55 protein-coding genes and 1 riboswitch (2 of these 56 only partly in view) are annotated in these 57,671 nt (G+C 39.3%); of the genes, 40 read left to right on the top strand and 15 right to left on the bottom strand.

Annotated features, from left to right (window positions below; translation table 11 throughout):
* From AC1DEF_RS18160 to AC1DEF_RS18115, 10 genes are all read left to right on the top strand, one after another.
* Positions 1 to 418, top strand: partial view of a response regulator gene (locus AC1DEF_RS18160; protein ID WP_097824158.1) — the 3' end only. It extends 506 nt beyond the left edge of the window; 418 of the gene's 924 nt are visible here — the last part of the coding sequence; its start codon lies off the left edge, out of view; the stop codon is at positions 416 to 418.
* 216 nt (positions 419 to 634) lie between these two features.
* Positions 635 to 1,906 (top strand): cation:dicarboxylate symporter family transporter, encoded by a 1,272-nt coding sequence (locus AC1DEF_RS18155; protein WP_028407730.1) that lies wholly within the window; start codon positions 635 to 637, stop codon positions 1,904 to 1,906.
* A gap of 337 nt (positions 1,907 to 2,243) precedes the next feature.
* Positions 2,244 to 2,423, top strand: coding sequence for a YfhD family protein (locus AC1DEF_RS18150; RefSeq protein ID WP_013055768.1), 180 nt, complete (start codon positions 2,244 to 2,246; stop codon positions 2,421 to 2,423).
* A 508-nt stretch (positions 2,424 to 2,931) separates the two neighbouring features.
* Positions 2,932 to 3,396 (top strand): C40 family peptidase, encoded by a 465-nt coding sequence (locus tag AC1DEF_RS18145; protein ID WP_016766438.1) that lies wholly within the window; start codon positions 2,932 to 2,934, stop codon positions 3,394 to 3,396.
* Positions 3,397 to 3,592: 196 nt separating this feature from the next.
* Positions 3,593 to 4,468 carry an N-acetylmuramoyl-L-alanine amidase family protein gene (locus tag AC1DEF_RS18140; RefSeq protein ID WP_318331027.1) on the top strand — a complete coding sequence of 292 codons (876 nt, stop codon included), beginning with the start codon at positions 3,593 to 3,595 and terminating at the stop codon, positions 4,466 to 4,468.
* A 217-nt stretch (positions 4,469 to 4,685) separates the two neighbouring features.
* The gene (locus AC1DEF_RS18135; RefSeq protein WP_477727511.1) at positions 4,686 to 8,000 is read left to right on the top strand and encodes an Ig-like domain-containing protein; all 3,315 of its coding nucleotides are present in this window, start codon (positions 4,686 to 4,688) and stop codon (positions 7,998 to 8,000) included.
* Between the two features lie 183 nt (positions 8,001 to 8,183).
* Positions 8,184 to 9,026: an aldo/keto reductase gene (locus tag AC1DEF_RS18130; RefSeq protein ID WP_029324962.1), complete on the top strand. Its 843-nt coding sequence runs from the start codon at positions 8,184 to 8,186 to the stop codon at positions 9,024 to 9,026.
* Positions 9,027 to 9,160: 134 nt separating this feature from the next.
* Positions 9,161 to 9,301, top strand: a complete 141-nt coding sequence (locus tag AC1DEF_RS18125) for a hypothetical protein (protein WP_477727510.1) — start codon at positions 9,161 to 9,163, stop codon at positions 9,299 to 9,301.
* 197 nt (positions 9,302 to 9,498) lie between these two features.
* Positions 9,499 to 9,666: a Fur-regulated basic protein FbpA gene (locus AC1DEF_RS18120; RefSeq protein ID WP_013055774.1), complete on the top strand. Its 168-nt coding sequence runs from the start codon at positions 9,499 to 9,501 to the stop codon at positions 9,664 to 9,666.
* 49 nt (positions 9,667 to 9,715) lie between these two features.
* Positions 9,716 to 9,919: an IDEAL domain-containing protein gene (locus AC1DEF_RS18115; protein WP_016766443.1), complete on the top strand. Its 204-nt coding sequence runs from the start codon at positions 9,716 to 9,718 to the stop codon at positions 9,917 to 9,919.
* A 528-nt stretch (positions 9,920 to 10,447) separates the two neighbouring features.
* Here the strand turns inward: AC1DEF_RS18115 and AC1DEF_RS18110 are convergent.
* From AC1DEF_RS18110 to AC1DEF_RS18090, 5 genes are all read right to left on the bottom strand, one after another.
* Positions 10,448 to 11,803: an arsenic transporter gene (locus AC1DEF_RS18110; RefSeq protein ID WP_013055776.1), complete on the bottom strand. Its 1,356-nt coding sequence runs from the start codon at positions 11,801 to 11,803 to the stop codon at positions 10,448 to 10,450.
* A gap of 228 nt (positions 11,804 to 12,031) precedes the next feature.
* A complete protein-coding gene (locus AC1DEF_RS18105) occupies positions 12,032 to 12,184 on the bottom strand; it encodes a hypothetical protein (protein WP_172738443.1) in 153 nt (50 codons plus the stop codon).
* Positions 12,185 to 12,234: 50 nt separating this feature from the next.
* Positions 12,235 to 13,344 (bottom strand): o-succinylbenzoate synthase, encoded by a 1,110-nt coding sequence (menC, locus tag AC1DEF_RS18100; RefSeq protein WP_053486919.1) that lies wholly within the window; start codon positions 13,342 to 13,344, stop codon positions 12,235 to 12,237.
* Complete coding sequence (locus tag AC1DEF_RS18095; RefSeq protein ID WP_098399683.1) at positions 13,341 to 14,168, bottom strand: GNAT family N-acetyltransferase; 828 nt, start codon at positions 14,166 to 14,168, stop codon at positions 13,341 to 13,343. The genes menC and AC1DEF_RS18095 overlap by 4 nt, the downstream gene beginning before the upstream one ends.
* A 22-nt stretch (positions 14,169 to 14,190) precedes the next feature.
* Complete coding sequence (locus tag AC1DEF_RS18090; protein WP_097824151.1) at positions 14,191 to 14,997, bottom strand: MurR/RpiR family transcriptional regulator; 807 nt, start codon at positions 14,995 to 14,997, stop codon at positions 14,191 to 14,193.
* 188 nt (positions 14,998 to 15,185) lie between these two features.
* On the opposite strand from AC1DEF_RS18090, the gene AC1DEF_RS18085 reads away from it, so the two are divergent.
* From AC1DEF_RS18085 to AC1DEF_RS18045, 9 genes are all read left to right on the top strand, one after another.
* Entirely contained in the window at positions 15,186 to 16,556 is a 1,371-nt protein-coding gene (locus AC1DEF_RS18085) for a sigma-54 interaction domain-containing protein (RefSeq protein ID WP_223268930.1), read from the top strand.
* A 73-nt stretch (positions 16,557 to 16,629) separates the two neighbouring features.
* Positions 16,630 to 17,946, top strand: coding sequence for an aspartate aminotransferase family protein (locus AC1DEF_RS18080; RefSeq protein ID WP_308355301.1), 1,317 nt, complete (start codon positions 16,630 to 16,632; stop codon positions 17,944 to 17,946).
* A 66-nt stretch (positions 17,947 to 18,012) separates the two neighbouring features.
* Complete coding sequence (locus AC1DEF_RS18075) at positions 18,013 to 19,422, top strand: sodium:solute symporter family protein (RefSeq protein ID WP_477727509.1); 1,410 nt, start codon at positions 18,013 to 18,015, stop codon at positions 19,420 to 19,422.
* 110 nt (positions 19,423 to 19,532) lie between these two features.
* Positions 19,533 to 19,997: a CBO0543 family protein gene (locus AC1DEF_RS18070; protein ID WP_029324970.1), complete on the top strand. Its 465-nt coding sequence runs from the start codon at positions 19,533 to 19,535 to the stop codon at positions 19,995 to 19,997.
* A gap of 99 nt (positions 19,998 to 20,096) precedes the next feature.
* Positions 20,097 to 21,434: an MFS transporter gene (locus AC1DEF_RS18065; RefSeq protein ID WP_098321960.1), complete on the top strand. Its 1,338-nt coding sequence runs from the start codon at positions 20,097 to 20,099 to the stop codon at positions 21,432 to 21,434.
* A gap of 331 nt (positions 21,435 to 21,765) precedes the next feature.
* Complete coding sequence (locus tag AC1DEF_RS18060) at positions 21,766 to 24,795, top strand: efflux RND transporter permease subunit (RefSeq protein WP_477727508.1); 3,030 nt, start codon at positions 21,766 to 21,768, stop codon at positions 24,793 to 24,795.
* A gap of 234 nt (positions 24,796 to 25,029) precedes the next feature.
* Positions 25,030 to 25,203 carry a hypothetical protein gene (locus AC1DEF_RS18055; protein ID WP_029324973.1) on the top strand — a complete coding sequence of 58 codons (174 nt, stop codon included), beginning with the start codon at positions 25,030 to 25,032 and terminating at the stop codon, positions 25,201 to 25,203.
* 105 nt (positions 25,204 to 25,308) lie between these two features.
* Positions 25,309 to 25,572 (top strand): autorepressor SdpR family transcription factor, encoded by a 264-nt coding sequence (locus AC1DEF_RS18050; RefSeq protein ID WP_013082079.1) that lies wholly within the window; start codon positions 25,309 to 25,311, stop codon positions 25,570 to 25,572.
* The gene (locus AC1DEF_RS18045) at positions 25,573 to 26,211 is read left to right on the top strand and encodes an SdpI family protein (protein WP_057274448.1); all 639 of its coding nucleotides are present in this window, start codon (positions 25,573 to 25,575) and stop codon (positions 26,209 to 26,211) included.
* A gap of 148 nt (positions 26,212 to 26,359) precedes the next feature.
* Here AC1DEF_RS18045 and AC1DEF_RS18040 read toward each other — a convergent pair whose 3' ends face one another.
* Positions 26,360 to 27,352 carry a DUF3231 family protein gene (locus tag AC1DEF_RS18040; protein ID WP_098590300.1) on the bottom strand — a complete coding sequence of 331 codons (993 nt, stop codon included), beginning with the start codon at positions 27,350 to 27,352 and terminating at the stop codon, positions 26,360 to 26,362.
* 322 nt (positions 27,353 to 27,674) lie between these two features.
* On the opposite strand from AC1DEF_RS18040, the gene AC1DEF_RS18035 reads away from it, so the two are divergent.
* From AC1DEF_RS18035 to AC1DEF_RS18015, 5 genes are all read left to right on the top strand, one after another.
* Positions 27,675 to 27,893 (top strand): hypothetical protein, encoded by a 219-nt coding sequence (locus AC1DEF_RS18035; RefSeq protein ID WP_041816506.1) that lies wholly within the window; start codon positions 27,675 to 27,677, stop codon positions 27,891 to 27,893.
* Entirely contained in the window at positions 27,890 to 28,150 is a 261-nt protein-coding gene (locus tag AC1DEF_RS18030) for a hypothetical protein (RefSeq protein ID WP_064471380.1), read from the top strand. Before AC1DEF_RS18035 ends, AC1DEF_RS18030 begins: the two co-directional genes overlap by 4 nt.
* Before the next feature lie 281 nt (positions 28,151 to 28,431).
* Positions 28,432 to 30,963, top strand: a complete 2,532-nt coding sequence (locus tag AC1DEF_RS18025; RefSeq protein ID WP_061859608.1) for an EAL domain-containing protein — start codon at positions 28,432 to 28,434, stop codon at positions 30,961 to 30,963.
* A gap of 57 nt (positions 30,964 to 31,020) precedes the next feature.
* Positions 31,021 to 31,665: a GTP cyclohydrolase I FolE gene (folE, locus tag AC1DEF_RS18020; protein WP_013055793.1), complete on the top strand. Its 645-nt coding sequence runs from the start codon at positions 31,021 to 31,023 to the stop codon at positions 31,663 to 31,665.
* Between the two features lie 48 nt (positions 31,666 to 31,713).
* Entirely contained in the window at positions 31,714 to 32,643 is a 930-nt protein-coding gene (locus AC1DEF_RS18015; RefSeq protein WP_055989205.1) for an NAD(P)/FAD-dependent oxidoreductase, read from the top strand.
* Positions 32,644 to 32,679: 36 nt separating this feature from the next.
* On the opposite strand, the gene AC1DEF_RS18010 is transcribed toward AC1DEF_RS18015, so the two are convergent.
* The gene (locus AC1DEF_RS18010; protein ID WP_013055795.1) at positions 32,680 to 32,958 is read right to left on the bottom strand and encodes a hypothetical protein; all 279 of its coding nucleotides are present in this window, start codon (positions 32,956 to 32,958) and stop codon (positions 32,680 to 32,682) included.
* Between the two features lie 206 nt (positions 32,959 to 33,164).
* Here AC1DEF_RS18010 and AC1DEF_RS18005 point away from each other — a divergent pair, with 206 nt between their 5' ends.
* From AC1DEF_RS18005 to AC1DEF_RS17990, 4 genes are all read left to right on the top strand, one after another.
* Positions 33,165 to 35,609, top strand: coding sequence for a sensor domain-containing protein (locus tag AC1DEF_RS18005; RefSeq protein WP_477727507.1), 2,445 nt, complete (start codon positions 33,165 to 33,167; stop codon positions 35,607 to 35,609).
* A 505-nt stretch (positions 35,610 to 36,114) separates the two neighbouring features.
* Positions 36,115 to 37,494 (top strand): APC family permease, encoded by a 1,380-nt coding sequence (locus tag AC1DEF_RS18000; RefSeq protein WP_477727506.1) that lies wholly within the window; start codon positions 36,115 to 36,117, stop codon positions 37,492 to 37,494.
* 52 nt (positions 37,495 to 37,546) lie between these two features.
* The gene (locus AC1DEF_RS17995; protein ID WP_064471384.1) at positions 37,547 to 38,419 is read left to right on the top strand and encodes a carbon-nitrogen hydrolase; all 873 of its coding nucleotides are present in this window, start codon (positions 37,547 to 37,549) and stop codon (positions 38,417 to 38,419) included.
* A 38-nt stretch (positions 38,420 to 38,457) separates the two neighbouring features.
* A complete protein-coding gene (locus tag AC1DEF_RS17990; RefSeq protein ID WP_176525704.1) occupies positions 38,458 to 39,579 on the top strand; it encodes a class II histone deacetylase in 1,122 nt (373 codons plus the stop codon).
* A 106-nt stretch (positions 39,580 to 39,685) separates the two neighbouring features.
* Here the strand turns inward: AC1DEF_RS17990 and AC1DEF_RS17985 are convergent, their stop codons facing one another.
* The 5 genes from AC1DEF_RS17985 to AC1DEF_RS17965 all read right to left on the bottom strand — a co-directional run bounded on the left by AC1DEF_RS17985 (position 39,686) and on the right by AC1DEF_RS17965 (position 43,430).
* On the bottom strand, positions 39,686 to 39,799 hold the full coding sequence (locus AC1DEF_RS17985; RefSeq protein ID WP_013055800.1) for a flagellin: 114 nt from the start codon (positions 39,797 to 39,799) through the stop codon (positions 39,686 to 39,688).
* Between the two features lie 346 nt (positions 39,800 to 40,145).
* Positions 40,146 to 40,874 carry a flagellin N-terminal helical domain-containing protein gene (locus AC1DEF_RS17980; protein ID WP_061859612.1) on the bottom strand — a complete coding sequence of 243 codons (729 nt, stop codon included), beginning with the start codon at positions 40,872 to 40,874 and terminating at the stop codon, positions 40,146 to 40,148.
* A gap of 229 nt (positions 40,875 to 41,103) precedes the next feature.
* Complete coding sequence (gene pcp / locus AC1DEF_RS17975; protein WP_477727505.1) at positions 41,104 to 41,745, bottom strand: pyroglutamyl-peptidase I; 642 nt, start codon at positions 41,743 to 41,745, stop codon at positions 41,104 to 41,106.
* A gap of 14 nt (positions 41,746 to 41,759) precedes the next feature.
* Positions 41,760 to 42,725: a DUF979 domain-containing protein gene (locus AC1DEF_RS17970; RefSeq protein WP_055989202.1), complete on the bottom strand. Its 966-nt coding sequence runs from the start codon at positions 42,723 to 42,725 to the stop codon at positions 41,760 to 41,762.
* Positions 42,726 to 43,430, bottom strand: coding sequence for a DUF969 domain-containing protein (locus AC1DEF_RS17965; RefSeq protein WP_013055804.1), 705 nt, complete (start codon positions 43,428 to 43,430; stop codon positions 42,726 to 42,728). It abuts the gene before it with no gap.
* Positions 43,431 to 43,806: 376 nt separating this feature from the next.
* Here AC1DEF_RS17965 and AC1DEF_RS17960 point away from each other — a divergent pair, with 376 nt between their 5' ends.
* Both AC1DEF_RS17960 and AC1DEF_RS17955 read left to right on the top strand, forming a co-directional pair.
* The gene (locus AC1DEF_RS17960; protein WP_055989198.1) at positions 43,807 to 44,718 is read left to right on the top strand and encodes a zinc ribbon domain-containing protein; all 912 of its coding nucleotides are present in this window, start codon (positions 43,807 to 43,809) and stop codon (positions 44,716 to 44,718) included.
* 64 nt (positions 44,719 to 44,782) lie between these two features.
* Entirely contained in the window at positions 44,783 to 46,252 is a 1,470-nt protein-coding gene (locus tag AC1DEF_RS17955) for a zinc ribbon domain-containing protein (RefSeq protein WP_477727504.1), read from the top strand.
* Positions 46,253 to 46,359: 107 nt separating this feature from the next.
* On the opposite strand, the gene AC1DEF_RS17950 is transcribed toward AC1DEF_RS17955, so the two are convergent.
* A complete protein-coding gene (locus AC1DEF_RS17950; RefSeq protein WP_225519218.1) occupies positions 46,360 to 46,845 on the bottom strand; it encodes an HPP family protein in 486 nt (161 codons plus the stop codon).
* A gap of 303 nt (positions 46,846 to 47,148) precedes the next feature.
* Between AC1DEF_RS17950 and AC1DEF_RS17945 the strand changes: the two genes are divergently transcribed.
* Complete coding sequence (locus AC1DEF_RS17945) at positions 47,149 to 47,940, top strand: histidinol-phosphatase HisJ family protein (protein ID WP_433781440.1); 792 nt, start codon at positions 47,149 to 47,151, stop codon at positions 47,938 to 47,940.
* 77 nt (positions 47,941 to 48,017) lie between these two features.
* Here the strand turns inward: AC1DEF_RS17945 and AC1DEF_RS17940 are convergent, their stop codons facing one another.
* Both AC1DEF_RS17940 and AC1DEF_RS17935 read right to left on the bottom strand, forming a co-directional pair.
* Positions 48,018 to 48,140: an anti-repressor SinI family protein gene (locus AC1DEF_RS17940; protein ID WP_013055809.1), complete on the bottom strand. Its 123-nt coding sequence runs from the start codon at positions 48,138 to 48,140 to the stop codon at positions 48,018 to 48,020.
* Between the two features lie 20 nt (positions 48,141 to 48,160).
* A riboswitch (cyclic di-GMP riboswitch) is annotated at positions 48,161 to 48,247 on the bottom strand.
* A 112-nt stretch (positions 48,248 to 48,359) separates the two neighbouring features.
* Positions 48,360 to 48,695, bottom strand: coding sequence for a helix-turn-helix domain-containing protein (locus AC1DEF_RS17935; protein ID WP_013055810.1), 336 nt, complete (start codon positions 48,693 to 48,695; stop codon positions 48,360 to 48,362).
* Positions 48,696 to 49,016: 321 nt separating this feature from the next.
* On the opposite strand from AC1DEF_RS17935, the gene AC1DEF_RS17930 reads away from it, so the two are divergent.
* The 9 genes in view from AC1DEF_RS17930 to AC1DEF_RS17890 are tightly spaced (at most 41 nt apart) and all read left to right on the top strand, a layout consistent with a single transcriptional unit that may run on beyond the window.
* Entirely contained in the window at positions 49,017 to 50,189 is a 1,173-nt protein-coding gene (locus AC1DEF_RS17930) for an acyltransferase family protein (protein WP_477727503.1), read from the top strand.
* Between the two features lie 41 nt (positions 50,190 to 50,230).
* Positions 50,231 to 50,965: a YveK family protein gene (locus AC1DEF_RS17925; RefSeq protein ID WP_013055812.1), complete on the top strand. Its 735-nt coding sequence runs from the start codon at positions 50,231 to 50,233 to the stop codon at positions 50,963 to 50,965.
* On the top strand, positions 50,955 to 51,587 hold the full coding sequence (locus AC1DEF_RS17920; RefSeq protein ID WP_013055813.1) for a CpsD/CapB family tyrosine-protein kinase: 633 nt from the start codon (positions 50,955 to 50,957) through the stop codon (positions 51,585 to 51,587). The genes AC1DEF_RS17925 and AC1DEF_RS17920 overlap by 11 nt, the downstream gene beginning before the upstream one ends.
* A 31-nt stretch (positions 51,588 to 51,618) precedes the next feature.
* Positions 51,619 to 52,257 carry a sugar transferase gene (locus AC1DEF_RS17915; protein WP_013055814.1) on the top strand — a complete coding sequence of 213 codons (639 nt, stop codon included), beginning with the start codon at positions 51,619 to 51,621 and terminating at the stop codon, positions 52,255 to 52,257.
* A 12-nt stretch (positions 52,258 to 52,269) separates the two neighbouring features.
* The gene (locus tag AC1DEF_RS17910) at positions 52,270 to 53,220 is read left to right on the top strand and encodes an NAD-dependent epimerase/dehydratase family protein (RefSeq protein ID WP_064471392.1); all 951 of its coding nucleotides are present in this window, start codon (positions 52,270 to 52,272) and stop codon (positions 53,218 to 53,220) included.
* A gap of 9 nt (positions 53,221 to 53,229) precedes the next feature.
* A complete protein-coding gene (locus AC1DEF_RS17905; protein ID WP_477727502.1) occupies positions 53,230 to 54,675 on the top strand; it encodes an oligosaccharide flippase family protein in 1,446 nt (481 codons plus the stop codon).
* Positions 54,668 to 55,870, top strand: coding sequence for an O-antigen ligase family protein (locus tag AC1DEF_RS17900; protein ID WP_013055817.1), 1,203 nt, complete (start codon positions 54,668 to 54,670; stop codon positions 55,868 to 55,870). Before AC1DEF_RS17905 ends, AC1DEF_RS17900 begins: the two co-directional genes overlap by 8 nt.
* Entirely contained in the window at positions 55,867 to 56,652 is a 786-nt protein-coding gene (locus AC1DEF_RS17895) for a glycosyltransferase family 2 protein (RefSeq protein WP_013055818.1), read from the top strand. The genes AC1DEF_RS17900 and AC1DEF_RS17895 overlap by 4 nt, the downstream gene beginning before the upstream one ends.
* A gap of 13 nt (positions 56,653 to 56,665) precedes the next feature.
* On the top strand, positions 56,666 to 57,671 hold the 5' portion of the coding sequence (locus AC1DEF_RS17890; protein WP_477727501.1) for a glycosyltransferase family 4 protein. It continues 62 nt past the right edge of the window; 1,006 of the gene's 1,068 nt are visible here — the first part of the coding sequence; it begins with the start codon at positions 56,666 to 56,668; the stop codon falls past the right edge of the window.

Below are 57,671 nucleotides of genomic sequence, written 5' to 3'. Positions count from 1 at the left end.
TTTAGGAGAAAGCGGAAGTAAAGATTTGATTGAAATCATCAATTACTTGCATCAAACGGAAAAAAGCACGATGTATGAACAGCATTTTCCTTCTCTCAAAGAAATTTTTGAGAAAATTACCGTGAGAAAGCTTGGTTCATCTTTTTCAGAAGACGTGCTGCAAAAAGAAATGAAAGCAGCCGAGCAGCGAGTAAGAAGAGCTATTTATCAGTCTTTAAATCATTTGACCTCTCTTGGTATGGTTGACTTCTTTAATCCTAAATTTGAAAATTATGCTTCTAAGTTTTTCGATTTTTCAATGGTGCATCAGCGCATGAGAGATATAGAAAAAGGCACGGGAAAAAGCAGCACTCCGAGTCGTATAAACGTAAAAAAATTTATTCAAATGCTCTATTATGAAGTCAAACAAACGCTGTAGTAAAAAAACTACAGCGTTTTCATTTTGTAATTTTCTAAAAACTTTTTGTTAGTTTCAGTAGGTTTTTGTTAGATTTTGTGATGCCTATGATAATGTAATCTTATGAATAAAAGAACTACTTAATAAACAGTTCTTAATTGAATTGTATCTGTTGAATACATCAAGTGCAAATAAACAGCTTTGAGCTGTTAGAAAAAAGAAGGAAGGTGCAAAGATATGTTCAAAAAGCTTGGATTAGCAGGACAAATTCTAATTGGTTTGATTGCAGGTATTATTGTAGGGGCTATTTTTTACGGAAATCCTAAAGCAGTTGAAGTGCTGCAGCCAATTGGAGACGTATTCATTCATTTAATTAAAATGATCGTGGTGCCGATTGTTATATCTAGTATCATTGTGGGCGTTGCGGGTGTTGGTGATATTAAGAAGCTTGGTAAATTAGGCGGAAAAACAATTCTTTACTTTGAAATCATTACAACGGTTGCGATTGTTGTAGGCTTATTAGCAGCTAACTTGCTTCACCCTGGTACTGGTGTGGACCGCAGCGGTCTTGAAAAATCAGATATCAGCAGCTACACATCAACGGCAGAAGCTACAGAGCAAAAAGGATTTGTAGAAACATTTGTTCACATCGTTCCAACGAATGTATTTGAGTCAATTGCTGCAGGCGACATGCTGCCAATTATTTTCTTCTCGGTCCTATTTGGACTTGGAATTGCATCAATCGGTGAAAAAGGCAAGCCGGTTTTAAGATTCTTTGAAGGTACGGCAGAAGCGATGTTTTGGGTAACGAATTTGGTTATGAAGTTTGCACCGTTTGGCGTATTTGCATTAATCGGTGTAACCGTATCAAAATTTGGACTAGCGTCTCTGATTCCGCTTAGTAAGCTTGTAATTGTTGCTTACGGCACAATGATTTTCTTTGTGTTAGTTGTGCTAGGACTTGTAGCTAAATGGGCTGGCGTTAACATCTTCCACTTATTAAAAGTGCTAAAAGATGAATTGCTATTAGCATTTTCAACTGCAAGTTCAGAAACAGTATTGCCGCGTATTATTGCGAAAATGGAAAAGTTCGGATGTCCTAAAGCAATTACATCTTTTGTTATTCCGACGGGATATTCGTTTAACTTAGACGGATCTACTCTTTATCAAGCGCTTGCTGCGATTTTTATCGCGCAAATGTACGGTATTGATATGAGCATCACACAGCAAATTTCACTGATATTAATTTTAATGGTTACATCTAAAGGAATTGCAGGAGTTCCGGGCGTATCGTTTGTTGTACTGCTTGCAACGCTTGGATCTGTAGGACTTCCGGTAGAAGGGCTTGCATTTATCGCTGGAATCGATCGTTTGTTAGATATGGGACGTACAGCGGTAAACGTAATTGGAAACTCACTTGGTGCGATTGTCATTTCGAAGTGGGAAGGGCAATTTAACGATAAAGACAAGGAAGCTTATATTAACGAAGTAACAAAAAAAGTATCGTAACAACAAAGAGTCTGGTACAAAAGCATTGTAGTTGAAGAAAGATCCGAACGATTATTCGTTCGGATCTTTTTTATATTGATGTAGATTTTATCTGTGCAGTTGCTTCTAGTTGTTGATTGGAGAACAAGGCGAAGGCTCCTGCGGAAAGCGAAATTTGGTATGGAAATTAACGGCCGTGCAACAAGCGATCCATACCAGCTCATTTATCCAATTTATCCGGCTTTAGATGGGATTTATTTCGTTATGTCTCAATCTTTTTTCGGTTGAATTTGCTTTGGGAAATTGGGAATAGTAACTAAAGATGAAAAACAAATGATTGATACAAGGAGGTCTCAATATGGGAAGAGCAAATAATCACAAATCATCACATAACAACAAAGGGTCACTGCCTCAAACACCAAAAGAGTTAAAAATTGCTCCGGATCAAGCAAATGAAGAATTTTCACGTGAATTAGCGCAGCATCACGATGCTAAAGCGAAACAGGACTTAATTTTGAAACAGCAAAAAGAAAAGTAAAAGAAAAAGAGGCTGGACAAAAGTGTTTTAATTGAAGGGAAATCCGAACGATGAATGGAGATTCTTGATGGAGAATCCAACTCGTTCGGATTTTTTATTGGCAGAGTGAACGAAGGTTTCATTTCTATAGTTGCTTCTAGCTTGTGATTGGAGGGCAAGACGAAGACTCCTGCGGGAAAAGCGGAACAGGTGAGACCCCGCAGGAGCGTAAGTGACGAGGAGGCTCACCGGCCGCCCGCGGAAAGCGAAGTCTTGCACGGAAATCAACTGCCGCGTAACAAGCGATTCATACTAGCTCGTTTATTCGTCTGTAGATTCGATTGACTTAGGTATGTTTCAATCTCTTTTATACATATCTAAAGATAAAAATACCTTAGTAACCATTTTGTAACATTATTTAATCATAGCGTAATAGTTTTTGAGGCTTTTTTCATTATAATTAAACCGAACATATTGAAAAATAAGTTCTATAGAAACGTAACGTTCGGTTACATAATGGAGGAGAAAAATGAAAAAAGCCATCATTGGGTCTATAACGGCAGCGGCAGTCTTATTTAGCGGAGCCAGTCCGTTTATTGCACCTGCTCAAACAGTAGAAGCAGCGTCATATTCATACAAGGACACGGCTATTGCTACTGGTAAAAAATTAATGGGTGTTCCTTATAAATGGGGAGGCACAACAACAAAAGGTTTTGACTGCTCGGGATTTATTCAATACATTTTCAAAAAGGCTGGAAAAACACTTCCGCGCACAACGGAACAAATGTATCGAGTAGGGACAAGCGTTTCAAAAGCAAAGCTTCAAAAAGGAGATTTAGTTTTCTTTCAAACGTATAAAAAAGGTCCTTCACATGTAGGCGTGTACTTAGGAAATAATCAGTTTCTTCAAGCTTCTACGTCTAAAGGCGTGACGATTACATCTCTTAGCAACAGCTACTGGAAAGCACGTTATATTGGTGCAAAACGGATTTAACCATCCGTCATTTTTTTGAAAAACAACACTACATTATGTAGTGTTGTTTTTTGTTTGCATATACATAACATATTGCCAATATTATTTTTAACGTTTTATACAAAAAAATCCATATTCTATGAGATAATAACGTTAACACATTTTGTACTTTAACATAAGGAATATCCCACTCTATTCGAAAGTTTGGTGAGCGAAGATGAAGCGCTTAGTATGGAGTTATGGAATAGGTATTGTTGCAATAGTAGCAGTACTCTTATTTTTCTTTATGATGAAAGGTCAAACAGAGAAAGCCGTCGTTAGCGGAAATGTACCAAAAGCTCATGCGCAGGGAGAAAGAGTGAAGCAGCCCATCTCACAGTTCCAAGCAGTACAGCCTCATGAAGCAGGTAATGAAGTGAAAAATGTAAAAAACAACATGCCTGAAAAAGCGGATCCTTCTTCTTTTTTAGTCTACATTGACCCTGGTCATCAATCTCAGGCTAACCTGGAGAAAGAGCCAATCGGACCGGGATCAGCAGAAACAAAAATAAAAGTTTCCGGAGGCACATCAGGCGTTGTGACCAAGAAGCCGGAATACAAGCTAACGTTGGAAGCTTCTATGATATTAAAACAGCTGCTCGAAGAAAAAGGCATCACCGTAAAGCTTACTCGGAGTTCTGATAATGTAGATATCAGCAACCGGGAACGAGCGGAGCTTGCGAACAATTCAAAAGCTGATCTGCACGTACGTATACATGCAGATGGTTCTGGAAATGCTTCTGTAAAAGGATTTTCTGTGCTTACTCCTGCAGAAGATAATTCCTATACAAAGTCTATTTATCAAAGCAGTCTGCAGGCATCTCAGGCTATTCTGACAGAGGTGAAAAAAGATCAGTTTGTCGAAGCAGACGGCATTCGCTATCGCAGTGATCTTTCAGGATTTAACTGGTCGACTGTACCCGTAACGCTAGTTGAACTGGGGTATATGACGAATCCAGAAGAAGACCGGAACCTGTCTGATCAGGCTTACCTTACAAAGCTGATGAATCATATTGCAGATGGTATAGCGGCATATGAAGAAATGAAAAAATAAAAGGTGAAAAGACCTATAAAAGCGTGTGACTAAATCAATTGATTTATGTCACACGTTTTTTTTGTCGTTCATATGATATAAAGAAGCGTTTTTTCGACAAAAAAATGGACGAGCAGAAAAGAAAACTAGGTAAAATGCTTTAATTTTTATAAAACTGTGTCGATATAACGAGTGATATGAAAATGCGTTAGACAGTACATGAAAATGGGGGAACAAGATGAGAAAGTTAACGGCATTTGCTTTAGTACTAAGCGTACTGCTGTTTCAATTCACGCCACTTGCTAGCGTGAAAGCTGAAACGGTAGAACCAGTTGTGTCTGTAAAATTAGTAAACTATTTAGGAGATCATCATGCAATTACAATTAAGCCGTCTTATTTATACACTATTAAAAACTCGGATTTGGTCTTAAAGGCAAATACAGAGTATACGGTAACAGCAACAACTCAAGGTGTCACTCTAAAACAAGGAAGCACTGTATTAGGTGATTTTACAAGCTTTGAAATTACACCGTCTCTTTATAAAAATCCCATATCTATTAACGGCAGACAGTACTTAGGGGACGTTGCGTTTACAAATGAAAAAGGAACGTACGTCAGACCTGTTAATACGCTTCCGATTGAAGACTATTTAAAAGGCGTTGTGCCAAATGAAGTCTATACATCTTGGAACCTGCAAGCCTTAAAAACTCAGGCAGTAGCAGCGAGAACATACGCAATGAGCTATGCAGGAAAAGTAATCAATGACACGGTAAGCTATCAAGTATACGGTGGCTATACGTGGTACGACAGCACAAACAAAGCAGTAGATGAGACATTTGGACAAGTAGTCACATACAACAATAAATTAATCAACGCCGTTTTCTCATCAAGCAACGGTGGGAGAACCGAATCAAACAGTAATGCTTGGGGAGGAACTCAGCTTTCTTATTTCCCGGTGAAAGAAGATCCATACGATAAGCAGACGCCGTGGACGTTAGCTATTCAAAAAACGCAAATTGATTTAACAGGAAAAGATTTAGCTAACTATAGCGCTTGGTGGAATACGGTTTCTGAAAAAGATAAAACCGTTACGGATAATTTGAAGTCATGGTTAGTAGCCAATAAGCATCCTGGTAAAACCATTAAAATTACGTCTATTCCAAAGGTGAGTTTTTATGCTCCTTCATCAGGAGGCCGTGTGACTAAAGGTGCGATTACAGTGGACTACCTCGTTAAAGGAGATGTAGACAGTTCGCAAAAACTAGTGGTTCATCATTTGGAATTAACAGATTTAACATCGACGAAGCTAAAATCGATGTTAAACAGCCGTGCGATGCTTAGTCTGCTTGTAACGGAAACAAATGAAACAAGCACATCAACAACTTTTAATGGTAAAGGAAATGGACACGGTGTTGGGATGAGTCAATACGGTGCTCAAAAAATGGCAAGCGTAGGAAAAGACTATCGTGAAATTTTAGATTTTTATTATCCAACAACAACTCTTTTAAGTTTTTATACAACTAAATATCCGCGAAAAGAGCAGGAGCAAGAAGCACCGAAAGATACGGTTGCGCCTGATGCACCTTCAGTTAATACACTAGGAGACAACCAAACATCGCTTACGGGCGTGACAGAACCAAATGCTTCTGTTATTGCAAAAGTGGAAAATGAAGTAATTGGAACGGGTCTTGCTGACGAAGCTGGAAAATTTGCAATTACGATTGCCAAGCAGCCAGCAGATACAAAAGTATCGGTAACGTCTAAAGATGCAGCTGAAAATGAAAGCATGGCCACAGTAGTGACCGTAACGGATCAAACGCCGCCTTCTGTTCCAATTGTAAATGAAGTAAGTGACCAAGATATGACCGTAACAGGCGTAACAGAAGCAAACGCCGCCGTGACGGTAAAAGCAGGCGATGCAACGTTCTCTGCAGTAGCGGATGGTAACGGTACATTTACTGTTTCAATTCCAGTACAAATAGGTGGAACAACAATAGCGGTAAGTGCAAAAGATAAAGCAGGAAACGAAAGTCAAGCGCCTTCTTTTGCGGTTAAATCTACGTTAAAAGCACCGCTTGCACCAAAAGTAAATGCAGTAAGTGATCAAGACACAATGCTTAAAGGAACGGCTGAAGCAAATGCGACGGTCATCGTTAAAAACGGAAGTCTTCAGCTTGCAGCAGGCAACGCAGATGCCAAAGGAAATTACAGCATTTCAATTGCGAAACAAAAAGCAGGAAGCACGCTGTCTGTAACGGCTCAAAATGCAGGTGGAACAAGTTCAGCCACTGCGGTAACCGTACAGGATAAAACGGCACCAGCTGCGCCAAAAGTAAACGCAGTAAGTGATCAAGATACAAAAGTTACAGGTACAGCAGAAGCAAATGCGACGGTTACTGTAAAAGTGGGAACAACAACTGTGGGAACGGCTAAAGCAGGTGCAAACGGAGCGTTTTCTGTTGCCATTTCTCTGCAAAAAGCGAATACAAAGCTAAGCGTACAAGCAAAAGATGCAGCAGGAAATAACAGCTCTGCATCGACTGTAATCGTTACAGCAAAGCAAAAAGCTCCGGTAAAACCGACAGTTAATGAAGTGAGTAATAGAAGTACAGCCGTTACGGGTACAGCAGAAGCAAATGCGACCGTTATCATTAAAAACGGAAGTCTTCAGCTTGCAGCTGGTAAAGCGGATGCCAAAGGAACATACAGCATCTCGATTGCAAAACAAAAAGCAGGAAGCAAACTGTCTGTAACGGCTGGAAACACAGCGGGCGTAAGTCCAGCTGTAACTGTAACCGTGCAGGATAAAACAGCACCCGTTACACCAAAAGTAAACGCTGTAAGCAATCAAGATACAGTCGTAACGGGAAGCACAGAAGCCGGCGCAGAAGTGCATGTGAAAATTGACAAAAAAGTAATTGGCAAAGGAAATGCAAAATCGGATGGAACGTTCAGCATCACCATTCCAAAGCAGCCTGCTTCTACAAAATTAGCTGTTATTGCAAAAGATGCAGCCAATAACTACAGCTCCAACACGTTTGTAACGGTCAGTGCCGCGCAGACAAAACCAGCGCTTCCAACCGTTAATACGCTTACTGAAAAAAGTACAGCCGTAACGGGAACAGGAGAAAAAAATGCGTCTATTTATATTAAAGCAGGCGGAAAGATTATTGCGAGCGGAAAAATTGATGGAAACGGCAAGTTCAGCGTAAAAATTCCTGCTCAAAAAGCAGGAACAGAAGTAACGGCCGTGCTGCAAAATAAAGTAGGATACAGCCCGTATAAAATTGTAAAAGTGCAAGACACAACCCCGCCGGCACCTCCGGCAGTGAATGCCGTTACGTCTTTGTCCACCTTTATCTCTGGAAAAACAGAAGCAAATGCCGTGATTACGATTAAAAGCGGTACAAAGCTGATCGCATCGGGCAAAGCAGATGGCAAAGGACAGTTTAAAGTAACTATCCCAAAACAAAAATCAGGCGTAAAGCTGGCTGTGACGGCAAAAGATGCCGCTGGAAATACAAGTTCAGCAGTCAATATAAACGTTAAATAAAAACAAAAAAGAATTCTCTGCGAAGGATTCTTTTTTTAGTGATTTTTAAGTGGGATAGAAGGTTACTAAAAAGTTACCTTAGAACTTTGAAGTGCCTAACTTACTTTAAAGTGGGTTCTATCTTTTTCTTTTTTTCTGTTTCATAATAACAAATGTAAAGAAATTAGCAGGGGGTTTTTTATAATGAGTAATCATTTGCAAGATACAGTCACACTTCACAACGGAGTCAAAATGCCTTGGCTTGGACTAGGTGTATTTAAAGTAGAAGAAGGGCCTGAATTAGTGAACGCGGTGAAAACAGCTATCGTCAAAGGCTATCGCAGCATTGATACGGCAGCTATTTATGGAAATGAAGAAGGTGTAGGAGAAGGAATTCGCCAAGGTCTGAAAGAAGCAGGTCTTTCACGCGAAGACATTTTTGTTACATCAAAAGTTTGGAACGCAGATTTAGGCTATGAAGAGACGCTGGCTGCTTACGAAACAAGCTTACAAAAGCTTGGCTTAGAATATTTAGATCTATACTTAATTCACTGGCCGGTAGAAGGTAAGTATAAAGCAGCGTGGAAAGCATTAGAAATGCTTTATAAAGAAGAAAAAGTAAGAGCTGTGGGCGTAAGTAATTTTCAAATTCATCATTTAGAAGACTTAATGAAAGATGGAGATGTTAAGCCTGTTATTAACCAAGTGGAGTATCATCCTCGTTTGACACAAAAAGAGCTGCATGCTTTTTGTCAAAAGCATGATATTCAGCTAGAAGCATGGTCTCCGCTTATGCAAGGAGAATTGCTAGATAACGATGTGTTAAAAGGAATTGCTGAAAAGCACGGTAAATCAGTTGCTCAAATTATTCTGCGATGGGATCTGCAAAACGGAGTTGTAACGATTCCAAAATCGACAAAAGAACATCGTATTGTTGAAAATTCATCGTTATTTGATTTTGAATTGGATGCTGAAGACGTAAGTAAAATTAATGAATTAAACCAAAATCACCGGGTAGGTCCAGATCCGGACAACTTTGATTTTTAATAGAAGAACTAAGAGGCTGGGAGAAAAGTAATTTAGCCCAAGTAAAAAACGAACTATTCATCAACAAGTTTGATGAGTGGTTCGTTTTTTTGTTATGGTGAATACAGCTTCATCTGTTTCGTCCCTTCTAGCCGTTGATTGAAGGGCAAGGCGAAGACTCCTGCGGGAAAAGCGGGACAGATGAGACCCCGCAGCAGGAGGGCAAGCGACGAGGAGGCTCAGCGCCCGCCCGCGGAAAGCGAAGCCTTGCACGGAAATCAACGGCGGTGTCATAAGCGGTTCAGCTCATGTATCTCATTTGTTCGTCTTTAGGTTGGATTCATTTAGTTATGTCCCGGCCTCTTTTTATGCATTATTACATAAATTTAACATTTTCTTCACAGTAAGCTAAAGGACGGGCCGTATGATAAAGAAAGGTCGTGAAAGATAGAGAAATCATTTCATTTTTAAGTGTAAAATAGGCGGTGTAACGATGACAAAACAAGCTTACTCTCACATACAATGTAAAAAAACATCAATGATTGATTTATTGCTGGATGCAGGGGTTTATAAAAAAGGAAACAAGCAGCTATATGAGCTTACGCTTCAAGAACTAGAAACAGAATACGAAGCTATTTCACAACAGCGCATATCCCGATGAAATTTTGATACATTGCTAGAATTTGTTATAATAGAGGAAAGGATAGGAGTTGATTTATATCGAAAAGCACCCGACAGACTCGCAGCCCATCCGTATGGATATCCTCGATTCTATATTTGCTAAAATGGTATTAAATAAGGCTATCCGAGATTTTAGAAGAGATCAAATTTTACGTGAAGTCGATCAAACATTAGAAGAAAGAAACAAAGAAAAATTTTTTCAATTAATTGAAGAATTAAAATCAATTTCGTAGAGGGCGTTCGCGCGATAGAATTTGATTTTATCATTTTAGCATATAAAAACAGGTAAGAAGCGGCATGCTTAGTTACCTGTTTTTTTGTTGTCTTATTGTAAACGAAGGCCTCACATAAGAAATGAACCTTATCACTGAACAGACAAAAAGAGCAAGTCTAATGTACTCACTCTTTTCAGAAAGGTATGGGTGTTACTGAGAAAATGAATGTCACTCTCTAAATGTTGCGTGTGGGGTTTAGAAAGTTCTATGCAACTGCATATTTTCTAATTCATTCGCTCTATGTATTGTTAAAGTAACAATATAACCATATCTTATCACATGAAGGAAATTCGATTCAATATATTTATTGATTTTCTTTTTAAATTGTTCTAAATAATTAGTGAATGTAAAAAAATGTTTTTATTGGGTGAATGTGTATCTATAAAAAAACAATAGAAAAATATAGTTGGTTTTTATGAGAGACATTTGTTTGTTTCTGACGGACTGTAAGCTTCAAAAGAGTACAATCCGTCCTGTAAATCAGTATTAAGAAAAAATGAGCTGAACCCAGTAGAACAGGAGGAAAAGAGTAACGATGGTGGTAAGCGGGATAACGATAAGTGATACCTTTAAATAATCTTTCCATTTTACCTTGATATGATTTTCTTTTAAAATATGCATCCAAATAAGAGAAGCCAGTGTTCCAATCGGCAATAAAAGCGAGCCCATATCACTTCCAATAATATTAGCAAGATAAATGGTTTTAAGAGTAATAGGATCGAGCCCCATTTCAGTCAAGGTAATGGTTCCGACCATTAGGGCAGGGTGATTGTTAAACAAGTTAGAAAGAATGGAAACAAGTCCTCCCATGATAAAGCTTGCTTCAAAAAGTCCTCGATTTACAATTGGTTCGCAAACTTTTACAAGTAGCTCCGTCAAGCCTACGTTATGCAGTCCGTAAATAATAACGTACATCGAAAATGCAAAAACAAAAATGTGCCACGGCGTTTTCTTTAAAATATCAATTGGGTTTGTACGTAAGTGATACCATCTCCAAATAAGTAAGATCAGTGAGCCCAGTACAGCAACCAATTCGATTGGTATGCCGAAATAAGAGGCAACAAATAGGAGACAGCGCATAACAAACACAAATAATAAAACTTTCAGCATAAATTGTGTGCGTTTACGTTTTGTTTCAACAGAAATGCTTCCTTTTAAGGGGTGAAACTGTTTCGTAAAGAAACTCTCTTCTATATCTTTTGAAGCATGCGGCAGTTTTTTTGGCAAATGGCGTTTTACGACCGTATACATGAGCCAAGACATAAATAATAAACCAAGTGTCGCCGGTACGAACATCATCGCCGTGTGCATATAAAGCGACATATGAACAATTTTTAAGGCAATCAAATTGACAATATTACTTACACCTATAGGCGCGCTGGAAGCGGTAGCAATAAGCGCTCCACTTAAAAGGTAGGGGATCTGCTGGTGGGGTTTTAGCTGAAGGTTTTTCAAAAGTAGAATTAAAATTGGAGTGGTAATTAAAATACTGCCGTCATTATTAAATAGTAAAGTCATTAGAAAGCAAAGCAGTTGAATGTACCAATATAATCGGTACCCTGAGCCTTTGGATAAACTCACTAGCCGTGCAGCTGCCCAGTGGAAGAATCCGAAACTTTCTAATATGACGGCCATAACAATGGTGGCAATAATGGTGATAGAAGCGCCGCTTATCTTTCCGAAAATATCAACAATGTCTGATTTGGATACAATCCCTGTAAGCAGGATAATGGCTGCTCCTATGGATGCCGGCCATGCTTCGTTGATGCCGTTTGGCCTCCAAAAAATGACGAGCATTGTCATTGTAAACACGAAAATGGCAATTCCAATTTCAATATTCATCAGTATGCTCCTTTCTTCTAAAATTTGTAATGAATATACCCTTGCATGTCCCTTACACTCTATTTATATTCATTTATTACTAGAAGGATTGTGCATAAGACCATTTTTGCTAATATGTTTGTTTATCTTGCCAAGGCACGTATCATCTCGGGAGAGGAGCCTATAAAAAAGAGGCTGGGACATAACTAAACCCATCTAATCTAAAGAGAAATCAATTGGATAAAGGAGCTAGTAGGCATTGCTTTTTATATTGCTGTTGATTTCCATGCCAGCCTTTTCTTTCTGCTTGTCCCGCAGGAGTCTTCGTCTTGCACAGATAAAAGCCACTATATACATGAAACCTGCGCTCACCATATCAATAAAAAAATCCGAACCATTCATCGTTCGGATTTTCCTTCAGCTAACATACTTTTGTTCCAGTCTGTTTAAGATTAGCAAGTATAGACTTTTTCGTGTAAAGTTAGCGCTTTTATCTGATCGTGATCAGGTTCGTAGCCGATGCCTGGTGTATCAGGAACGGAAATAATACCGTTGTCGACCGTGATTTCCGGATGAACGATATCACGCGGCCAGTATTTAGATGATGCGGCCGTATCTCCGGGAAGCGTAAAATTAGCAAGTGTGGTAATGGCAATATTATGTGCTCGTCCGATACCCGATTCCAGCATGCCACCGCACCATACGGGCACACCGTGAGTTTGACAAAGGTCATGAATTTTTTTGGCTTCTGTTAGTCCGCCTACTCGTCCAATTTTAATGTTAATAATTTGTGTGCTTCCAAGTTTAATAGCTTTTCGAACGTCTTCAGCTGAATGAATGCTTTCATCTAAGCAAATGGGCGTGCGCATGCGGGCCTGCAGTTCAGCGTGATCAATTAAATCATCATGAGCCAACGGCTGTTCAATCATCATTAAATCAAACTCATCAAGCTGAGCAAGGTGATCAGCATCTGCAAGCGTATAAGCAGAGTTCGCATCAACCATCAGGGGAATAGAAGGGAACTCGTTTCGAACTGCGCGCGTCAAGTTAAGATCCCAGCCCGGCTTAATTTTAATTTTGATCCGCTTATATCCTTCATTCAAGCCGGCTTCAATTTTTCGAAGCGTTTCGTCAATCGTAGGCTGAATGCCAACGCTAAGACCAACTTCAATTTGACTTTTACTGCCTCCTAGCGCCTTAGATAGAGAGAGGTTTTGCCTGCGCGCATACAAATCCCAAACAGCGCCTTCTAACGCCGCTTTTGCCATGTAATTGCCTCGAATATGAGCAAAGCGTTGAGATACTTCGTCAGGGTGCTGAATTTCTTTCTCTTGAAGCAATGGAATTAAAAAATCCTCCATAATGTGCCAGTTTGTTTTGAGCGTTTCTTCTTTATAAAAAGGATCCGCGCACGCTACGGATTCAGCCCAGCCGGATCGTCCGTCTTCGTCTTGAATTTCTACTAAAATAAAATCTCGATCCACTTCTTTTCCAAGACTTGTGGTAAACGGATGAAGTAAATCCATTTTTAAATGCCGTAAAATGACGTGTTTTATGTTCATTTTTGCACCTCTTTTTTCGTTAAAATATAAAAATGAACGGGTGCGCTGCTCTCTGGATGCTTCATGAAGTCTGTTACTTCAAATCCTTTTGCAAAACACGTTTGAAATACGCGTCTTGTTCGCATACGCCAGTCCAATGCCAGAGAAGGAGAAGCTTCTTTCATTTGCTGAAAAGCAGACGGAATAGCTACAGCTACAACGTCATCATTTAACAGTTTTTCGTCAATATCTCTAACAGAAGGAAACCTTTCATCCGTTAACGTCCATTGAATGAGCGATGCGTCCATTATTTGTTCTGGCGTATAAAGAGGCTGAGCTCGTTTTGTATCTTCTGCGGATGCCCATTCTACAACGAATCGATCAGAAGGCAAGTCAGCATTTAACGGATCGTTCATGTCTCCGTAGCAGTTTTCAATATACGTAGAACAAACGGCTCCAAGCTTTCCAATATTTAAATACCCATTGGCGCTTTCTAGAGGATCATACGTCCAGCTAATATATGAATAACCCTTTTTTTTACTTTCTTGTCTCTGCGCATGCTTAAGCTTGGCACCGATACCCATGCTGCGATAGGCAGGGTCAACTGCTAATATATGAGAACATAAATAGACGCACGTTCCGTCAAACCCTGGAAAACTATATTGAAAGCCAATCAGCTTTTCATTTAGAAACGCACCGAGAACAAGACCTCCATTTTTAACAGCGGTCAAGGTTTGATGGACAGGCGTGGCTTCTTCTTTCCCCCAGACGCGGCTTTCTAATGCGCGTACCTCTTCTAGTTCAGTGGTTGTTGTAAGTGAACGAATCGTTAAGGCTTCAGTCATTTGTTTACTTCCTTTCTATTATCTATTCTAAAAAGATGCCTTGCTCGGCATAGAGTTTTTCCAAGTGTTCTTGTCGTTTTCCAGCCGTTTTTTCATCTCTTTTTTGCATGCTGCTAATTACAACTTGAGATAGGGCAAGAAGCGATAAAATATGTTCGGTTGTTCCGGCTAAAAGCGTGATATCAGCGATTTGGCCTACCGGAGACAAACGGCGGTCTGTAATGGCAATTACTTTCGCTCCTTGTTTTTTAGCCTGCTGAGCTACTTCGAGCGCTTCTTTTGTATAGCGCGGCAGTGAAAATACAACAACAGCAGATTCACTAGTAAGATTGCATAGCGTTTCAAGCAAAAATCCTGTTGGAAAAGATAAAAGAACATGATTGCGAAGCTGATTCATTTTATAATACAGCCAGTAAGCCGCCGTATGAGATTCACGGAAACCTGCAATATACACTTGATCACTTTTGATAAGCGCATCTACAGCTTGAGATAATTCTTTTTCGTCAACAGGGGAAAGCCATTCACTAAAAGGTTTCTTTTCTTCCGCTGCAGAATCAGCTGCAGGCTTGCTAGCTGATTCTTTTGATTCGGCAGAAGAAAGCCATTCTTTTCGCATTAGCTCCTGCAAATCGGAAAAACCATTTAACCCCAGTGCGTAAGCTAGACGAATAACGGTTGTTTCACTGACACCTGCTTCTTTGCCAATTTGTCCAGCCGTGTACAGCGAGCCTTTTTCCGTAAAATTAACGAGAAACTCAGCTACTTTTTTTTGACCGCGAGAAAGGTCAGGGAATTTATGTTTAATTAATTCTTGAAATGATTGCTTCATATAGCCTCCTAGAAAAGAAGTTATAACTTTATAAAAATATATTAATGCATTTTTAACTTCATTTCAATTGCTGTTTCAAAATAAAAAGAAGTCCTTGTGATATAATAAATTGATTATTCAAAAATAAATGCCGTATTCAAAAACGAATTGTGTTTTATTCAAAAATGAATAGAAAGCAGGGAGCATACATGAATTCAGAATGGAATGAAAATCAGTGGATCCTTCATTCATTAAAAGATGATTTGCTTGTGACGGATGAAAAAGGCATCATTGTCCGAATACATGAAGGAACGGGAAACATTTACGATGTAAAAGCTGAAAAACTGCTGGGAAAGTCTGTTTATGAACTTGAAAAACAAGGGCTTTTTACACCAATCGTCACGCCAATTGTGCTTGAAACAAAGAAGAAAATTACGCTTGTACAAACAACTAAACAAGGCAAGCAAGTGCTCGTTACAGGCATTCCTGTCAAAGATGAAAAAGGAGAGATTAAAAGAATCGTCAGCTATTCTCATGATGTGACGGAGCTTATGGAAATGAAAACATATCTTGATGCGATGGAAGGCGAAATGCAGCGTGTAAAGAGCGAGCTTATGCTGCTAAGAAACCAAAACCTATCAACTGAAGGAATTGTATGCAACAGCGAAAAGATGCAGCAGGTTCTTCGTACGGCTGTTCACGTTTCGAATGTAGACGTAAATATTTTACTTTTAGGGCAGTCAGGAGTAGGAAAAACGCACTTAGCCAAGCTGATACATAACAAAAGTACAAGAAGCAAAGGGCCGTTTATTGAAGTGAACTGCGGGGCGATTCCAGATCATTTATTTGAAGCTGAACTGTTTGGCTACGAAGCGGGTGCTTTCACCGGTGCATCTAAAAATGGAAAAGTGGGACTGGTCGAATTAGCAGATGGAGGTACGCTTTTTTTAGATGAAGTCGGAGAACTGTCACCGGCGCATCAAGTGAAAATCTTAAAGCTCATTCAAGAAAAACAGTTTTATTCCGTTGGAGGAAGAAAGCCTAAAACCGTGGACTTTCGCTTAATTGCAGCGACGAACAAAGATTTGGAAAAAGCCGTTGCTGAAAAAGAGTTTCGAGAAGATTTATACTTTCGTTTAAGCGTCGTACCGATTACCATTCCATCTTTGAACGAGCGCCCCGAAGATATTTTTCCGCTGCTCACACATTTTGCCGAGCAGTTTGAAAAGAAATACAACCGAAAAAGAACGTTTGATAACGCGGTTATTCACGCACTGCTTGCACATGAGTGGAAAGGAAACGTACGAGAGTTAATTAATGTGATTGAACACGCCGTGGTTGTGTCTTCACAAACGCTGATTACAATGGAGCATTTGCCGCATTCTCTGCATAGAAAAAAACAGGTTCAACACGTTGAAGAACATGGGGAAATGAAGCTTAATGACGCATTAAACGAGCTGGAAAAAGAGATATTAGTAAAAGCAAAAAAACAGTACAAAACGACAACAGAAATAGGGGAAGCACTGGGAATCAGTCAGCCTTCAGTTGTTAGAAAATTAAAAAAACATTCTGTTTTTTAACGTATTTGGCACGCTCTTTGCATGTAAAACAAGTACAAACACATTACTTGATAGATTGCGAGGAGGAAGTCAGATGACGCAGGCATCACTTACACAGTTAATGAACAGTCTACCGGATTTACTAGCACCAAGCATGGCGAAAGATCACCCTAATTTACCCGTGGTAAAAGCAGAAGGCTGCTACTACTACGGAGCTGACGGAAAAACGTATTTAGATTTTACATCAGGTATTGCAACAGCGAATACAGGTCATCGTCACCCTAAAGTTGTACAAGCGATTAAAAATAGCGTTGATCATCTTATGCACGGTCCGTCGGGTGTGATTATGTATGAATCTATTTTACAGCTTGCTGAAGAATTAAAAACAGTATTGCCAAGAGGATTGGACTGCTTTTTCTTTGCCAACAGCGGAACTGAAGCAATTGAAGGAGCGTTAAAGCTGGCAAAGTACGTTACGCAAAGACCTTATACGGTTTCGTTTATGGGCTGTTTTCACGGCCGTTCTCTCGGAGCGCTCAGCGTGACAACATCAAAAAGCAAATACCGAAAATTTCTTCAGCCATCAGGCTTAACGTATCAAGTGCCTTATGCAGATGTGACTCAGTGTCCAAAAGGAGAAGATCCGGAAATCTACTGCGTAGAAAAGCTGGAAAGAGATTTTGCCACTTTGTTTAAGCATCAAGTCACGCCGGAAGAAGTAGCGTGCATGATTGTAGAGCCGGTTCTTGGAGAAGGCGGCTACGTGATCCCTCCGAAAGCGTGGCTCCAAAAAATAAGAGAAGTGTGTGACAGACACGGCATTCTGCTTATTTTTGACGAAGTGCAAACAGGATTCGGACGCACCGGCGAGTGGTTTGCAGCTCAAACGTTTGACGTGACGCCTGATATTATGGCAATCGCAAAAGGCATAGCATCAGGACTTCCGTTAAGTGCTACCGTAGCTTCCAAACAGCTAATGGAAAAGTGGCCGATTGGTACACACGGAACCACTTTTGGAGGCAATCCCATTGCTTGTTCAGCAGCGCTTGCGACGTTAGACGTATTAAAAGAAGAAAAGCTGATTGAAAATTCAAAAGCAATGGGGAAATATGCAGCGGATCAGCTTCAGCATTTAAAGGCGAAGCATGAAGTTATCGGAAGCATTCGTTCAGTAGGACTAATGATTGGAATTGAAATTATTAATCCGAAAACAAAGCAAGGTGACGGAAATCTTCTTCTTGAGATTTTAGACAAATGTTTGGAAAAAGGGGTGCTGTTTTACCTTTGCGGAAATAGCGGAGAAGTGATTCGAATGATTCCTCCTTTAACGATTACAAAAGAAGAAATTGATTCGGGGCTTCGCGTTTTAGATGAAGCGCTAACGGAAATCACAAGTCTTCACGTGATTTAAGTAAAATCAAGACAGCTCTTGGCTTCAGTGAAAGATAGATTGACCTATACGAAGGAGGAATCTGTTATGAACGGACTGGATATGACGGTTATGTTTGTCTATTTTGGCGTATTGGTTGTAGCTGGTATTATTGGCTCGTTAAAAGCAAAGTCATCAGAAGATTTTATTTTAGCCGGACGAAACTTAGGGATGTTCATGTATTTAGGGTGTTTGTCAGCCGTTATTTTAGGCGGAGCGTCGACGATTGGAACGGCTCAGCTTGGCTATGAGCACGGGCTGTCTGGCATTTGGTTTGTGACGATGATTGGACTTGGAATCATTACGCTTGGCACGATTTTTATTAAGCGGATTTCGTCGTTGAAAGTGACAACTATCAGCGAACTGCTAGGAAAAAGATATAACGCTCAAGCGCAAATTATCAGCGCCGTTGTTGCCGCTATTTATACACTCATGGTATCAGTCACTCAAGTGATTGGAATGGGAACGATCATTCATGCGCTGCTTGGATGGAACATGACGGCCTCGATGTTAATTGGCGGTTCGATTGTTCTGTTCTATACGATTCTAGGGGGAATGTGGAGCGTAACGGTTACTGATATTATTCAATTTGTTGTGATGACGGTGGCGATTTTTGGATTTATGCTTCCAATGAGTGTATCAGAAGCCGGAGGTTTTAAAGCCCTTGCCGGAGATTTGCCATCATCTTATTTTGATTTTTCATCCATTGGATACGGTCAAATCTTTCAGTATTTCCTCTTGTATACGCTTGGTATGGCAGTATCTCAAGATATTTGGCAGCGAGTATTTACGGCGCGAACAGAAAAAATTGCCCGAAACGGCTCCATTTTTGCAGGGGTGTACAGCATTGCCTATGCGATTGCGGGAAGTGTGATTGGGATGTGTGCGTATTTGCTGCTGCCAAATGCAGAAAGCAGTCAAAGCATTTTTGCGACGCTTGCAGTTCAGATCCTGCCTCAAGGATTATTGGGCTTAGTACTAGCAGGTGTTTGTTCGGCGCTGATGTCAACTGCTTCAGGAACGCTGCTTGCGTCTTCTACGCTGATTAGTAATGATATTATTAAAAAAGTGTGGCTTAAAAATATTTCAGAGAAAAATTATTTAATCTTAACGCGCGTTAATACGCTTATTGTCGGCGTCCTTGCTATTGTATTTGCTCTTTGGATTCAAGACGTGCTTGTCGCTCTAGACGTTGCGTATGCTATTTTATCAGGAGCGATTTTTGTTCCGTTTGTTGTGTCGCTGTTTTGGAAAGAAATTCATCCAAAAGCCGGAGTTTCAGCGATTGTTGTCAGTACGCTAGTAGTACTTGGAGGTCTATTGATTGAAGGACTTTCTTCTACCACGCCAATCCTATACGGAATTTCAAGCAGCATTATTATAATGGCTGGATTTGCGGTTATGGCTCGAAACAAAGAACTGTCTGACCAAGAGCCGGTAAGCGAAGATGTAAAATAAGAAAAGAAAGGCTTCTCCTTTACGGTGAGAAGCTTTTTATATTCCTGCTTATTATTTTAGCCAGTAATCGTACATACTAATGGATATTCACAAAGAAAAGAGTGTTGCAAATGGAACGAACACTGCTAAAAGGGCTAACTGTGTTGTGTGCAGTTCTTTTTCCTTTTGTTGTAAAAAAACCGAAATTTAAAGAAATGCTGATTGTCTTTTTTGCAAAAGGGATTTTAGCCACGCTTATTGATGCTTATGCTGTAAACACGAATCGAATCAAATATCCTGTTCGGCCGTATCCTCGCATTTTTTCAACTAATATTTTATATGATCTGCTGTTTTTTCCTTTGCTAAGTATGGTTTGGGTTAGACAATCTTATGAAGACAAGCTTCCTGCAATCTTACTAAAAAGCTTGATGTGGAGCGTTCCGATGAGTATCAGCCAGTGGTATTTAGAGAGAAATAGCAATCTGTTTAAATGGAAAAAGTGGACCATCTTTCATACATTTGCAAGTATTAGTTTTACATTGCTGACAATCAGGGGGTTAGCTGGCCTTGTCAAAAAAGCAGATAAAAAGCTATAGTTCAGCTTTTTATCTGCTTTTTTATGCACAAATCTAGACAACATCTATCAAGCAGGAGTAAACTAAATGCTCAGATTATACAGATAAGGAGATTGTCAAATGAAAAGCAGAACGTCCGTAATGGTTAGTATTGTGCTGGCAATGCTAGTGGCTTCGCTTGATTCAACGATTATGAATACGACGATGCCCGTTATTGCAAAAGAGCTTGGAAGATTTGATTTGTACGCGTGGTCGTTTGCTTCGTACATGATCGCAAGCACGATTTTATCTCCGGTAGCGGGGAGATTATCGGATTTATTTGGCCGCAAAAAAGTATTTGGGTTTGGAATTATTGCTTTTTTAATTGGTTCGATGCTTTGCGGCGTGGCAAATACGATGATTCAGCTTGTTCTTTTCCGTGCGGTTCAAGGAATAGGAGCAGGGTTTATGGTGGCGTTTCCCGCTATTATTGCCGGAGACTTATTTCCCGTAGAGAAACGTGGGAAAATTCAGGCGCTGTTTACAACGATGTGGGGATTATCAGCTGTGTTGGCTCCGCTTTTAGGCGCTTTTTTTGTGGACTATTTAACGTGGAGATGGATTTTCTTTATTAATTTACCCGTATGTATTGTCTCATTTCTGACGTTAATGCCATATCAAGAAAGCTATGAGCCGAAAAGAGCGAAAGTCGATTACATCGGTGCCATTTTGTTTGGAGCGGGCGTTACGTCACTGCTGCTCGTTACGGTAGTGGAACAGAACCAAGTTGTGTATACAGTCGCGGGACTTATTTTATTAGTTATTTTTTATTTGCATGAACGAAAACATGCTTCTCCGATTGTCCCGATGTCTATGTTCCAAAACAAAACGCTGTCATGGATTAATATCAATGCGTTTATTGGAACGGTGGCTTTATTCGGTACGTCGAGCTATATTCCGTTATTTTTACAGCGAGTGGCGCATCTGTCACTGTTTATGAGCGGAGTTGCGCTGTTAGGAACAGCGGTCGGATGGATGTCTGTGTCCGTGCCTGCGGGTAAATGGATTTTAAAACACGGCTACAGAAAGCTTTTGTTAATCGGAAATGTGCTGCTGGTTGGATCAGGAACGCTGCTGCTGATGCTAAATGAAAGTCATGGTTTCTTTTATGTGTTTTGCGTCATGATTGTGCAAGGACTATCGTTTGGTCTGCTTTCTACGGTTGGAGTCATTGGTGTGCAGCAATTAGTAGGAGGACATGAAAGAGGTATTTCTACGTCGTTTTTTATGTTTTGCAGAAACATGGGAACAGCAATCGGCGTTACCATTATGGGTGCTTTGCTGACTTCAGGCGGAAGCTTTATGGCAGGCATTCATCACTTGTTTTTATTTGGCTTTGCAGGAAGCATCGTGGCTTTATTAACGTCGTTAAAAATTCAAAACGATACAGAAGCAAAGCACAATCGAGCTGCTAGTTGAGGGAATTTATGCTAAATATGTTTATTTCATAAAAAAACGGGAAGAAACCAAATAAGGTCATAGAATTGCCTGAAAAATCGTAGGCATATTCTTCTTCTTCTTTCACTTACTACATGTGGGACGCCGGGTATCGGCGTCTTTTTTTTGTGCTGTAAAGAGACTGATTATATAACCAAAAGCATATACATAAACGATTTTGTTCAAACAATGGGACTTTTCACAAAAATAAGTCTTTAAATGGTAAGGAACATTAGGTATAATTTAGTAGTTATTTAGCATATTTTAGAAATGTTTGACTGAGTTCGTACGAAAAAGTGAAAGGGGAAATTTCATGTCTTGGATCACCAAATGGTCGTTTAAAAACAAAGCGGCTATCACCATTATGTCTATTTTAATTTTAGCTTTAGGCGTCATTAGTTATTTTACACTTCCGATGGAATTCCTGCCGACCGCTGATCAGCCTCAAGTGTCAGTAGTAGTTATGGGGCAAGGAACGGATGCAGATTCCATGGAAAAACAAGTTACGTCACCGATCGAAGAAGCGGTAGCCGGTATTAAAGGAAAAAGCAACGTGTATTCCACAACAGGAGACGGCTATTCCAAAATCGATATTTCATTTGAATCCAAAACGGATATGAAAGAAGCAAAAACAAACGTCCAAGAAGCGCTGTCTTCGGTGCAGCTTCCAGCCAGCGTATCAAAGCCTAATGTTATTCAATTAAATACCTCAATGATTCCCATCGCAGATATTTCACTCACATTTAAAGAAGGATTAACAAGAGACAATCTGGATCTTGCAGAGAAAAAACTGATCCCTAAATATAAAGACGTTAAAGGCATTGCGAGTGTTCAAACGTATGGAACAGCGGATTCCTACGTGTCTATTAAAGTTGATAATAAAAAATTGTCACAAAAGAACGTGACTATTGATAAAGTCATCAGCGTGTTAGAAGGAAAAAACACGTCGCTTGCAGTTGGAGAAAAAGTCATTAATAACAAGTCGAGCAACATCAACGTAACTGGTAAAATTGACAGCTTGGATAAAGTGAAAAAGCTGCCGGTTGCACCCAATGTAACGCTAGGGGACCTTGCAAAAGTAGAGGTGAAAAAGCCTGAAGGCGTCGTGACGCATATTAACGGAAAAGATGCACTTTTACTTATTGTTACAAAAGACAGTCACTCAAACGCCGTTAGCATTACAAAAGAAGTAAAAAAACTGTCTCAGCAAATTAACAAAGACTATAACACTGTAAATGCTTCTGTATTTTTTGCAACAGGGGACAGCGTACAAAACTCTGTTCATTCCATGATGAAAGAAGTGTTGCTAGGCGCATTTTTTGCGACCGTTGTAATCATGCTGTTTTTACGCAGCGTTCGCTCTACGTTTATCACAATTGTATCCATTCCGCTATCGCTTTGCTTTACGCTTTTTTTATTATCCAAATCAGGCGTCACGCTTAATATTTTAACGCTTGGAGGAGTAGCTGTAGCGATTGGGAGATTGGTAGATGATAGCATCGTTGTTATTGAAAACATCTTTCGAAAAATGCAAAAAGAAGAATTTTCGCTTGGCTTGATTATTGATGCGACAAAAGAAGTAGGCTCTGCTATTACCGCTTCTACGCTAACGACAGTGGCCGTCTTTTTACCAATCGGCCTTGTAAATGGAGGTCTTCAAGACTTTATGCTTCCGTTTGCTCTAACGCTGACGTATTCGCTGCTGTCTTCATTAATTGTGGCGCTTACCGTTGTACCGTTAATGAGCGCCGGATTATTAAAAAATGAAAAACTTCGCAAGCACAAACAGCCGGTTCGTTTTACAAAGGTTATTACGTGGTCGCTTAATCATAAATGGGTTGTGCTGCTGCTTTCGCTGCTTTTATTTGTCGGATCTATTGGTGCCTACACGATGATGCCTAAAGGAGCGGTGGATAACTCTTCATCTGACTTTGTAGGCACGACGTTAAGCTATCCAAATAATACGCCAATTAAAACCGTAGAAGAAAAATCACTGCAGCTTGAACGCTATATTTTAGCTCAAAAAGAAGTGAAAGATGTATATATGCAGCTTGGTAATACAGACGAAGGAGCAAAGTGGGGAGACGTTGGTTCGCCTACTGAAGCTACGTATACGATTATAGTAAAAGACAGTGGAAACATTGATTCGCTTATGAAACGAATTGAAAATCAAAAGAAACTCTATGACGGAGGGGACCTTAGCGTCAGTGCTGCTTCACTAATGGGAGCTTCCACTACTTCCATTACCGTTGATGTGATTGGAAACGACATGAACAAATTAGAAAAAACAGCAAGCAGCATTAAGAAAGAAATTAGCGATATAAAAGGAGTAGACAAAGTTTCTACCAACCAAGATGAAAAGAAAACCATTTACTCTTTAGACGTAGATCCAACAAAAGCGAATACGCAGCAAGTAGCGCAGCAGCTTGGCGTTATGCTGAATAAAACGCCGATTGGGGCGATAGATTTAGAAGGCAAGCAAGCAAACGTACTTCTTGAATCTGTCTTAAATCCAACATCACCAAAAGAGTTAAAAGATATTTCTATTATGACAGAGACAGGACCGTCACCTGTTTCAAAAGTGGCTTCACTAACGCAAGCTGAAAAGCCAACAAATCAGTTTCATAAAAATGGAGACCCGTATATTCAAGTAACAGCGGATGTCAATCCAGAAAAGCTTTCAGAGATTAATAAAGACATTCAAACAACAATTTTTGGAGACGGTAAGAATAAAGGACTGTCCATTTCAAAAGATGTTGACGTTGTAATCGGCGGAGCAAGCACTCAGCAAGGAGAGGATTTCTCTGACTTGTTCATTACAATGCTCGTGTCGATTGGTATTGTGTTCTTAATTATGGTGATTACGTTTAAAACGATCCGCACGCCGTTTGCGATTTTATTTTCACTTCCGCTTGCTGCAATCGGTGCCGTTTTAGGGTTATTAGTTAGCCGCATTCCAGTAGACGTAACGGCTCTACTTGGAGCACTAATGCTGATTGGTATCGTTGTGACCAATGCAATTGTACTTCTAGACCGCGTGAAGCAAAATGAAAAGAAAATGATTATGCGCGATGCGATTGTCGAAGCAGCCGCTACGCGTATGCGTCCAATTGTCATGACGTCTGCCGCTACGATTTGTGCGATGCTGCCGCTGTTATTCAAACAAAGCGAAAGCGGAAGCCTTGTTTCTCAAAGTCTAGCAGTCGTTGTAATCGGAGGATTGGCCGTTGCGACTCTGCTTACACTTGTAGTCATTCCCGTTGTATATGAACTGCTTCATTTCAGAAAATCGAAAAAGCAAAGAATACAGCAAAAACAGCAGGAAGACGTAACGCCGCTATAATGTTTAAAAGAGGTTAGGACATAAGTATGTTAGGTGAAGGAAGATCCGAACGATGAATTGAGATTCTTGAGAAAGAATCCGACTCGTTCGGATTTTTTTATTGGTAGAGTGAACGTAGGTTTCAGATCTGTAGTTGCTTCTAGCTAGGGTTGATTTGGTTATGTCCCATCCTCTTTTTATGAAACCTTTTTACTAGTGAAACGTATAATTAGATAAGGAAATGGAGGGGATAATATGTTTGGAATAAAAGAGCGATGTTCCGTTTGTCAAAAAGAAATTCAGCCGAATGAAGAAGTATGGATGCGAATGAAGTATCCAAGTAAAAGAGGCATGACTGAAATTAAAGCTTTTTTACATCAAGAGGCTCAATTTGTATGTATGGACTGCTTTGAAAAAACAAAAAAATGAGTCAAATGCAGATGTTCTCTTTTCAAAATATTGACATAGTATATTCTATAGTTTAATATTTAGATAATTATCTAAATACTTAAATATGATGGAGATGAACTTCAATTGAATGAAACGTTTAAAGCCCTGGCGGATCCCACTCGCAGGAAGATTTTAGAGCTGTTAAAAGAACGGGATTTAACCGCAGGAGAAATTTCCGAGTATTTTAACATGACCAAACCAAGCATCTCAAATCATTTAAAAATCTTGAAGCAAGCGGACCTCGTTCAAGATGAAAAAAGAGGGCAGTTTGTGATTTATTCGCTAAATACAACCGTTTTTCAAGATTTAATCGGCTGGTTTTTCAGCTTTCAGAAAGGAGAGAGTTAAATGAAAAAGCATTTATTTCCTTTAGGCATTACCCTTTTAACACTGGTTGCATGGCTGATTGCACTGCCGCACCTTCCAGCTACGATGCCCATCCACTGGGGGGCAAATGGAGAAGCAGACGGATTTGCAACGAAGATAAATGCAATGATCTTAACAGTAGGAATCATGGCACTGATTTATTTTATCATTGCATTTGTTCCGCGAATTGACCCGCGTAAAGAAAATTATAAGTACTTTTCAAAAACGTATAACATCCTGTTAAACGCCGTACTGCTATTATTCTTTTTTGTAAATATGAGCACTATTTTACAGGGGCTTGGCTATAACGTGCCGATGTCGTACATTGCTCCAATTATGGCTGGACTCGTTTTTATCATTATTGGAAACTACTTGCAGCGCGTGCGCTCGAACTATTTTATGGGGATTCGTACACCATGGACGCTAAGCAATGAAACCGTATGGAAAAAGACGCATCGTTTATCTGGAAAGCTCTTTTTTATCGGCGGACTGCTAATTCTTATTAGCGCTTTTTTACCTGATGGATACAAGTCAGTTATCATGTGGGGGAGTATCGTTCTGTGCGTGGCGATTCCTTATCTGTATTCGTACCTGGCGTATAAAAAAGAAATGAATATGTAAGCATACCAAAAAATCCGGTGAATCCACCGGATTTTTTTATGGATAACATATCGGCCGTAACGCCACCGTTCGTGTCACGCCGGCTGATGGGAATAACTAAAGCATAAAGTATGAAACGCGTTTCAGGTCAAGACTTACGATGAAAAACTTACACTTCTTTGCGGTCGCTTGCTTCAGGCGGCTTTTCAATCCACCCGTTTTTAATCATCACTTCGCTGCAGCGCCCCGCTACTTTTAAGTCTCGTAAAATACATGCTTCACAGTGACCGACAATATCAAGCCTCATGCTGGTGGTCATCGCAGTTGCATAGTATGTAATGGCTACCTTGAACATTGCTCCTGCGTGAAACGTCATCAGCTTTTCTGAAAAAGGCGCGTGTGTAGATGTTGTGATTTCATTATCCAAAAGCGGAGGAGTATGAAGGTTTTCTTCGTGCATAATGGAAGAATAAAGTTCAATATGCTTGTGGGCTACATCAAGCCCCGTCTCCATGACTTTCCGCACGTCTTTTCGTTTACTTACTTGTTTAAACGCAATTAAAAGAGCTTTGGTTACCATGCTTTTACGTAAATTAAAATAAATATTTCCGGCTTCATTTGCGTTTAAAAGACGCTGCTTTCCGACAAAATCAAGAGCGTAAGACAAATCTGTGATCGACTCTTGTTTTTTCGGATTTAAAAAATAAGGAGCCGGCACATAAAGGTTTTTTGCTAAAAGCAAATCGAGCGACCGATTGTAGATTTCCATCGCATCTAAATTACATTGATGATAATAATCTCGAATATCCCGGCGAATCGACACGCTAAACGAAATGCCGTACCCTGACAAGCCATGAATCGTCATGTCGTGAAGATATTTCAGCCAAAACGAGTCTGTAAAAAGCGGAGGTGCGTGCAAGTCCACATCTTCATCTGTAAATCCGTTCGGCAGCGGAAAATGTTCGGCCCGAAAAATGGCAGTCAGCAGCTCAATATGCTTTTTCGATAACTCCAGCGAAAAGCCAAACAGCGACCGAATCTCGGCATCCGTCACCGTTGCAAGAACGTGTTTCGCGACACAAACCGCCAGCGTATCCTGATGGTACTGCGCGCATAGACTCGTTATTTCAGTTGAAGTCAAACGCTTGCTTTCTGCGTTCAATAGGCTTTCCTCCTATCTATAAAAATGTTACGTATCTATGAAAAAACAGATAAGTATAGTGTGGACAAGGGTGTGTTAAATTATTCCATAGGTCAATTTGGAAAAAGAAAATAACGGCTAGGGTATACGTCTAGAGAAACATTGTTTTTTCGTTTTACTGTTATGAATAGGAACTACCAAAAGAATTTTTCTCAACTCTGTACTCTAACAATTTCCTCTATCTGTTTTCCAAAACTACCCAATATGCTAACATAAAGATAGAACCCCTAAATGGACAAGTGATGGATAAGATGTAAAAGGAGAGTTTCGATGAAGTTTTTTGATGAAGTTTTTTAAGGATGCTTCTAAACGGGAGCATCAAAATTGGAATAAAGCTGTGTCGGCAGGTTTTTATATACTTTTATTGCTGCTGTTTGTGAACATAATAATGTATACCTATAAAGGTGCCGAGTTAGTGTCGTCATCTTCTATGTTTTGGACAGGGATCGTTGTGACGTTTGGCTATCAGTTTATTTTAAATAGAAAAAGTGAGAAAAAATGAATAAACAGCCTTGGCACCGTTCAGAAAAATTTCTGCTGCTGCTGTGCTTTTTTGCACCGCCTATTGGTTATGTGGCTGTGATCGTGAATAAGAAAAAGCTAAGCCGAGAACTGTGGCTGAGTAACTTAACGGTAGCTACTATTATAATGTCCATATGGCTGCTGAAGTTTTTACCTCATCAGTGGGGAACGATTATTTTATTAACGGGCGTGGGAATCTATTGGTATCATCGAATTTTGAAGAAGTTTAAGAAATAGGGGCAGGAATAAAGAAAGTTAAATTTTCCCCCTTTGATATTTTGAAAAAAGAAGTTAAAATATTATAGTAATACAAATTTGTTCTACCCATGTAAATAAAAGTATGTATTTAATATGTTTTATAATTAGTTAAGAATAGAGCCAACCAAAGCGGTTGGTTTTTTGTATGAGTTCATTCTTTTTTTGTGGAAATTGAAGAATAGTATCCGATGTAAAGCTAGAGCATATAGGCAGGTGTTAAAACTGTCGGATCCGTTCTTTAAACAGGAGGCAGCCAACTAGTGTCGATAAAGAAAAAGTTATCCGTATTCTTTACTTTGCTGGTATTGTGTATTCTACTAGCGAATAATACCTTGCACTACATTCGATCAAAAAATAGATTAATAGAATTTAACAAAAAAGAAATCACGCTGGTAACAGAGGAAATTGCGTACGAAGTCGAAAACTCAAAAAATAGTGCTTCCTATATGGAAAATCGAATGGCACAAGAATTAAGAACGGCTTCGGTTGCGATTCAGGATTCTTTGCCTGCTGATTACCATGACGTCAGCAATGACCAGTTAAAGCGACTGGCTAAAAAACTGATGATATCTCACATTACATTATTAGCTCCTGCGGGAGATGATATTATAGGCGTAAAATCTTCTGATCCTAAGGAAATCAATATGTCTACAAAAGAGTGGGGCTATTGGTATACATCTTTTCGGCAGCTGCTTTCTCAGCAGACGATTACTACCAAAAAAGGAGTGACTCTACCTCACTTTTGGAGCGGTCCGATTGAAGTAGCCTCCAGCAACCCTAATCACATTGACAAGTGGGGCTATTATTACGACGGGTCTACTAATTATATTATTGATCCTTATTTCCGTGATCGGCACGTACTGGATTTTGAAAAAAGGTTCGGTCCTACGAACGTGATGAACCGCTTCACAGAAAATCTGGAAGGCGTTCTTGAACTAACCGTTTTTAACCCCAAAAATTTTGGGAAAAGAAATCAAAACGTATACTTAAACGGCAATAAATATATTAAAATAAAAGATCAGCCGATTTGGTACGGAACATACACGTACCGAAATACCGAACGGGATAAAAAATCCATACAAGAGGTCTTAAAAACGGGAAAATCACAAAGCTATCTTGCTGAAATTAACCATAAAAAAGTATTAAAGACATTGGTACCGATTAAAGAAAAAAATACTCCAGCTTATGTAATAGGCGTAGTGTATGACTACGGACTTATTGAAAAAGAACTGCAGCAAGAATTAATTAAACATTTATTATTGTCTCTTCCGTTTATCTTTATTGTCCTTATTATAAGCTTTATCTTCTCTACATCCATTACGCGGCCGATTAAACATATTATGGAGCACGTGAACCAAATCGCTAAAGGTAATTTCGGCAAGGTGCTGAATACAAGAAGAAAAGATGAGCTGGGAGGACTTGTAGCAAACATCAACCACCTTTCTCACTTTTTAAAAACATATGTAGATGATTTAAAGAAAAGTCAGGAAGAAAGTGAGTATCATGCGTACCACGATTTTTTGACAGGATTGCCGAACAGAAGATATTTTAAAGAACAATTAAACAGGCGCTTAATTGAGTCGAAGGAAAAGTCCATTCGTCACGTAGCCGTGTTATTTATGGATATAGACCGGTTTAAAGATATTAATGATACGCTAGGGCATTCAAAAGGAGATCAGCTTATACAGCTGATAGCTAACCGAATTAAAGAATGTCTTCCTTCTGCTAACAGCTTTCTTACAAGGCAAGGAGGAGACGAGTTTGTCATTTTATTCAGTGATTTTACACCGGAAGAAGTTAAAGGTATCACCGAGAAGATCATGGCGTATGTTCAACAGCCCTGCTACATTGACAACGATGAAGTGTTCGTCAGTATAAGCAGCGGATTAAGCTTTTATCCCGAGCATTCTACGAATTTAGATACGCTTATTACGTATGCAGATGTTGCCATGTATGCTTCAAAAAGACAAGGCGGCAGTAAAGTAAGTATCTATCATGACTCGTTAAATAAAAAACAAGCTGAAAAAGTTCACATCGAAACGCGCTTGCGAAAAGCAATTCAAAAAGGCGACATTGACGTTTACTATCAGCCGAAAATAGAAGCAAAGCGCAATGTAATCACCGGCGTAGAAGCATTAGTTCGCTGGAATGACGCAGAGCTTGGATTTGTTTCTCCAGAAGCGTTTATCCCTATAGCAGAAGAAGCTGGTTTGATTCAATACTTATGGGAAGTTGTGATGAAGAAAGCTTGTTCTCAAGTCAGCGAATGGAATAAGGTCTCAGACGAAAAAATGACACTGGCGGTCAATTTTTCCCCGCGGCAATTTCAAGATCCGGTTGTTTTGGTTAATGAAATTAAACACTTTCTTTCGCTGCATAGATTTGATCCCGCTTGGTTTGAAATGGAAATTACAGAAAGTACACTGCTTATGAACGCGGAAGAAACGATTAAAGCTTTACATCTGTTAAAGAAATATGGTATATCAATTTCTATCGATGATTTTGGAACCGGATATTCTTCGTTGAGTTATTTAAAAAAATTACCAATCGATTGTTTGAAAATCGACCGGTCTTTTATCCAAGATATTCAAGAAGATTACAGCAACAGTGAAATTGCCCAGGCGATTATCAGCTTATCTCAAAGCTTAAAGCTGGAGGTAATCGCAGAAGGTGTAGAAGAAGAATATCAAAAAGCGTTTTTAATGAAAAATGGCTGTGATCACATGCAGGGATACTTGTTTAGCAAGCCTCTTGCTGCAGAAGATTTTGAAGAAGCGTTTTTAAATAGCTGAAGCAAAACCATCATTTAAAAATAAACTTACTAAGAAAAGGGAAGAGGACATAAAAAGATGGCACTAAGTACACAAAATTTAATTGCTCAAAAATTTTTAGAAACACTAGGCACGAATTCAACTGAAATAGATAAAAAAATAGGTCAAGCTGACACATTTATGAATGCGGTGAAAGAGCTGATTGATTTATGCGGAGACAATCCGGAAAGAGACGGCCTTGAAGAGACGCCGTACCGCGTGCTAAAGGCGTTTTTAGAATACACGGAAGGCTACCGAGAAGATCCGAAAGCTCATTTGGAAAAAACATTTGATGTGAATCACAATGAATTGGTGTTAATACGAGACATTGAATTTCACTCAATGTGTGAACATCACTTTGCGCCTTTCTTTGGCGTTGCCCACGTTGGGTATATACCGGATAAAAAAATTACAGGTTTATCTAAAATCGCTCGTACGGTAGAAGGGTATGCAAAGAGATTTCAAGTTCAAGAACGTCTAACAAATGAAATCGCAGATGCAATCGAAGAAGTGTTAGAACCGAAAGGAGTTATGGTGATTATTGAAGCAAAGCATATGTGCATGTGCGGAAGAGGAATTAAAAAATCTTCAGCTTCTACAGCCACTTCATCCGTTCGAGGAACATTTATGGAAAAACCAGAGGTTCGTGGAGAATTTTTATCTCTTTTACAGCGACAAATGTAAAGAAACAAAAAGCCATATAAGCTGAGAAGCAGAAGCGAGGTGAGCTGTATGCAACATGTTGACGTACTGATTATTGGCGGAGGACCCGCTGGTATCTCTGCTGCCGTGTGGTGTAAAAGGCTAGGCGTTGATTGCTTGCTTCTTGAAGAGCAGGCACAGTTAGGCGGACAGCTGTTTACTATTTATAATGAGATTATTGATTATCCCGGAATACAAGCGGAAAATGGAATTGAGATGCAGCGTAAAATGGTTCAGCATTTTATCGATATGGGCTGCCTATATGAAGTGAATACAAAAGTAATTTCCATTGATGAACGTTCTAAAACAGTAAAAGTAAAGCAGCAAGAAACAGAAAAGGAAATTAGCTATACGTATCTTATTTTAGCAACGGGCTCTAGTCAGCGAAAGCTCGGAGTGCCTGGTGAGCAGCAAATGATTGACCGAGGAGAAGTATATTCAGCTTCAGCAGACGGAGAACGGTTAAAAGGCAAAAGGGTTGCTCTCATTGGCGGAGGAGACCGGGCTTTTGAAGGAGCACATCTTTTAGCATCACAAGCAAAACAAGTATATTTGATTCATCGTTCTACGCATTTCAAAGCAAGAGAGCAATACGTTGAAAAAGTTCTTTCCGACCCCGGTGTTAAGGTAATGACAGATACCGAAGTGACGGCTATCCACGGAAAGCATCACGTCACATCGATCGATTTAAAAAGTAAAAACAGTGAATGTAAGAACCTATCGGTAGACGCAGTGCTGATTAGGCTAGGCATAGCACCCAATGTTGAACTTATTAAAGAAAAAGTCACCACTACACAAAGCGGGCTCATCGTCATCAATGAAGTGCATCAAAGCAGCGACCCATCTATCTATGCAATTGGAGACGCGTGCACGACTCCTTTGTTTTCTAGTATCAGCTCTTCAGCCGGTCAAGGAGCGATTGTAGCCAAGTATGTATCGAGCCTTTTGAAAAAGTCATGAGATCAAAAGCATCTATCAAATCGATAGATGCTTTTTTTACGTAACGTAGTAGAAAAAACATAGCAGAAGTATATTCACAGGCAGACAAATCGTTTGGAAAAAAGCAATGTAGTTTTTAGGCACAGCGCTGATTCTTTTTACTAGAATACACTCGGTAATGAAATTAAAAAGAATAATGATAGAAGCGACCGTTATATACGCCCAGACGTTCTGCTGAAACAAACGAGTAAAAAGAGGCGAGAAAAGAAGTAGAAAAGCAGCGGTTTGAAAGGAACCTCTAGAAAATAAGTCATATTTTTTAGGACTTTGAGTCACGCTATCCCTCCTTTATATGTTTTATTTTACCAAACTAAAAAGACTTTAAAAACGTTTTCAGCTATCTTTACCTGAGATGTTCCTCAATTGGGGAAAGTAAGGTAAAATATATGTCAAATATAGCTTATAATAATATAAAAGAAATAGATAAAAGGAGGCGCCATGAGATCTTGCCGGATAAAAACACGGAGAAGGAGCAGTCGATTATGATCATGAAACGTCTTGATCGTTTGAATACGCAGCTTTTAAAAGAATACAGTGAAGGTATTTTTTTTATCAACTGTGAAGGCGATATCATGTTTAGCAACGAAGCAGCCTTCAAGCTAACGGGAAATGAACACAAAGAAAAAAGCCAGCAGCTGACAGCTCTTATACATACGTCGAAACAACAGCAGGCACAAGATTTCTTTCAACGTGCTTTACAAGGGGAAAAAGTTCAGTTTTCGACGACGATTAATCACAACACAAAAAAAGAACTTCATTTGGATATTACTCTCATTCCTATTATCGTAAGTGAGCAAGTAGCAGGAGTCTACGCCGTGTGCCGAGATGATTCAAAAGAACAAGAGCGCTCTAATCACATTTCTAAATTAGAAACGCATTTAAAAATGGAGCAAAAGCTTGCGAATGTAGGAAGCTGGTATTACGATGTGCGGGAAAATAAAAGCTATTGGTCGCCTCAGCTGTATAATATTTACGGATTAAATCCTAATCAGCACTTTACTCCTTCTTTAAAGAACGTTCTTCAATTCGTCAATCGCTGTGGCCAAAAAAGATTAGAAAAAGCCGTTATGGAGGCACTTTCGACGGGAGGAAGCTACACGATTGAATATACACTGCTGCGGCCGAGCGGTGAAGAACGTACGGTGTTTGAGCAAGCGGATGCACTAGTAGATGAGCAAGGGAACATCGTACAGCTGATTGGCGTTGTGCACGATATTACCGAATCAAAAGTAATTACGAATGAATTAAAGCAAAAAGAACAGCAGTTTCAAACGATTTACAACAATTTGGATGCTGGAATATGGTCCGTGGATGTGCAGAGCAATGAAATGATTGTCTGCTCTAGTGGTGTTAGCAACATTTACGGAGAAGATGCGGCTAAATTTTTAGGAAATAGAGATCTGTGGGAAAGCTGTATTTATCCAGAAGATAAACCAGCTGTGGCAAAAGGGCAGCATCAATTACAAAAAGGAAAAATGATTCGTCAGCAGTATCGAATCTACACAAAAACAGGTGAGATGAAATGGGTAAAAGATCGATGCATTCCCACGCTTGACGAAAACGGCAAGCTGATGCGCATAGACGGCATTGTTGAAGATATTACCGCAGAAAAAAAGTACATGGATCATGTTGAATATCTTGCAACTCATGATCATGTGACAAACTTACCGAATCGAAGAAAGTTTGAAAGAGAATTAAAAAATTTCATTCGACAAATGAAAAAAGAAAGAGATTTATTAGCGGTTTTTTATCTAGGACTGAATCGCTTCAAACATATTAATGACACACTAGGCCATGACGTAGGCGATCGCCTGCTGCAGCGTATCGCCAATCGGTTAAAAAAGTGCGTTACGCCAGATGTGATGCTAGCTAGAGCAGGAGAAGACGAGCTTGCGATTTGTTTTTTATCTCTTGCACATATCAATGAATGTCAAAAGCTAGCTGCTGCTCTTTTACAAGAAATCGAAAAAGAAATTACCATTGACGACTTTTCTCTGTACGTTACAGCCAGTATAGGAATCAGCATCTATCCGCATGACGGTGAAGATGCGAAGATGCTACTAACGAATGCTAACCTTGCTATGCGGCGTGCAAAAGAAGTCGGACGAAGCGACTGGCAGCTGTACTCTCCGTTAATGGACAGCGAGACGTATAAAAGCTACCATCTGGAAAAAGGACTGCGCAACGCACTTCTTCAAGATGAGTTTTTTATTGAATATCAGCCAAAGGTTCATACAAACAGCAGAGAGATTGATAGTATCGAAGCGTTAATTCGCTGGAATCATCCGGAATGGGGACGCGTATCACCGGAAGACTTTATTCCATTAGCAGAAGAAACTCATTTAATTATTGAACTCGGCGACTGGGTAATCCAGCATGTGTGCAAGCAGCTGCAGCAGTGGAAGAATCAAGGATTACAAATCGTGCCCGTTTCGATTAACGTCTCGTCTAAACATTTGCTGAAACGCGGATTTGTAGAGCACGTTCAACAAACGTTAGCTCATTACAACATCGATCCTTCATTCATTGAATTTGAAGTGACGGAAAGCTCCATTATTCAGTATGAAGAACACGTAAAAAAAGTCATGGATGAATTAAAGAAAATTGGCGTAACGTTTGCATTAGATGATTTTGGCACCGGTTTTTCTTCGTTATCACATTTAAAAGACTTCGAATTTAACACGCTCAAAATCGATAAAACATTTATTCAACACGTGACCGATAAAGGAAAGCAGCAGGCGATTACAAAAAGCATTTTATATTTAGCTCATGCTCTTAACATGAAAGTGATTGCAGAAGGCGTTGAAACAAAAGAGCAGCTCGTCTTTTTACAAAAGCATGAATGTTCCTTTATTCAAGGCTATATTGTTAGTCAGCCAGCTGCTCCTCAAAAAATCGCAGAATATTTAAAAATGCGATTTTTATAAAAAGAGTGATGTCTCGTCGAGACATCACTCTTTTAAGCTTGAATATGTTTTCGAAGCGTTTAAATTTGATAAACCATATAAAGAGACTAATAGATTATTAAATACGTCAGAGAAATCCAACTGTTCATTAAGTAAGGATAAATGGCTTGCTATACGGAGTAGATTACTGATAAGGCATGTAAACTGGGAGGGGTCAAGAGAGGGAGGTTCAGAAATGATTGTTAAGCTAGCTGAAGAAGAAAATGAAGTAAGTTATAGCAGGATCTTATGGAAGTACTATAGGTAAATTGTTTTAAATATGTTAAAAATTCTGACAAAACCAAAGACAAAGAAAACGTTATCGATTATAATAGAAGAATAATGAATGATAGTCATTCATTATTCTTCTTGCTGTTTATAAATTTCCATCACATTAATCATAAATGAATGATAGTCATTCATTTATGCGCATCAAAATAGAAGGGGGTGTGTATGAGAATTATATTAGTTGAATGGAGGAAACAAGATGGAAGGTAAGCCAAGTGCTACATTTGTTCGTACGCTAACGCTTCGATCACTCGTCATTTTAGGTCTTGCATATATGGCTCCAATGACGGTTTTTACTACATATGGAGTTGTAGCTCAAACTACGCATGGCATGGTTTCTATGGCATATGTCCTTGCCCTTGCAGCGATGCTATTTACCGCATATAGCTACGGGCATATGGCTAAAGAATATCCTTTATCAGGCTCGGCCTATACGTATACGCAAAAATCTATAAGTCCTCACATAGGATTTCTTGTCGGCTGGTCTGTGCTTTTAGATTATCTTTTTTTACCAATGATTAATTTTTTGTTAGCGGGAACTTTTTTATCAGCTGCGTTTCCGTCTATTCCATCGTCTCTTTGGATTTTACTTTTTATTGTTATTATTACTTGTATAAACGTGTTTGGTATTCAAATGACAGCAAAAGTGAATGGAATACTTGTTCTTTTTCAATTTTTTGTAACGGCTCTATTTGTTATCTTATCGATTAAGAAAATGATAGAAGGAGAAAGTGATCTTTTGTTCTTTTCTTCTTTACAGCTCTTTGACTCAAAGGATTCTTTTTCTTTTGTTCTTTCAGGAGCTTCAATTCTTTGCTTATCTTTCCTTGGATTTGATGCTGTGACTACGCTTTCTGAAGAAACAGTTGATCCAAAGAAAAATGTACCAAAGGCTATTTTTCTTGTAGCATTTATAGGAGGAATACTTTTTATACTCGTTTCGTACATTACCCAGCTTGTTTATCCAAACTATCATTCATTTAAAGTTGTAGATTCAGCTTCGTTTGAAATAGCAGCTTATATTGGAGGAACGCTCTTTTCATCCGTCTTTCTTGCCGGAATTATCACTTCAACGATTGCATCAGGAATTTCTTCACACGCCAGTGCTTCACGGCTGCTTTATGCAATGGGCAGAGAATCAATGCTGCCTAAAAGATTATTTGCCTATATACATCCCAAATATAAAACACCATCACGAAACGTTATTTTTATTGGGGTACTCTCATTAAGTGCACTCGCAATGGACGTCGTTACAGCTGCTTCCTTTATCAATTTTGGCGCGTTGATTGCATTCACATTTGTAAATATCTCTGTTATCTTTCACTATTATATCCGTGGAAAACAAAGAGATTTTAAAGGCACATGCCGTTATTTAATCAGCCCCATTATTGGAGCGGTCTTTACAGTTTGGCTATGGACAAGCTTAGATATAAAATCTATTTCGTTAGGGAGCATTTGGGTTGTTATAGGCTTTATTTATCTAGTACACAAGACGTCGTTTTTTACAAAAGCACCGCCGCAATTTGCCTTTGATGAAAAAACAGAGCCAAACCAGCTCAAAACCGAACATATATCTTGATAAAGTACATTATTAATTATCTGAAATTTCTAACATAAAAGGAGAGATTAAAATGAAAGAAACAGTAAAAGTTGGTCTTATTCAAGTTGAGTGTGAAGAAAGCGTTGAAGCTAATATTAACTATACGTTCACAAAAATTAAAGACGCCGCAGCGAATGGAGCTCAAATTATTTGCCTACAAGAACTATTTAATGCTCAGTATTTCCCTCAAAGTGTTTCACCGGCAGGATATGAACTGGCTATACCAGCAGAGAGCTCCGTATTAAAAGAAATGGCAGAACTTGCAGAAGAGCTGAAAGTTGTATTAATTGTTCCTTTTTATGAAAAAGCGGCTAGAGGCGTTTATTTTAATAGTGCAGCCGTATTCGACGCAGACGGAACTTGCCTAGGAATTACAAGAAAGAACCACATTCCTGACGGGCCGAACTATCACGAAAAATATTATTTTGTTCCAGGAAATACGGGATATCCTGTATATGAAACGCAATATGGAGTAATCGGAGTAGGAATTTGCTGGGATGAATGGTTCCCAGAAGTAGCACGAATATTATCACTGCAAGGAGCGGATATTCTATTTTATCCTTCTGCAATTGGCTCAGAGCCTGATCATCCTGAGCTTTCAACTCGTCCTGCATGGGAAAAAGCTATTTCAGCACATGGGATTTCAAATGGAGTCTTTGTTGCTGCGGTGAACCGGGTGGGAACTGAAAAAGAGATGACCTTTTACGGAGGAAGCTTTGTAAGCAATCCAATGGGAGAAATTCTACAATCTTTAACGGATGAAGAAGGGATTCTGATTCAAGAAGTTGACTTAAAAGAAATTGATTCAACACGTAATCTGCTTCAGTTTATGCGTGACAGAAGACCAGATACGTACGAATTATTATTAAAAAAAGAAGCATTCCGCGCACCTTTAAATATATGAGCTTGATTTCTAGTATAAAAAGAAAGGAGCCAAACAGAATGATACATAAAACAAGCTGGATTTGGGATGATCGATTTTTACGCCATGACACGGGCAAGATTCAGTATGTATTTGAAGGTGGAGAAACAGTAGAGCCTTGTGACGAGTTTGAAAACAAACATCGAATGAATGTAATCAAAGAAATGATTGAAAAAAGCGGTTTAGTGCATCACTTAGTTAGACAATCACCTTATGAAGCATCAGATGAAGATTTACTTCGGGTTCATACTAAAAACCATATCGGGCATGTTCAAAAAGCATGTGAAGCGGAAACAAGGGAGGTTGGACCTGAGGCCTATGCATCTGCTGAAACGGAAGGGATCGCGAGGCTATCTGCAGGTGCCGTCATGAAAGCAGTAGATACGGTGATGGAAAGTGAAACAATAAGTAAAGTCTATGCTCAAATACGTCCGCCAGGGCATCATGCGTCTTCAGACCAAGCAATGGGCTTTTGTTTTTATAACAATGTAGCTGTAGGCGCTGCCTATGCAATTGAACATTACGGGTTAAAAAGAGTCGCCATCTTGGATTGGGATGTTCATCACGGAAACGGAACGCAAGACATCTTTTATGAACGTGACGACGTACTCGTTATTTCGATTCATGAAGAAGATTATTTTCCATTAGAATCCGGTCAGGTACATGAAGCCGGACAAGGAAAAGGGGAAGGGTATAATGTAAATATACCCGTACCTTCCCTGACCGGAGATGAAGGCTATCGATATGTATTCGAATCCATCATTGCACCAGTTATTAGCCAATTTGAGCCGGAGCTTATCATAATATCAGCGGGGCAAGATGCAAATGCACTAGATCCTATTTCTCGCTTAATGGTGACAAGAGAAGGATTTAAATATATGGCAAACAAAGTGCGAGAATTAGCAGAAACATATTGCGAAGGAAGGCTGATTGTAGCACAAGAAGGAGGATATAACCTAGCATATCTTCCTATCGCCACCATGGGAGTTATTGAAGGACTTACCGGTGTAGATGTGAACTGGAAAGATCCGCACGTTTTGCCGCACAGAACAACACCGACTGCTCTATTCCAAGCAGTAGATAACGTTGTAAACTATCAGAAAAGGTTTTGGAAGTTTGCTGAGAAGGAAAGCTTTTGTTGAGGTAAGGTTATTAAAGCAATTAATAGCGTCGATATGTTAGAAACAAATAAATGAAATCACATGACAAAAAAGAGTCTCCGTAACGGAGACTCTTTTAAAATACCAATTAACGTAACAATTGAAGTACGTTTTGCGGCTGCTGGTTAGCTTGACTTAACATAGCTTGAGAAGCCTGAGATAAAATTGAATTCTTTGTTTGTTCCATCATTTCTTTCGCCATCGCGCGAACATTTGCTTTTACAAATGACTAGACTATATCTTCACCCTCTCAAAAAAAGTAGGGGTTGGGCACTTCGGATATAAATAAGCGGAACAGCAGATTTTTATCCTACAGATTTCATCGTCATAGCAGGCTGCCTTAGACGGTCTATCTTAGTCGTTGAACTTTCTCCAGAGTTTCCTCACAGGAGCTTAGCTGCTGATTGCCCAATCTTTTCTTTTTTTAAACCGTTGCGCCTGTTGTTTCCAACTACGCTGTGGTAAGAAAAGCTCTTAGGGGTTTCCAGCAATTCACCCAATTATAATCACTAGCCGTTACCAGCTAGGACGACTGTGCTTGTTGCTGCTTAGGCAGCTAAAGCATAATCTACGTCACGGATACGTGATTCCGCAGCTGTTAGGTTTTCAGATGATGTGCTTAGGTTGTTAATCGTGTGTTCTAAACGATTTTGTTTAGCACCAAGTTGAGAACGCTCATCTGAAACATTTTTAATTGCTGTATCGATTGTATCGATTGCAGCAGTAGATGTAGCAGCATCTACACTTAAATCAATATCTTTAACTCCTAAACTAGTTGAGTCCATTTTAGCAAACGTTACATCAATTTTTTGATCTTTATTCGCCCCAATCTGAAAAGTGAACTTCCCAGCATTTCCACCTGTACCGTCTAATAACTTCTGAGTGTTAAATTCTGTGTCGGTAGCAATTCTATCTACTTCACTTATTAGGTCAGTCACTTCTTTTTGAATTTCAGCTCTATCATCTGTAGTATTTGTATCACTACTTGATTGAACAGCCAATTCACGAACACGTTGCAAAATAGAATGCGTTTCGTTTAATGCACCTTCCCCAGTTTGGATCATTGATACTCCATCTTGAGCATTACGAGAAGCTTGATCCAATCCGCGAATCTGCCCGCGCATCTTCTCAGAAATTGCAAGACCTGCTGCATCATCAGCGGCATTGTTAATACGCTGGCCAGAAGATAATTTCTCCATGGATTTTGCTTGTGCATTGTTAGCTGTGTTGTACTGACGGTACGTGTTTAAAGCTGTAATGTTGTGATTAATTCTCATTTTCCTTACCTCCGTATAATGGTTTTACTTCTTGGTTTACATCCTTGTATGCAAGAAGTGTCCCGCTTTGAGCCGGGATAAAAGCAATCGAACATCTTTGGAAAATATGTTCATACTATATATCGACTGAGAGGTGAGGTTGTTTATACTTTCCATTAATTTATTAAATAAAAAATTTGTGCGTATATAAAAAGAAAAACCAGTTCTCTATATGAACTGGTCTTTAGCATTAATGAGTAGCTCCGCCTGAAACTAAAATATCATCTTCCGTTACAATTGTGGTTTTTGCGATGGAAAGCAACCCTTGCACAATCAAATCCAACGACATACTCGCTTTCCCTGGATGATTCACGGCTTGTTCAGGAAGGTAAGGGATATGAACAAATCCACCTTTAATACAACAGTTTTGAATCATGTTCATGAGTCCGTAAAACACGTGGTTACAGACAAAGGTTCCAGCAGTTTGAGAGATGCTGCTTGGAATGCCTGCTTGGCGCAGGTTTTCGACAGCTGCTTTAATTGGCAGTGTCGAAAAGTATGCGGCAGGGCCGTTTTCAATAATAGGGCGATCAATGGGCTGCTGGCCAATATTGTCAGGGATTCGAGCGTCGTCTACGTTAATAGCAACGCGTTCGACCGTAATTCCTTCTCTGCCGCCTGCTTGTCCAACGCAAATGACGATGGAGGGGCTTATTTCTTCTATATAAGTATGAAGCTTTGAGAGTGATTCACCAAAAACAGTAGGGAGAGGCTTAGCAATAATTCGGTAGTCTTCAACAGCAACACCGTCTAAAGTTTTTACAGCTTCTAACGATGGATTAATGCTTTCGCCTTCAAATGGTTCAAACCCGGTTAATAATACAGTTGTCATTCTATTAATCTCCTTTAAAAGTGATATACAAGGTAGTACATCAGCAACGTATTAATCACAAAAACTGAAAGAGCAATTGGTACTTGTGCTTTAATGACTGCGTTTTTGTCTTTCAATTCAAGCAGCATGGCAGGCACGACGTTAAAGTTCGCTGCCATAGGTGTTAAAAGCGTTCCGCAGTAACCCGCAAACATCCCTAACGCCGCCATAATAGCAGGGTTCCCTCCGTGCATATGTACAATCAGCGGAAGTCCAATGCCTCCAGTAATAACGGCAAACGCCGCAAATGCATTTCCCATTACAATCGTAAATAACAGCATCCCCAAGCAGTATGCAAGTACAGCAACAAATGCATAGTTAGTCGGCAGTACATCACTTACAATATCCGAGACTACTGTTCCAACGCCTGATTTTGAAAAGATACCGCCAAGTGCTGCCAGCATTTGCGGTAAAATAACTGCCCAGCCGACTGCTTGAAGCAAGCGGCTTCCTTCTTTAACAGGCACGTCCATTTTCGCTTTTGTGACGCCCATTGAAGCGATAAAAGCAATGACAGCAGCGATTGCCAGTGAAATTAACGTGACCTTTTCTGGATCAATTAACGCCCAGTTTCCAAATTTAATTTTGCCAAAAAGAAGGGTACCGATAATCGTAAAAATAGGAATAAATAAAGCTGGTAAAAAGATTTTATTCTTTAATCTTTGTGCGTGAGCCACTCGTTCTTCAGCAGGTGTTTCCGCTTCATTGGATTTAGTCACGCGGTTAAACGAAGCAAGCAGCACCATGATAATAACTAAGCACCCTACATAAAAAGGCGGAATCACGTTGCCAAATAAAAACGTAATGGAAAACAGCGCCCAGAATAGGGAAGATCCTAAACGGTTAGGATGGTTAGGGTCACGCGCAATTCGAATCGCGATAAAAGCGACAATAATACCGAGTAAGTAGTAAATCGTATCAAGTGTCAGGATGCTTTTCATTTAACTCGCCTCCGTCTTTGAAGATGATGTTGGTTTGTGCTTCGTCATTTTTTTGTGAATACGTCGGTCTAATTGACGGAAACGAATAGCGCTGATTACTAGAGCTGATATTGCAGTGGGAATACCCCAAAGCGCCATATCCCAGACGTCTACGTGAATGCCTACTGAGTCAAAGAAACCTTTCATTAAGAGAATTCCACCCGTTGCAATAAAGATATCTTCTCCGAAAAACCAGCCTGTATTTTCAGCTGCCGCTGCGTGGGCGCGAATATCTTCTTTTACTTTAGGAGGAAGCTCTCCGTATTTTGCACGAGCTGCCCCTTCAGACATAGGTGCAACTAACGGACGCACGGATTGAGCGTGTCCGCCGATATTTAAGCCGACTGCGGCTGAGATTTCACGGATGAAAAGGTATATAAGTAAAACATTTCCAGAAGAAGCGTTTTTGGCTTTTTTGATCAGCACTTCTGCTTGTTCTTTTAACCCGTATTTTTCTAACACGCCGAAGATAGGAAGAGTAAGTAAAATAGCCATAGACATATAGCGGTTATCTACAAAGAACTGTCCAAACATCGTGATTACTTCATGCAGCGACAAGCCTGATACAAGGCCTGTCACGATGCCTGCAACAGTCACCACAAGCAGTGTATTTAGACGAAATAAAAATCCCACTGCCACTAACAAAACCCCAATTAATTTCAACATAAAAAAATCCCCCCTGAGTATGTATAAATCGTGCTGTAAATTCACCTCCATTGCTTTTCTAAAAAAACAAAGATGTTTTGAGTATAAACAATTCTGAAAATTAAAACAAGATAGTTAAGACATAAAATAGTTATATTGGTGAACTAAAAGCATAAAAAGAAGGTTTATACATAACATGCATGTAGAAATAAAAGAGAGAATTTTGCCAAGAAGTTTGGGCAGAAACTTTTTAAGCTGATCTGCTGAAAACACCTCTCCTGAAATACCAAAAATGGTGTATAATGCTAAAAGGTATGAATATAGAATTATATAGATTACATATAGGTAAATCTATATGACTATGTTTTAAACAATTTATTGAAGGGGGAAGGAGCATTTGAATTGTTCAAATTGCGGCCATCTTAATGATGGAGGGAAGTTTTGCGTGAAATGCGGTCATAAATTACAAGAAGAGGCAGCTGTAAGCCAGACGGCAGCAGCATCCGAATATCAGTCTCAATCTCAGCCGCAAACAGCGTATGTGCCTCAACAACCTAATCAGCGTGTTCGTCAGGCGAAAAAAGTGTCAAAATCATTTTTTAGTTATTTTACAGAAGGAATTAAAAATCCAACAGCTACAGCGCACGCAGCAGGTGAAAGTCAATTCGTTAATGCTCTTATCACGGTCATTCTTTATGCTCTTAGTATACCTATTATGCTGTATGTAGGCTGGAAGCTATTATTGATTCAATTTGTTCGAAGCATGTTCAAACTTCCTATTATCAGTGAAGAGCTGGCTCCATCCGACATGGAGGATTTTAATACGGGCACTGATTTAATAAAAGCCACAGATATCAATAGCATTATTCATTTTAATTTTACCGATTTTGTCTTTAAGCAAGGGATTTTCATTTTTATCGGACTCGCGGTTATTATTGGAGCAACATATGTTGCAGCAAAGTTTGGAAAAGTAGACGTTTCCTTTAAAGAATTTTTCTCACGCTTTGGCACGTTTATGATTATTCCAACAGCGCTTCTTCTAATTGGACTTGTACTTGCATTTCTTCATGTGGAATACTTCTCTTATTTTATGAATTTTGGTTTATTGAGTATTTTCCTTGTCGTTCCATTTACGATTGCTAGCTTTAAGCAAAACGGAACAAATGGGCTTGATCGTATCTATAGCACTCTTATTGTGTATGTAGTAATTACGATTGTGCTGACGTTTATTGCGAATGGTTTAGGAGAAGAAGCCAAAACCATTATTACGAGAATGGGAAACAGCAGTGAATTGAATGATCTATTTTAAGTCGACAGAAAGCATCGTATACAGCGGTGCTTTTTCATACCATTATAAAAAAGGAGTGTAGAAATTGGGATATTGCAGAGAGTGTGGCCATCAGTTAACAAATGAGCATGAATTTTGCCCGGAGTGTGGACATCCCGTCGAAAGGAAAGCGGCTTCTAGTGAAGGAGCAGCATCACAGCGTTACGCAGAACCTGCATCATCTTCAGTAGAGGAAGGAAGACAATCGGTAAAGCCTTCAAACAAAAAAACAAAGGTTATAACCATTTCAGTTATAGCAGCAGCTGCTATACTTGGCGGTGCTTATTACGGAATAGATAAAACAATGATGGCTCCTAAAGCCGTGTCAGAAAAATTTATTGCTTCAGTAAAGGGCAATGATGTTGACAAAGTAAAAAAATATGTAAATGATGGTCAAATTCAACTAGAAGCCAACGATGAACAAACAAAATCATTTATTACATATTTGCACGAAAATCCGGATGTAATGAAATCAATCTCTGAAGGACTAGCGGCAGATAGCAGAGCGCTTGAAGCAGGAGTTCCAAGCGAAGATCACTCTTCATACGCTAAGCTAGAACAAGACGGAAAGAAGTGGGGAATCTTTGATCATTACACGGTACAAATAAACCCTGTATATGCAAAAGCTCAGTCTACAGAAGATGCGACAGTAGTATATATTGACGGTCAAAAAGCTGGAACGGTAAGCAGTGACTCTTCTAAAAAGGTTGGTCCATTTTTACCTGGTACGCATATTGTAAAAGGTGAAGTGCAAAACGATTATGGAAAAGTTGAAAACGAACAAGAGATTGAAGCCACTAACGGAGAAGATGTGGACGTTGAGTTTGATTGGTCAGATCATGCGGTGTACATTTCTTCAGATTATGATGATGCGACGCTGTTCGTTAATGGTAAAGACACAAAAACAGAAATTGGCGATATTGATTATTTAGGCCCACTGCCAATGGATGGTTCTATAAAAATATATGCAAAACGTAAATTTGATTCTGGAGAAAAGAAAACGGAAGAAGTGTCAATTAAAAAAGGAATTGAAGATGTTGCGCTTAATTTTGACGAAGAAAATACGACAGAAGCTACGGCAAAAGCATCGGCCCCTTCTAAGAATCAAGAGACGACGGACAAAGGTTCAGAAGTTAATTCTGGAGTATCTACTAGTGAAGTTTCTAGTTTTATTGAACAATATATGTACGCTACAATTTCATCAATTAACAGTGGAGACTTTTCTGTGGCAGAGCCGTATATCGATACTAACGGACCAAAATACAAGGAACAAAAAGATTATACAGCTTACCTAATCAAAAAAGGCATAACAGAAGATTTATTAAGCTTTAACGTGAATAGAGTAACAAAAATTGATGACTCTATGTATAAAATATATACAACAGAAGAGTATGACATTTCGTATGGAGACGGATCTGTGAAATATAAAAAATTCAACAGTATTCATAAAGTAAAAGAGTTATCTGATGGAAGTTTAGGTGTTTATCAGCTTATTAGTTCAACTGAAGTAAAGTAATAGCTAATAAATCACCCCTGAAACAGCAAATAACATGGTAGGTGAAAACAAATAAAAAAAGACGTCTTCTATGAAAAGACGTCTTTTTTTATGAATGAATCCCGATATCAAACCCAATACCTGGGATACTGCCGATCTTGAAATAAATTGTTATACACGGTAGAAATCAATACAACCACACATGCACAAATCATAATAATACCTAAATATCCCCAGCCTGCTTGAGTATTAATTGCAACAATCGCACTAGCTGCAGCGGGAGGATGAACGGTTTTGGTAAGAATCATTAAAATAAGAACAAAAGCAAGTACAATCGCTATGGTGATTAGACTTCGATGAAATAAGCTCCAAATAATAAGTGCGGAAACCGTTGCGAGCAAATGCCCTCCAAGCACGTGGCGCGGCTGTGATAAAGGACCTTTGTGTGCCCCGAAGACAAGTACGCAGCTTGCGCCAATCGGAGCAAGAGCCATTGGATAACCAAGAGCTAGTGCAATCGCGCTGCTGATGATAATCGCAATTAAGCCTCCAATAGAAGAAACGACCGCGTCTCTATAATTGATTTTCGGTTCTTCTTTTAGTTCTCCTTTCATCTTTTTCGTATAAGAGCTTAAGTAAGACAGAAAGGGGCTTTTTGTTTGAGCAAAACTTTTTTCAATCTGCATTTCTTCTTTCCTTTCTCCTTTGTAAGTAAAAGTTGTTTGTCAAGTTGTATGTCAGAACCTCTGCTATATTAAGTTAGTTTATAAGAAAAGGAGGATTACTGGAAGAGGAAAAATGTCTTTTTTTATTGGAAATACTTTTTATGAACAAAAAAAGGCGGGATAAGGGGGAAAAGGGTCTCTATGTGCAGTAAGAGCAGGAGAAATGTATAATAGACTTAGAGGTGACTAATTATGTATCTAGTAGACTACCATCATCACACAAACAATTCATTTGACTCACAGGCAGTCATGAAAGAAGTGTGCGAACAAGCTGTGAAAAACGGCATAAACGAAATTTGTTTTACCGAGCACTTTTCATTAAATCCATTAGCGCCAACATACGGTCATATGGATTTTGATAAATATGAACGAGAACTAGCGGAATGCAGAGATCAGTTTCAAGGTCAGCTAGTGATTAAAAAAGGAATTGAAATTTGTGAGCCCCACTATTTAAAAGAGAAGTATCAAGAAACGATGAAGCAAGAGAACTTTGATTTTATTTTAGGTTCGGTGCATAACATTAATAACATCAAGCTTCGTAAACATTTGGAGCTGAACGATAAAGAAGCGATTTACCGCGCTTATTTTAACGAAATGTATAAGCTAGTAAGTGACGCCGACATTGATGTATTGGCTCATTTAGATTTAATGAAGCGCTATGCGTTTGAACAGTACGGCATTTACGACTTTCATCAATTCAAAAATATTCTTGCAGATATTTTGAAAAAAGCAATTGATCGTAATATCGGAATTGAAATTAACACTTCAGGTATAAGAGGGAAGCTGGGTGAAGCATTGCCGGCACTTGAAGTTGTTGGGCTGTACCGCGATTTAGGCGGAGAAATCTTAACAATTGGCTCTGATTCACACTTTGCTGAAACGGTAGGAGCGCATATGAAAGAAGCGGTTGAAATGGCGAAACAGTGCGGATTTACGGAGATTTATACATTTGATGAGCGTCAGCCAAAAGGAATTCGTATTTAATAGGAGTGGGTTTCACTTTCTTCTAGAATAATAATAACTGTAAAAAGCACGCTCTAATTAGAGCGTGCTTTTTTAATTTAGTTCCGCTTAAGATCCGATAAAAATCTCCGGACTTCTTCGATAGTCAGCCCCAGCGTGCGAGCTGCTTCCATAAGACTTACCCACTCTTGATCGATTGACAGTACATTTTCTTTTTTCATTACGATTCATCCACCCTTTGCCAGGGAACCCAGCTGTCGTAGCCAAAAATGGCCTTAGACCTGAAGCTTTGCGTCACTATCTTTCAATAGTTTTGCCCTTATCTGGATAATTTGTAATAGTATTCTTAGTATACAGTTATTTTACAAAATAATATTTGTAAAAGATGTCGAAATAGGTCGATTATCACAAAAAAAATTAAACGTTAGTAAATGGATGTATCAGTTTGTTTTTCGGAACTTTAAATAATACTGAAATTCAATAAATTCTTCTTTGGTCATGCCGTCTTGAACGGCTCGTTCAATTAATTGAAGCCACTCTAGATTGAGGGCTGGCTTTGAAGTTAGAGCTGGACAGCTGATATCTCCCTCAATTAATTCATCGATCGTTGTGTGAAGAGAAGACGCGATTTTATCAAGCATTTGAAGAGAAGGATTATTATTTAACCCTTTTTCTAAATGAGACAAATACGATTTTGAAATATTGGCTTCTTCAGCCAAGCGTGTAATAGAATAGCCTTTTTTTAGTCGCAAATTCTTAATCTTTTCCCCTATCACATTCAGTTCATCCTCTTCTTATAGGTTTTTGTTCATTATAACGCATATTTGTGCATCTTGTGTACATAAAAATATAAAACTAATAATATTTTGTTCTTTATAAAGAATAAATAGGTTAAAATACCTATTCTTGATGCGGGTATATCATGCTATACTTCACTTACAAATTGTTCTTTATTAAGAATATTTGTCGATTTATCATTTTTTTAATTCATTATAATGAACGTTTTGCCGAGTGTACAGAAAGAGAATGAACGAGCCGAATTACGTGATCTAAAAGAATAATCGCGTTGTGCTACTACATTTTAGACAGGGGATTGTATGAAACAGCGTTACGTAGAACTTGACTCTGTAAGGGGATTGGCCGCTTTATTTGTTGTTATTAATCATTACCTCATGATTTTCCCAAGTTTCAGTGAATACAGCTATCAAATTCATTCTTCTTTCCTGATGTACGTGTTAAAAGAAAGTCCGCTACGGTTATTTTTTAGCAGCGGCAACGAGTCGGTTGTTTTGTTTTTTGTTTTAAGCGGTTTTGTATTAGCTCTTCCGTTTTATGAAAGCAGTTCTTTTCGTTACGGAGAATATGTAATTAGGCGAGTGTGCCGGATCTATCTTCCATATTTGTTTTCCGTTTGTCTTGCGATTGGGTGTAAATTACTTTTCGCTCAAGGAGGGATCAATGAATTAAGTCTATGGTTTAACAATTCTTGGAACATGAGAGAATCGCCAAGATTACTAATTGAACATTTCTTTTTAATCGGGACATACAATACTGATGCCTACAACAATGTGATTTGGTCACTTGTTCATGAAATGAGAATTTCTCTTTTGTTTCCTTTAATTTTGTTGGTATTAGTCAAGCTATCTGGTCAAAAAGTAATGAGGCTTTTCTTTTTCATTTTTGTAGTGTCATCTCTGTTGTTGTTGGTAAATCAATCTTCATTAACACCTACGAGTTATTTACTTTCATTTCATTATTTGCTTCTTTTTATGGCTGGTGCCATAACAGCTAAGTACAGAGATACTTTAATTCATGTATACCGTGCAAGAAGCTGGATGCAAAAAATAGGGATTATCACTATTGGCTTTGCACTCTATCTTTCTGAAGGCGTACTAACAAACTATGATATTACAAATAACTTTTTATGCCGAAATGTATTAGCAATGGCAGGAAGCTGTATTCTAATCGTTCTCGCATTAGCATCACCAGCTGCTTCTAAAATGTTGAAAAAAAAGCTGTTTACTTTGTTGGGGGAAATTTCATATAGCTTATATTTAGTCCATTTAATTGTCTTATTTTCGTTTATTTATCTTCTGCATGGACAGTTGCCGTATGAAATAATTTTATGTCTTTGTTTCTTTGCATCATTTTGTTTGGCTATTGGAGTTAACCGTTTTGTTGAGAAACCTTCATGCAAATTTGGAAAGATGTTAGTTAAAAATAAGAATATAGCTTTAAAAAATAATAGACGTACAATTAGCCGCTATTAAGGCATTTTGAGCCATAAATGATTAGTTGGAGGGACATTATTATGCAAGATAAGCTTCAGCTTAAGGACTTCTTTTACATCTTAAAAAAAAGGTGGCTGACTGTTTTAGCCACTATGCTGTTAGCCAGCACAAGTATTGCTGCGGTAAGTTTCTATGTGTTAAAGCCAACATATCAAGCGTCAGCTCAAGTGCTGGTAAATCAAGCAACTTCTAAAAATGTAGATGAAATCGCAAATATTACACAGCTGAACACACAATTGATTTCTTCTTACATCGATTTTATTAAAAATCCTATTGTATTAAAAGGAGTAAAAGATGAATTGAGCTTAAAAAGCTCAATAAAAGATTTAAGTGATGAAATCACCGTTCAGCACAATGAAAACTCTCAGTTTATTAATATTACAGTCAGAGATCACGATTCTAAACAAGTAAGTGAAATTGCAAACAGAGTCGCTTTTCTATCAAAAAATCAAGCTGAGAAGCTAATGAAAGGAAGCAATATTCAAGTGCTGACAGATCCTTCTGATAGTGAACAAATCTTTCCGAAACCGCTTCCTGTAGCAGCTATAGCAATTGTCGTAAGCTTCATGCTTGGAGTAGCGATTGCTGTTCTTCGTGAATACGCAGATGACTCACTTCGAAATGAAGATGAAATTGAGAAGCTTATCGGTCTCCCTGTCATTGGGCATATCGAACTCCAACCTCGAAAAATGAAGAGAAACCAAAAGCAAGGCAGTGATCAGGCAAAGACTAGGAGGGAGAACCTTGAGTTTTAAACGAAGAAAGTACCCATTTTCACTGTATCAAGATGCTAAAACCATCAACCAAACAAATATGATTCGAAAAAATGTTGAGGTTCTGCTGAATAGTGAAGCCAAATGCCTGACAATCACATCAGCGGAAGTGAACGATAAAAAGCCGCTTATGACGGCAAAGCTAGGGATTTCATTTGCTGAACAAGAGAAAAACGTTCTTCTTATTGACGGAAACGTACATTGTCCTTCTCTTCATCAGCTCTTTGACCTTGGAAGTTCAGAAGGGTTAACGGATGTGTTAGTAAACGGGAAAGGCCGACATGTACCCATTAAACAAACATCATACAAAGGACTGGACGTGCTTCCGGCCGGATCTCACTTTCGAAACGCATCCACACTGTTTGTTTCCAAGTATTTTGATGAGCTCATAAAAGGATGGAAAGAAGAATACGATTTGATTCTTTTTGAAACACCTCAGTTTTTAGAAGAGACAGATTCTCATATTCTTGCAGCAAAATGTGATGCCACCATGCTTGTTGTGGAAGAACGCAAAACAAAAGCAGATGCCGTTGTCAAAACAAAAAATATGCTGGAAAAAGCGCGGATTCATGTACTAGGCGTTATTTGGAGTCCGTCTCACTAGCTCCTCAGTTTATATAGAAGGAAGTGAAACGATGAATCAAATTGTCTCGAAAACGATTAGTGATTCCGACGTGCTAAAAAAAGAATTTACACTTTTTTACTCACTGTGTAAACGCATGTTTGATATTGTGATTTCGTTTATAGCTCTTGTGGTTTTGCTGCCTGTTATTTTGTTGTTTGCGCTTATTGTGATGATTGAAACACCGGGTTCACCTTTCTTTCTTCAAGAGCGTCTGGGTCAAAGCGGCAGGCCATTTACCATCATGAAGCTGCGTTCGATGTACAGTGACGCGGAAAAAAACGGAGCGCAGTGGGCCGTTAAAAATGACAGCCGCGTTACCAGAGTAGGAAAGCTGATTCGCCAAACGCGAATTGATGAACTGCCTCAGCTGTGGAATGTATTAAAAGGCGATATGTCGATTGTCGGTCCAAGACCTGAAAGAGCAGTATTTATAGAAGAATTTCAAAAAACACTTCCTTCGTTTAGTCAGCGGCTTGCTGTTAAGCCTGGACTAACAGGCTGGGCGCAAATTAACGGAGGATATGAGTTAACGCCAGCAGAAAAGCTGGAGCTCGATCTTTACTACATTCAACATACGAATATACGGTTTGACGTGAAGATTATGATAAAAACGCTAAGAGTCATTGTAACAGGAGACGGATCAAGATAGGAGAGGGATAACATGAAAAGAGTATTAGTTACAGGCGGATGCGGTTTTATTGGGTCACATATGGCAGAGCTTCTTTATCAAAACGGATTTGAAGTAAAGGTAATCGACAATCTATCAACGGGAAAAATAGCAAACTTAGAAAATCGAGGCATTTCTTTTCACTACGGAGATATTGTGAGTGAAGAATTAGATAAAGTATTTGCCGAGTTTAAACCTCATTATGTTGTTCACCAAGCGGCTCAAGTGAGCGTGGCTCATTCCGTTACTAATTTTCATCATGACGCCAATGTTAATATTCAAGGAACGATCAACATTATTAATGCATGCAAAAAACACGGAGCTGAAAAAATCATTTTTGCTTCATCAGCTGCCGTGTACGGAAATACGAACGTTACTCCAATTACGCTTACTCATCCAACGAGTCCAGCTTCACCTTACGGACTGTCAAAGTTTACGTCTGAAGAATATTTGAAGCTTGCCAAACAGCTGTATGATATTGACTACGTTATTCTTCGCTACAGCAACGTGTACGGTCCACGGCAAAATTCGCAGGGGGAAGGCGGCGTAATTTCAATCTTTTTTGACCGGTTTGTTACGAATCAGCAGCCGATTATTTACGGAAGCGGCCGTCAAACAAGAGATTTTATTTACGTAGAAGACGTGAGCCAGGCGTGTTTACAAGCCATTCAGTATGAAGGATGCGGCACGTTTAATATTTCCAATAACAGCAGCATCAGCATCAACGAACTCTTTTTTACGATGAAAAGCATATCCGGCAGTCACTTAACACCTGCTTATCACAGCGTGCGTGAAGGTGATATTGCAGACAGCAGACTGTGCAATAAAGAAAGCATCAAAGTGCTGAAGTGGTCGCCTGCTTTTACGCTTGAAAAAGGCTTGGCCAAAACGTATGACTATTATCATGAAACGCTAGCTCAGCGATTTGCTAAAACGATGGAGTAAGAGGGATGTATGAAGAAAAATTCCATTTGGAAAAACATTGTTCACTTATTTATTAGTACCGTTGTATCACGTTTGTTAAATGCAGCTGCGCTTATCGTACTGGCACAGTATTTAAGCGCAGCTAGTTACGGGAGATTCAGCGTAGCGCTAGCTTTTGCTATGATATTAGGCTACTTTACTGACGTTGGCTTAAGCAATACGGTTCTTCGCGAAGGCTCTAAAAAGCAGGCGGACGTGGATCATCTTTTGTCATCGTATGTGAAAATGAGAATTCTGCTTTTGCTTGCGACGTTTGCAGGAGCGTATATAGTGATTTCCTTGTTTTATCACGAAGCTTCACTTGTAAAGATGATGTATTACTTGATTGTGCCGATGGTGACAGGACTTGCGATGCAAAGCATCGGGATTACGTATTTTCAGCTTACTGAACAAATGCATCACTTAGGAGCCATTCGGATCTATTCAGCTCTTTTGCTTGTTGTTTTACTCACAGCTGGGATGCTGATGCATGCAAGCGCGTTTTTTATTTCGTTTTTGTTTGGCTTTTCCTACTTTTTAGCAGGAGTGTACGGTCTGTGGATGGTTGGGAAAAGAGTATCGTTTAATTTTAAAAAGCGAATTCAACGGGGGCTGCTGAAGAATATCGGGTCCTTTATTGTAAGCGGACTGCTGATTATGCTGCTGCCGCAGCTTGGTCCAATCGTATTAGAAAATACAATTCCGCTTGCAGCCGTCGGCGTGTTTGCCGTTGCGTACCGCATTCCATCAGCGCTGTATCAAGTTCCAGGAATTGTAGCAGGTGCGTTTTATCCAGTATTATTTCGCCACTATAATCATCAGCAGACAGACAAACATTTACAGTTAAATATTTTGCAAGTGAAGCTTATGAGTTTAGTAGGAATGATAACGGCGCTACCTTTTTATCATTTATCCGATCTTGCCGTGTCTTTATTGTTTGGAGAGAAATGGGCTGCGGCCGGAGATGCGTTAAAGTGGCTGTCGCTGATGCTGATTTTCCAAGGCCTAAGTGTAGCATTAGCGGACGGTTTAACAACAAAAGGACTTCAAGGAAGAAGAACGGGCGTTCAGCTCATTGCTGTCGTATCGGGAATTGCTTTTTACTATATTTTAAGCTCTGCTTATTCTGTGATGGGAGCCGTGTATGCTGCGTTGCTGATTGAAGGAATCCTGTTTCTCGGCTGCTGGCTATGCAATCCTGAAAGAGTCATTATCATGCGTAAAACCTTTCCGATTTTTGTTTGCTTATTTGGAAGCACGCTTGCAATTACCACGCTGCTATTTTCACAGCACCCGTTTATTGCGCTGTGCGTAAACATACTGCTTGTGTTACTGCTGACGCTGCTAGATAAAGAGATTAGAAATCAAGCGCTAGGCTACCTGCAAAAAAACAAACCAGTAAACGTAGAGAACAGAAAGGAGGCACAAAATGGATAGTGTATATGTACAGAATCGAAAATCGACCGTTTTGTTTTGCCTTTTTGTTCTTGTCACGCTAAGCAAATATAACGTCAATATTGGTTTTGCATTAAAACCGTACATGATTTTTTTATTTGCACTTCTGCTGCTTAGCTTTGCTTCTTTTTACGTCTATAAGCTTCAAGCATATGAAGTGCTGCTGCTTTTATTTTATCTTTTTTACTGTATGACCGGAGCGTTTTCTCTGTATCCAGAAGCGAGTCTTCGTATTATGCTAGGAGTTTTGCTTATTCTCGTTTGCTACTTTTTAATGAAATATGTCATAGCAGAGTTTCATAGCGGCAGCATCAAACGTGCGTTAACCGGAGCTGGCATTCTTTTTAACGGCGTGAGTTTGCTGCTTTATATGGCGGGTCTTCAAGCTGTTCATTTTCAATTTGCCTCCGATGTAGAAATTATCAAATGGGGCGTGATGATTGACCGCAGCTATCCGCGTTTGATTGGCGTGCTGGATGATCCTAATATTTATGTATTTTATAATACGCTGTTTTTCACTTACTTTTTAACGAATAGCGGTAGTACTAAAAATAAAGTCGGACTTTTACTTAGCACATTAGCAAGCGTTTTAACGTTCTCGAGAGGCGGATTAATTGCTATGGTCGCTGTGTTGATTCTGTATTTGCTCATTACTCGTTCGCTTAACAGTCTCAAAACAGTTCTGTCGTTTGTATTTTTATTTGGTGCACTTGCTCTTATCGCCCATTTTATGACGAATTTTAACGTGTTTACAATTTTAACGGAACGGGCCGATGATTTTTTACATGACGGAGGAAGCGGAAGGTTTTCGCTGTGGAATCGGGCATTTGAGTTTTTTTCATCGCATCCGTTTGCCGGAATCGGCGCTTTTAACTTTTTAGAGTACAACTCGTTTTACTACGGTGAAGCGCTGTACGTTCATAACACGTTTTTAGAGATTTTATCAGAGACGGGTATGATTGGTTTTTGCTTATATTTCAGCTTTTTACTTCTTGTGTTGCTTCAGCTTTTGAAACAAAAAATTCATAAACAAGAACCTTACTTATTTTTAACGTTTGTTGGTTTTTTGCTTCAAATGATGTCACTTTCGTTAATTGTAAATGAGCTGTTCTTTTTATACTTAGCGCTGCTGTCAGGCTATTTACGAAATCATCAAAGTGAGGAGAGTGCGAGATGAATCTTTTAAACTTTCAACAAAATCAGCCCCTCGTTTCAATCGTTACACCTGCCTATAACTGCGCAGCCTTCATTTCATCCACCATCAAATCCGTGCAGCAGCAAACCTACCTCAACTGGGAGCTGCTGGTGATTGACGACTGTTCAACAGATGAAACGGCTGAAGTAGTAAAGAAATTCAGTAGAAAAGATCAACGTATTCAGCTGCTTCAGCTTACAAAAAATTCAGGAGCCGCAGCGGCACGTAATGAAGGTATAAATGCAGCAAACGGACGTTTTCTTGCCTTTTTAGACAGCGATGATGTATGGCACGCAGAAAAACTTACAAAACAAGTGGCATTTATGCTTGAAAAAAACTGCGCTTTTTCCTATACAGGCTACAGCATCATCAATGAAAAAGGTGAAAAAACAGGCGTTGAAGTGAACGTTCCTAAAAGCGTTGATTACAAGACGCTTGTGGGAAACACCATTATCGGCTGTTTGACGGTGATGCTTGATAAAAAACAAATTTCCGCAATTTCAATGCCAAGCATTCAGCCAGAAGACACGGCACTGTGGCTGTCGCTACTGAGAAAAGGCTATACTGCGTACGGTCTTCAAGAGTCACTTGCTTATTACCGTCTTGTATCTCACTCGGTTTCTAGAAACAAGCTTAAAGCAGCGACGAGGTATTGGAACCTTCTTCGTAAGCAAGAGCGGCTGCCTCTATGGAAAAGCACGACTTATTTTGTGCAGTACAGCGTGAATGCGTATGCCAAAAGTAAAAATCTCTCAAAATCGTAAAGGATGTGAAGTCTTGAAAAACGTACTTTTAATTACGGATAAATTGATTACAGGCGGAGCAGAAACGTATTTTTGTAAGCTCGAAAATCAATTGAATCATCCGGATATTACCGTATATACAGCAGCTGCAATGGGAGAACTGTACAACAAAATTCAATATAAAAAACGGTTCACGCCTTTAAGCAGGAAAAATCACCTTCACAATCTTTATGTGCTTTGGAAAAAAGTGCGAACTTGTAAAATTGATATCATTCATGCCAACAGCCTGCGTATGGTGATGTATGCAGTATGCGTGAATCGGCTGCTGCGAAAAAAAGTAAAAATACTTTATACAAAGCATAATGTAACGGTGCTTGAACAAAAAGCGAAGGGTCTTTTTTGTAAACTCGTAAACTCTTTTGTGCATCAAGTGATTACGGTCAGCCGCTTTGAACAAGAGCAGTTAATGCACCTTGGCGTGAATAGCAGTAAAGTGACAACGATTTATAACGGAGTGGATCTGAATCAATTTGTGTTTAAGGAAAAAGGTGCTTCACTCGACTGTCATATTGGCCTGTTAGCAAGAGCTTCAAAAGAAAAAAATCACGAGCTGTTTATCGAAATTGCCTCACTGCTGAAAGGTAACGAACACATGAAGTTTCATATCGGAGGAGGAGGACCCGAGCTGCAGCGAATTCAAGAGCTTATTCACCAGCAAGGCTTATCTGAAAAGATAAAGATATGGGGAGAAGTACAAGACCCTGAAGCATTTATTACGAAAATGGATATGCTTCTTTTAACTTCTCACCGTGAAGTATTCCCAATGGTTGTTTTAGAAGCAATGGCCGTCGGTACACCGATGATTTCAATTGATGTAGGAGGCGTGAAAGAAGCGATAGCAGATGGAGATACGGGCTATTTAATCCCGACTTATTCACCTCAAGCATTTGCCGAAAAAATAACGGAACTGTACGCCGAGCAAGAACAAAAGCAGCGTTTTGCCAAAGGTGCTAGAAAAAAAGTCGAACAGCACTTTACGT

It is taken from the genome of Priestia sp. 10L35, from assembly GCF_056395685.1.
The sequence above is the reverse complement of the archived record's forward strand: the minus strand, read 5'-3'. Positions and strand labels throughout refer to the sequence as shown.

Excerpts from the sequence above, each read along its gene's own strand:
- AC1DEF_RS17945 (WP_433781440.1), top strand. The coding sequence starts at position 47,149 with ATGTATCTAGTAGACTACCATCATCACACAAACAATTCATTTGACTCA.
- AC1DEF_RS18035 (WP_041816506.1), top strand. The coding sequence starts at position 27,675 with ATGAAGTTTTTTAAGGATGCTTCTAAACGGGAGCATCAAAATTGGAAT.
- AC1DEF_RS18070 (WP_029324970.1), top strand. The coding sequence starts at position 19,533 with ATGGAACGAACACTGCTAAAAGGGCTAACTGTGTTGTGTGCAGTTCTT.
- menC (WP_053486919.1), bottom strand. The coding sequence starts at position 13,344 with ATGAACATAAAACACGTCATTTTACGGCATTTAAAAATGGATTTACTT.
- AC1DEF_RS17900 (WP_013055817.1), top strand. The coding sequence starts at position 54,668 with ATGGATAGTGTATATGTACAGAATCGAAAATCGACCGTTTTGTTTTGC.
- AC1DEF_RS18060 (WP_477727508.1), top strand. The coding sequence starts at position 21,766 with ATGTCTTGGATCACCAAATGGTCGTTTAAAAACAAAGCGGCTATCACC.
- AC1DEF_RS18030 (WP_064471380.1), top strand. The coding sequence starts at position 27,890 with ATGAATAAACAGCCTTGGCACCGTTCAGAAAAATTTCTGCTGCTGCTG.
- AC1DEF_RS18130 (WP_029324962.1), top strand. The coding sequence starts at position 8,184 with ATGAGTAATCATTTGCAAGATACAGTCACACTTCACAACGGAGTCAAA.
- pcp (WP_477727505.1), bottom strand. The coding sequence starts at position 41,745 with ATGACAACTGTATTATTAACCGGGTTTGAACCATTTGAAGGCGAAAGC.
- AC1DEF_RS17925 (WP_013055812.1), top strand. The coding sequence starts at position 50,231 with ATGCAAGATAAGCTTCAGCTTAAGGACTTCTTTTACATCTTAAAAAAA.
- AC1DEF_RS18150 (WP_013055768.1), top strand. The coding sequence starts at position 2,244 with ATGGGAAGAGCAAATAATCACAAATCATCACATAACAACAAAGGGTCA.
- folE (WP_013055793.1), top strand. The coding sequence starts at position 31,021 with ATGGCACTAAGTACACAAAATTTAATTGCTCAAAAATTTTTAGAAACA.
- AC1DEF_RS17965 (WP_013055804.1), bottom strand. The coding sequence starts at position 43,430 with ATGTTGAAATTAATTGGGGTTTTGTTAGTGGCAGTGGGATTTTTATTT.
- AC1DEF_RS18135 (WP_477727511.1), top strand. The coding sequence starts at position 4,686 with ATGAGAAAGTTAACGGCATTTGCTTTAGTACTAAGCGTACTGCTGTTT.
- AC1DEF_RS17895 (WP_013055818.1), top strand. The coding sequence starts at position 55,867 with ATGAATCTTTTAAACTTTCAACAAAATCAGCCCCTCGTTTCAATCGTT.
- AC1DEF_RS18105 (WP_172738443.1), bottom strand. The coding sequence starts at position 12,184 with ATGAATGGTTCGGATTTTTTTATTGATATGGTGAGCGCAGGTTTCATG.
- AC1DEF_RS18155 (WP_028407730.1), top strand. The coding sequence starts at position 635 with ATGTTCAAAAAGCTTGGATTAGCAGGACAAATTCTAATTGGTTTGATT.
- AC1DEF_RS18065 (WP_098321960.1), top strand. The coding sequence starts at position 20,097 with ATGAAAAGCAGAACGTCCGTAATGGTTAGTATTGTGCTGGCAATGCTA.
- AC1DEF_RS18075 (WP_477727509.1), top strand. The coding sequence starts at position 18,013 with ATGAACGGACTGGATATGACGGTTATGTTTGTCTATTTTGGCGTATTG.
- AC1DEF_RS17990 (WP_176525704.1), top strand. The coding sequence starts at position 38,458 with ATGATACATAAAACAAGCTGGATTTGGGATGATCGATTTTTACGCCAT.
- AC1DEF_RS17980 (WP_061859612.1), bottom strand. The coding sequence starts at position 40,874 with ATGAGAATTAATCACAACATTACAGCTTTAAACACGTACCGTCAGTAC.
- AC1DEF_RS17910 (WP_064471392.1), top strand. The coding sequence starts at position 52,270 with ATGAAAAGAGTATTAGTTACAGGCGGATGCGGTTTTATTGGGTCACAT.
- AC1DEF_RS18095 (WP_098399683.1), bottom strand. The coding sequence starts at position 14,168 with ATGACTGAAGCCTTAACGATTCGTTCACTTACAACAACCACTGAACTA.
- AC1DEF_RS18145 (WP_016766438.1), top strand. The coding sequence starts at position 2,932 with ATGAAAAAAGCCATCATTGGGTCTATAACGGCAGCGGCAGTCTTATTT.
- AC1DEF_RS17950 (WP_225519218.1), bottom strand. The coding sequence starts at position 46,845 with ATGAAAGGAGAACTAAAAGAAGAACCGAAAATCAATTATAGAGACGCG.
- AC1DEF_RS18000 (WP_477727506.1), top strand. The coding sequence starts at position 36,115 with ATGGAAGGTAAGCCAAGTGCTACATTTGTTCGTACGCTAACGCTTCGA.
- AC1DEF_RS17915 (WP_013055814.1), top strand. The coding sequence starts at position 51,619 with ATGAATCAAATTGTCTCGAAAACGATTAGTGATTCCGACGTGCTAAAA.
- AC1DEF_RS18110 (WP_013055776.1), bottom strand. The coding sequence starts at position 11,803 with ATGAATATTGAAATTGGAATTGCCATTTTCGTGTTTACAATGACAATG.
- AC1DEF_RS17985 (WP_013055800.1), bottom strand. The coding sequence starts at position 39,799 with ATGGCGAAAGAAATGATGGAACAAACAAAGAATTCAATTTTATCTCAG.
- AC1DEF_RS18120 (WP_013055774.1), top strand. The coding sequence starts at position 9,499 with ATGACAAAACAAGCTTACTCTCACATACAATGTAAAAAAACATCAATG.
- AC1DEF_RS17930 (WP_477727503.1), top strand. The coding sequence starts at position 49,017 with ATGAAACAGCGTTACGTAGAACTTGACTCTGTAAGGGGATTGGCCGCT.
- AC1DEF_RS18045 (WP_057274448.1), top strand. The coding sequence starts at position 25,573 with ATGAAAAAGCATTTATTTCCTTTAGGCATTACCCTTTTAACACTGGTT.
- AC1DEF_RS17905 (WP_477727502.1), top strand. The coding sequence starts at position 53,230 with ATGAAGAAAAATTCCATTTGGAAAAACATTGTTCACTTATTTATTAGT.
- AC1DEF_RS17995 (WP_064471384.1), top strand. The coding sequence starts at position 37,547 with ATGAAAGAAACAGTAAAAGTTGGTCTTATTCAAGTTGAGTGTGAAGAA.
- AC1DEF_RS18080 (WP_308355301.1), top strand. The coding sequence starts at position 16,630 with ATGACGCAGGCATCACTTACACAGTTAATGAACAGTCTACCGGATTTA.
- AC1DEF_RS18140 (WP_318331027.1), top strand. The coding sequence starts at position 3,593 with ATGAAGCGCTTAGTATGGAGTTATGGAATAGGTATTGTTGCAATAGTA.
- AC1DEF_RS18015 (WP_055989205.1), top strand. The coding sequence starts at position 31,714 with ATGCAACATGTTGACGTACTGATTATTGGCGGAGGACCCGCTGGTATC.
- AC1DEF_RS17970 (WP_055989202.1), bottom strand. The coding sequence starts at position 42,725 with ATGAAAAGCATCCTGACACTTGATACGATTTACTACTTACTCGGTATT.
- AC1DEF_RS17940 (WP_013055809.1), bottom strand. The coding sequence starts at position 48,140 with ATGAAAAAAGAAAATGTACTGTCAATCGATCAAGAGTGGGTAAGTCTT.
- AC1DEF_RS18085 (WP_223268930.1), top strand. The coding sequence starts at position 15,186 with ATGAATTCAGAATGGAATGAAAATCAGTGGATCCTTCATTCATTAAAA.
- AC1DEF_RS18090 (WP_097824151.1), bottom strand. The coding sequence starts at position 14,997 with ATGAAGCAATCATTTCAAGAATTAATTAAACATAAATTCCCTGACCTT.
- AC1DEF_RS18005 (WP_477727507.1), top strand. The coding sequence starts at position 33,165 with ATGATCATGAAACGTCTTGATCGTTTGAATACGCAGCTTTTAAAAGAA.
- AC1DEF_RS18055 (WP_029324973.1), top strand. The coding sequence starts at position 25,030 with ATGTTTGGAATAAAAGAGCGATGTTCCGTTTGTCAAAAAGAAATTCAG.